Origin of the sequence: Streptomyces sp. NPDC002994 (assembly GCF_040611155.1) — a bacterium.
In the GTDB taxonomy this organism is placed as follows: Bacteria; Actinomycetota; Actinomycetes; order Streptomycetales; family Streptomycetaceae; genus Streptomyces.
Window position 1 is genome coordinate 265677 of the sequence record NZ_JBEXNQ010000005.1, and the last position, 54583, is coordinate 320259.

General features: G+C 69.6%; 59 protein-coding genes and 3 pseudogenes (2 of these 62 only partly in view). 27 read left to right on the forward strand and 35 right to left on the reverse strand.

Annotated features, from left to right (window positions below):
- On the forward strand, positions 1-1944 hold the 3' portion of the coding sequence (locus tag ABZX79_RS08560; protein WP_355253528.1) for a PA14 domain-containing protein. Its footprint begins 81 nt before the window's first position; only the last 1944 of its 2025 coding nucleotides appear in the window; its start codon lies beyond the left edge, outside the window; its stop codon occupies positions 1942-1944.
- A gap of 31 nt (positions 1945-1975) precedes the next feature.
- Complete coding sequence (locus tag ABZX79_RS08565) at positions 1976-2743, forward strand: DUF72 domain-containing protein (protein WP_355253530.1); 768 nt, start codon at positions 1976-1978, stop codon at positions 2741-2743.
- A gap of 75 nt (positions 2744-2818) precedes the next feature.
- Here the strand turns inward: ABZX79_RS08565 and ABZX79_RS08570 are convergent, their stop codons facing one another.
- The 3 genes from ABZX79_RS08570 to ABZX79_RS08580 form a co-directional block, all read right to left on the reverse strand.
- A complete protein-coding gene (locus ABZX79_RS08570) occupies positions 2819-3688 on the reverse strand; it encodes a geranyl diphosphate 2-C-methyltransferase (protein WP_355253532.1) in 870 nt (289 codons plus the stop codon).
- A 74-nt stretch (positions 3689-3762) separates the two neighbouring features.
- The gene (locus ABZX79_RS08575; RefSeq protein ID WP_355253534.1) at positions 3763-5130 is read right to left on the reverse strand and encodes a family 2 encapsulin nanocompartment cargo protein terpene cyclase; all 1368 of its coding nucleotides are present in this window, start codon (positions 5128-5130) and stop codon (positions 3763-3765) included.
- Between the two features lie 5 nt (positions 5131-5135).
- Complete coding sequence (locus ABZX79_RS08580; RefSeq protein ID WP_355253536.1) at positions 5136-6563, reverse strand: family 2B encapsulin nanocompartment shell protein; 1428 nt, start codon at positions 6561-6563, stop codon at positions 5136-5138.
- 241 nt (positions 6564-6804) lie between these two features.
- On the opposite strand from ABZX79_RS08580, the gene ABZX79_RS08585 reads away from it, so the two are divergent.
- A complete protein-coding gene (locus tag ABZX79_RS08585) occupies positions 6805-7545 on the forward strand; it encodes a protein phosphatase 2C domain-containing protein (RefSeq protein WP_355253538.1) in 741 nt (246 codons plus the stop codon).
- Positions 7546-7562: 17 nt separating this feature from the next.
- Here the strand turns inward: ABZX79_RS08585 and ABZX79_RS08590 are convergent.
- From ABZX79_RS08590 to ABZX79_RS08600, 3 genes and pseudogenes are all read right to left on the reverse strand, one after another.
- Positions 7563-7745, reverse strand: a pseudogene (locus ABZX79_RS08590) (alpha/beta hydrolase); the annotation flags it as partial.
- Positions 7746-8003: 258 nt separating this feature from the next.
- Positions 8004-9014, reverse strand: a complete 1011-nt coding sequence (locus tag ABZX79_RS08595) for a CU044_5270 family protein (protein WP_355253540.1) — start codon at positions 9012-9014, stop codon at positions 8004-8006.
- Positions 9002-9601, reverse strand: a complete 600-nt coding sequence (locus ABZX79_RS08600) for a sigma-70 family RNA polymerase sigma factor (protein WP_355253542.1) — start codon at positions 9599-9601, stop codon at positions 9002-9004. The genes ABZX79_RS08595 and ABZX79_RS08600 overlap by 13 nt, the downstream gene beginning before the upstream one ends.
- A 205-nt stretch (positions 9602-9806) precedes the next feature.
- Between ABZX79_RS08600 and ABZX79_RS08605 the strand changes: the two are divergent.
- A pseudogene (locus ABZX79_RS08605) lies at positions 9807-10088 on the forward strand (multidrug efflux SMR transporter); the annotation flags it as partial.
- A gap of 10 nt (positions 10089-10098) precedes the next feature.
- Positions 10099-10248, forward strand: a pseudogene (locus tag ABZX79_RS08610) (SMR family transporter); the annotation flags it as partial.
- Between the two features lie 142 nt (positions 10249-10390).
- On the opposite strand, the gene ABZX79_RS08615 reads toward ABZX79_RS08610, so the two are convergent.
- Together ABZX79_RS08615 and ABZX79_RS08620 are read right to left on the reverse strand one after the other, a co-directional pair.
- Positions 10391-11242 (reverse strand): cytochrome c biogenesis protein CcdA, encoded by an 852-nt coding sequence (locus ABZX79_RS08615; protein ID WP_355253544.1) that lies wholly within the window; start codon positions 11240-11242, stop codon positions 10391-10393.
- A gap of 6 nt (positions 11243-11248) precedes the next feature.
- Positions 11249-11830, reverse strand: coding sequence for a redoxin domain-containing protein (locus ABZX79_RS08620; RefSeq protein ID WP_355253546.1), 582 nt, complete (start codon positions 11828-11830; stop codon positions 11249-11251).
- Between the two features lie 123 nt (positions 11831-11953).
- Here ABZX79_RS08620 and ABZX79_RS08625 point away from each other — a divergent pair, with 123 nt between their 5' ends.
- Positions 11954-12532, forward strand: coding sequence for a hypothetical protein (locus ABZX79_RS08625; RefSeq protein ID WP_355253548.1), 579 nt, complete (start codon positions 11954-11956; stop codon positions 12530-12532).
- 13 nt (positions 12533-12545) lie between these two features.
- Here ABZX79_RS08625 and ABZX79_RS08630 read toward each other — a convergent pair whose 3' ends face one another.
- Both ABZX79_RS08630 and ABZX79_RS08635 read right to left on the reverse strand, forming a co-directional pair.
- Positions 12546-12992, reverse strand: a complete 447-nt coding sequence (locus ABZX79_RS08630; protein ID WP_355253550.1) for a hypothetical protein — start codon at positions 12990-12992, stop codon at positions 12546-12548.
- A complete protein-coding gene (locus ABZX79_RS08635) occupies positions 12992-13576 on the reverse strand; it encodes a hypothetical protein (RefSeq protein ID WP_355253552.1) in 585 nt (194 codons plus the stop codon). The genes ABZX79_RS08630 and ABZX79_RS08635 overlap by 1 nt, the downstream gene beginning before the upstream one ends.
- Positions 13577-13784: 208 nt before the next feature.
- On the opposite strand from ABZX79_RS08635, the gene ABZX79_RS08640 reads away from it, so the two are divergent.
- The gene (locus tag ABZX79_RS08640; protein ID WP_355253727.1) at positions 13785-14846 is read left to right on the forward strand and encodes a serine/threonine-protein kinase; all 1062 of its coding nucleotides are present in this window, start codon (positions 13785-13787) and stop codon (positions 14844-14846) included.
- 10 nt (positions 14847-14856) lie between these two features.
- On the opposite strand, the gene ABZX79_RS08645 is transcribed toward ABZX79_RS08640, so the two are convergent.
- The gene (locus ABZX79_RS08645) at positions 14857-18054 is read right to left on the reverse strand and encodes a hypothetical protein (RefSeq protein WP_355253554.1); all 3198 of its coding nucleotides are present in this window, start codon (positions 18052-18054) and stop codon (positions 14857-14859) included.
- Between the two features lie 209 nt (positions 18055-18263).
- Here ABZX79_RS08645 and ABZX79_RS08650 point away from each other — a divergent pair, with 209 nt between their 5' ends.
- The 4 genes from ABZX79_RS08650 to ABZX79_RS08665 all read left to right on the forward strand — a co-directional run bounded on the left by ABZX79_RS08650 (position 18264) and on the right by ABZX79_RS08665 (position 21661).
- The gene (locus ABZX79_RS08650; RefSeq protein ID WP_355253556.1) at positions 18264-18674 is read left to right on the forward strand and encodes an ATP-binding protein; all 411 of its coding nucleotides are present in this window, start codon (positions 18264-18266) and stop codon (positions 18672-18674) included.
- 170 nt (positions 18675-18844) lie between these two features.
- Positions 18845-19921: a polyprenyl synthetase family protein gene (locus ABZX79_RS08655; protein WP_355253558.1), complete on the forward strand. Its 1077-nt coding sequence runs from the start codon at positions 18845-18847 to the stop codon at positions 19919-19921.
- Between the two features lie 139 nt (positions 19922-20060).
- On the forward strand, positions 20061-20894 hold the full coding sequence (locus ABZX79_RS08660) for an ABC transporter ATP-binding protein (RefSeq protein WP_355253729.1): 834 nt from the start codon (positions 20061-20063) through the stop codon (positions 20892-20894).
- Positions 20891-21661: an ABC transporter permease gene (locus ABZX79_RS08665; RefSeq protein ID WP_355253560.1), complete on the forward strand. Its 771-nt coding sequence runs from the start codon at positions 20891-20893 to the stop codon at positions 21659-21661. Before ABZX79_RS08660 ends, ABZX79_RS08665 begins: the two co-directional genes overlap by 4 nt.
- A gap of 20 nt (positions 21662-21681) precedes the next feature.
- Here ABZX79_RS08665 and ABZX79_RS08670 read toward each other — a convergent pair whose 3' ends face one another.
- Complete coding sequence (locus ABZX79_RS08670; protein WP_355253562.1) at positions 21682-21921, reverse strand: hypothetical protein; 240 nt, start codon at positions 21919-21921, stop codon at positions 21682-21684.
- Positions 21922-22311: 390 nt separating this feature from the next.
- On the opposite strand from ABZX79_RS08670, the gene ABZX79_RS08675 reads away from it, so the two are divergent.
- Positions 22312-22701 carry a CAP domain-containing protein gene (locus ABZX79_RS08675; RefSeq protein WP_355253564.1) on the forward strand — a complete coding sequence of 130 codons (390 nt, stop codon included), beginning with the start codon at positions 22312-22314 and terminating at the stop codon, positions 22699-22701.
- A gap of 6 nt (positions 22702-22707) precedes the next feature.
- Here the strand turns inward: ABZX79_RS08675 and ABZX79_RS08680 are convergent, their stop codons facing one another.
- Positions 22708-23787, reverse strand: a complete 1080-nt coding sequence (locus ABZX79_RS08680; protein WP_355253566.1) for a hypothetical protein — start codon at positions 23785-23787, stop codon at positions 22708-22710.
- A gap of 137 nt (positions 23788-23924) precedes the next feature.
- Entirely contained in the window at positions 23925-24959 is a 1035-nt protein-coding gene (locus ABZX79_RS08685) for a helix-turn-helix domain-containing protein (protein ID WP_355253568.1), read from the reverse strand.
- Positions 24960-25076: 117 nt separating this feature from the next.
- Here ABZX79_RS08685 and ABZX79_RS08690 point away from each other — a divergent pair, with 117 nt between their 5' ends.
- Complete coding sequence (locus ABZX79_RS08690; RefSeq protein ID WP_355253570.1) at positions 25077-25973, forward strand: alpha/beta hydrolase; 897 nt, start codon at positions 25077-25079, stop codon at positions 25971-25973.
- A 47-nt stretch (positions 25974-26020) separates the two neighbouring features.
- Positions 26021-26410: a cupin gene (locus ABZX79_RS08695; RefSeq protein ID WP_355253572.1), complete on the forward strand. Its 390-nt coding sequence runs from the start codon at positions 26021-26023 to the stop codon at positions 26408-26410.
- A gap of 41 nt (positions 26411-26451) precedes the next feature.
- Here ABZX79_RS08695 and ABZX79_RS08700 read toward each other — a convergent pair whose 3' ends face one another.
- Positions 26452-27435, reverse strand: a complete 984-nt coding sequence (locus tag ABZX79_RS08700) for an endonuclease/exonuclease/phosphatase family protein (protein WP_355253574.1) — start codon at positions 27433-27435, stop codon at positions 26452-26454.
- 237 nt (positions 27436-27672) lie between these two features.
- Entirely contained in the window at positions 27673-29736 is a 2064-nt protein-coding gene (locus ABZX79_RS08705; RefSeq protein WP_355253576.1) for a heavy metal translocating P-type ATPase, read from the reverse strand.
- Positions 29737-29843: 107 nt separating this feature from the next.
- On the opposite strand from ABZX79_RS08705, the gene ABZX79_RS08710 reads away from it, so the two are divergent.
- Both ABZX79_RS08710 and ABZX79_RS08715 read left to right on the forward strand, forming a co-directional pair.
- A complete protein-coding gene (locus tag ABZX79_RS08710; RefSeq protein ID WP_355253578.1) occupies positions 29844-30233 on the forward strand; it encodes a metalloregulator ArsR/SmtB family transcription factor in 390 nt (129 codons plus the stop codon).
- An 82-nt stretch (positions 30234-30315) separates the two neighbouring features.
- Positions 30316-30813 (forward strand): DUF5949 family protein, encoded by a 498-nt coding sequence (locus ABZX79_RS08715; RefSeq protein ID WP_355253580.1) that lies wholly within the window; start codon positions 30316-30318, stop codon positions 30811-30813.
- A 172-nt stretch (positions 30814-30985) separates the two neighbouring features.
- Here the strand turns inward: ABZX79_RS08715 and ABZX79_RS08720 are convergent, their stop codons facing one another.
- Positions 30986-31381, reverse strand: coding sequence for a rodlin (locus ABZX79_RS08720; protein WP_355253582.1), 396 nt, complete (start codon positions 31379-31381; stop codon positions 30986-30988).
- Positions 31382-31591: 210 nt separating this feature from the next.
- On the opposite strand from ABZX79_RS08720, the gene ABZX79_RS08725 reads away from it, so the two are divergent.
- On the forward strand, positions 31592-31990 hold the full coding sequence (locus tag ABZX79_RS08725; RefSeq protein ID WP_355253584.1) for a rodlin: 399 nt from the start codon (positions 31592-31594) through the stop codon (positions 31988-31990).
- Between the two features lie 177 nt (positions 31991-32167).
- Here the strand turns inward: ABZX79_RS08725 and ABZX79_RS08730 are convergent, their stop codons facing one another.
- From ABZX79_RS08730 to ABZX79_RS08775, 10 genes are all read right to left on the reverse strand, one after another.
- A complete protein-coding gene (locus ABZX79_RS08730; protein WP_355253586.1) occupies positions 32168-32485 on the reverse strand; it encodes a hypothetical protein in 318 nt (105 codons plus the stop codon).
- A 235-nt stretch (positions 32486-32720) separates the two neighbouring features.
- Positions 32721-33728 carry a chaplin family protein gene (locus tag ABZX79_RS08735; RefSeq protein ID WP_355253588.1) on the reverse strand — a complete coding sequence of 336 codons (1008 nt, stop codon included), beginning with the start codon at positions 33726-33728 and terminating at the stop codon, positions 32721-32723.
- A 150-nt stretch (positions 33729-33878) separates the two neighbouring features.
- The gene (locus ABZX79_RS08740; protein ID WP_355253731.1) at positions 33879-34112 is read right to left on the reverse strand and encodes a chaplin; all 234 of its coding nucleotides are present in this window, start codon (positions 34110-34112) and stop codon (positions 33879-33881) included.
- Between the two features lie 238 nt (positions 34113-34350).
- Positions 34351-35076 (reverse strand): hypothetical protein, encoded by a 726-nt coding sequence (locus tag ABZX79_RS08745; RefSeq protein ID WP_355253590.1) that lies wholly within the window; start codon positions 35074-35076, stop codon positions 34351-34353.
- Positions 35077-35174: 98 nt separating this feature from the next.
- Complete coding sequence (locus tag ABZX79_RS08750) at positions 35175-35519, reverse strand: hypothetical protein (RefSeq protein ID WP_355253592.1); 345 nt, start codon at positions 35517-35519, stop codon at positions 35175-35177.
- 111 nt (positions 35520-35630) lie between these two features.
- Positions 35631-35762 carry a hypothetical protein gene (locus ABZX79_RS08755; protein ID WP_355253594.1) on the reverse strand — a complete coding sequence of 44 codons (132 nt, stop codon included), beginning with the start codon at positions 35760-35762 and terminating at the stop codon, positions 35631-35633.
- 26 nt (positions 35763-35788) lie between these two features.
- On the reverse strand, positions 35789-37048 hold the full coding sequence (locus tag ABZX79_RS08760; RefSeq protein ID WP_355253596.1) for a beta-ketoacyl-[acyl-carrier-protein] synthase family protein: 1260 nt from the start codon (positions 37046-37048) through the stop codon (positions 35789-35791).
- On the reverse strand, positions 37045-37281 hold the full coding sequence (locus tag ABZX79_RS08765; RefSeq protein ID WP_355253598.1) for an acyl carrier protein: 237 nt from the start codon (positions 37279-37281) through the stop codon (positions 37045-37047). Before ABZX79_RS08765 ends, ABZX79_RS08760 begins: the two co-directional genes overlap by 4 nt.
- 133 nt (positions 37282-37414) lie before the next feature.
- Positions 37415-38800 carry an MFS transporter gene (locus ABZX79_RS08770; protein ID WP_355253600.1) on the reverse strand — a complete coding sequence of 462 codons (1386 nt, stop codon included), beginning with the start codon at positions 38798-38800 and terminating at the stop codon, positions 37415-37417.
- A gap of 326 nt (positions 38801-39126) precedes the next feature.
- Positions 39127-40692, reverse strand: coding sequence for a DHA2 family efflux MFS transporter permease subunit (locus tag ABZX79_RS08775; protein WP_355253602.1), 1566 nt, complete (start codon positions 40690-40692; stop codon positions 39127-39129).
- Between the two features lie 68 nt (positions 40693-40760).
- Here ABZX79_RS08775 and ABZX79_RS08780 point away from each other — a divergent pair, with 68 nt between their 5' ends.
- The gene (locus ABZX79_RS08780; RefSeq protein WP_355253604.1) at positions 40761-41420 is read left to right on the forward strand and encodes a TetR/AcrR family transcriptional regulator; all 660 of its coding nucleotides are present in this window, start codon (positions 40761-40763) and stop codon (positions 41418-41420) included.
- Between the two features lie 19 nt (positions 41421-41439).
- Here ABZX79_RS08780 and ABZX79_RS08785 read toward each other — a convergent pair whose 3' ends face one another.
- Entirely contained in the window at positions 41440-41835 is a 396-nt protein-coding gene (locus tag ABZX79_RS08785) for a VOC family protein (protein WP_355253606.1), read from the reverse strand.
- A 231-nt stretch (positions 41836-42066) separates the two neighbouring features.
- Here ABZX79_RS08785 and ABZX79_RS08790 point away from each other — a divergent pair, with 231 nt between their 5' ends.
- Both ABZX79_RS08790 and ABZX79_RS08795 read left to right on the forward strand, forming a co-directional pair.
- The gene (locus ABZX79_RS08790; protein WP_355253608.1) at positions 42067-42954 is read left to right on the forward strand and encodes an MEDS domain-containing protein; all 888 of its coding nucleotides are present in this window, start codon (positions 42067-42069) and stop codon (positions 42952-42954) included.
- On the forward strand, positions 42948-43427 hold the full coding sequence (locus tag ABZX79_RS08795; protein WP_355253610.1) for an ATP-binding protein: 480 nt from the start codon (positions 42948-42950) through the stop codon (positions 43425-43427). The genes ABZX79_RS08790 and ABZX79_RS08795 overlap by 7 nt, the downstream gene beginning before the upstream one ends.
- A gap of 11 nt (positions 43428-43438) precedes the next feature.
- Here ABZX79_RS08795 and ABZX79_RS08800 read toward each other — a convergent pair whose 3' ends face one another.
- On the reverse strand, positions 43439-43996 hold the full coding sequence (locus tag ABZX79_RS08800; protein WP_355253612.1) for a DM13 domain-containing protein: 558 nt from the start codon (positions 43994-43996) through the stop codon (positions 43439-43441).
- 133 nt (positions 43997-44129) lie between these two features.
- Here ABZX79_RS08800 and ABZX79_RS08805 point away from each other — a divergent pair, with 133 nt between their 5' ends.
- The 5 genes from ABZX79_RS08805 to ABZX79_RS08825 all read left to right on the forward strand — a co-directional run bounded on the left by ABZX79_RS08805 (position 44130) and on the right by ABZX79_RS08825 (position 47412).
- The gene (locus tag ABZX79_RS08805) at positions 44130-44546 is read left to right on the forward strand and encodes a hypothetical protein (protein ID WP_355253614.1); all 417 of its coding nucleotides are present in this window, start codon (positions 44130-44132) and stop codon (positions 44544-44546) included.
- 122 nt (positions 44547-44668) lie between these two features.
- Positions 44669-44857: a hypothetical protein gene (locus ABZX79_RS08810; protein WP_355253616.1), complete on the forward strand. Its 189-nt coding sequence runs from the start codon at positions 44669-44671 to the stop codon at positions 44855-44857.
- 85 nt (positions 44858-44942) lie between these two features.
- Positions 44943-45398 carry a TerB family tellurite resistance protein gene (locus ABZX79_RS08815; RefSeq protein ID WP_355253618.1) on the forward strand — a complete coding sequence of 152 codons (456 nt, stop codon included), beginning with the start codon at positions 44943-44945 and terminating at the stop codon, positions 45396-45398.
- 262 nt (positions 45399-45660) lie between these two features.
- Positions 45661-46131, forward strand: coding sequence for a TrkA C-terminal domain-containing protein (locus ABZX79_RS08820; protein WP_355253620.1), 471 nt, complete (start codon positions 45661-45663; stop codon positions 46129-46131).
- A gap of 3 nt (positions 46132-46134) precedes the next feature.
- Positions 46135-47412, forward strand: a complete 1278-nt coding sequence (locus ABZX79_RS08825) for a cation:proton antiporter (RefSeq protein ID WP_355253622.1) — start codon at positions 46135-46137, stop codon at positions 47410-47412.
- A gap of 1601 nt (positions 47413-49013) precedes the next feature.
- Here the strand turns inward: ABZX79_RS08825 and ABZX79_RS08830 are convergent.
- The gene (locus tag ABZX79_RS08830; RefSeq protein ID WP_355253624.1) at positions 49014-49886 is read right to left on the reverse strand and encodes an NAD(P)-binding domain-containing protein; all 873 of its coding nucleotides are present in this window, start codon (positions 49884-49886) and stop codon (positions 49014-49016) included.
- Positions 49887-50004: 118 nt separating this feature from the next.
- Between ABZX79_RS08830 and ABZX79_RS08835 the strand changes: the two genes are divergently transcribed.
- The gene (locus ABZX79_RS08835) at positions 50005-50589 is read left to right on the forward strand and encodes a TetR/AcrR family transcriptional regulator (RefSeq protein WP_355253626.1); all 585 of its coding nucleotides are present in this window, start codon (positions 50005-50007) and stop codon (positions 50587-50589) included.
- Between the two features lie 153 nt (positions 50590-50742).
- On the opposite strand, the gene ABZX79_RS08840 is transcribed toward ABZX79_RS08835, so the two are convergent.
- The 5 genes from ABZX79_RS08840 to ABZX79_RS08860 form a co-directional block, all read right to left on the reverse strand.
- On the reverse strand, positions 50743-51408 hold the full coding sequence (locus tag ABZX79_RS08840; RefSeq protein WP_355253628.1) for an HAD-IA family hydrolase: 666 nt from the start codon (positions 51406-51408) through the stop codon (positions 50743-50745).
- A gap of 568 nt (positions 51409-51976) precedes the next feature.
- Positions 51977-52366 (reverse strand): glycine cleavage system protein GcvH, encoded by a 390-nt coding sequence (gene gcvH, locus ABZX79_RS08845; protein WP_355253630.1) that lies wholly within the window; start codon positions 52364-52366, stop codon positions 51977-51979.
- A gap of 353 nt (positions 52367-52719) precedes the next feature.
- Positions 52720-53232: a hypothetical protein gene (locus ABZX79_RS08850; RefSeq protein ID WP_355253632.1), complete on the reverse strand. Its 513-nt coding sequence runs from the start codon at positions 53230-53232 to the stop codon at positions 52720-52722.
- Positions 53233-53364: 132 nt separating this feature from the next.
- Entirely contained in the window at positions 53365-53805 is a 441-nt protein-coding gene (locus tag ABZX79_RS08855; RefSeq protein ID WP_355253634.1) for a hypothetical protein, read from the reverse strand.
- A 26-nt stretch (positions 53806-53831) separates the two neighbouring features.
- On the reverse strand, positions 53832-54134 hold the full coding sequence (locus tag ABZX79_RS08860; protein WP_355253636.1) for a hypothetical protein: 303 nt from the start codon (positions 54132-54134) through the stop codon (positions 53832-53834).
- A 104-nt stretch (positions 54135-54238) separates the two neighbouring features.
- On the opposite strand from ABZX79_RS08860, the gene ABZX79_RS08865 reads away from it, so the two are divergent.
- Positions 54239-54583 carry the 5' portion of an ABATE domain-containing protein gene (locus tag ABZX79_RS08865; protein ID WP_355253638.1) on the forward strand. The gene runs 210 nt beyond the window's last position, so the window shows 345 of its 555 coding nt (coding positions 1-345); its start codon is at positions 54239-54241; its stop codon lies off the right edge, out of view.

The following is a 54583-nucleotide window of genomic DNA, read 5'->3' on the forward strand; positions in this document are numbered from 1 at the left end:
ACCGTGTCCGCCACGGCCGCGTCCGCCGCCGTCAGCTGTACGTCCCCCTCCTTCACGCGGCAGTTCTTCGCCAATACGACGTTCTCCGGTACGCCGAAAAAGACCGACTGCGATTCGGCGATCGACCAGGACTGGGGCACCGGTTCCCCCGCCACCGGCGTACCGAGCGACAACTTCGGCGTCCGCTGGTCGCTGACCAGGGACTTCGGTTCCGGCGGTCCGTTCGCTCTCACCGCCGCCACCCGTGACGGCATACGCGTGTACGTCGACGGCGTACGCAAGATCGATGTCTGGAAGAACGTCTCCACCACCCAGACCAAAACGGTCAACCTCACCATCCCCTCCGGCAAGCACACGCTGCGCGTCGACTTCGTCAACTGGACCGGCCCGGCGAACGTCAAGTTCGCCTATACGCCCAGGACTTCGGCCACCGTCGACAAGGTCAAGCCGCTCGTGCCGACCGGCGTGAAGGCGGTTCTCGACAACGCCACCGCCCAGGCGAAGGTGTCGTGGCCGGCGAACAAGGAGATGGACCTCGCCGGCTACCGCGTCTACCGCCGCCTCGCGGGCACCAGCACCTACACCCACGTCAAGACGACCACCGCGACCACCTACGCGGGCCTCCCGCCGGAGGCCGGGCGTACGTACTACTACGAGGTCCGCGCCTACGACAAGGCCGGAAACGCCTCCGCCGGCAGCGCCGACCAGCCGGTGACCACCATCGCCGTCACCACCCCGGCCGATCTCGCGGCGCGGGGCGTGGACGCCGGCATCGCGCTGACCTGGAAGCCCGTCCCCGGGGCGGTCCGCTACAACGTGCTGCGCGACAACCTTTCCGGCGACGACCTGGTCCGTACGACCACGGCCACGAGCTTCACCGACACCACGGTCGCGCGCTCCGAGACGTGGATGTACCGGGTGGCGGCCGTGGACGGCGCCGGCCGGGTTTCGGCGTACACCGCCGAGTACAACCCCGCCGCCGAGGCCCGCCGCCCCGTCGCGGCGCCGCACGACGTCACCGCGACGCCGGGGATCAGCAAGGCCGTCGTGCAGTGGAAGATCAACCCGGACACGGACGGCGACTACTTCGGCTTCCACGTCTACCGTTCGTCGACGCTCCCCGTGGACACCTCCGCCGAGCCGGTGCGGTGCGACACCACCTCGAAGGGGCTCACCGACGGCCGGATCCAGTACACCTGCACCGACTCCTCGGCGGGCAGCGGCGCCAAGTACCACTACGTGATCAAGGGGCACGACGACCGCCTGGTCAAATCCCTCCCCTCCCCGACGGTGACCGTCACCACGCTCGAAGCGGACGAGACGCCGCCCGCCGCGGTCACCGGGCTGACCGCCGAGGCGACGGAGTACGGCATCGTCCTGGACTGGGACAGCAACACCGAGCCGGACCTGAAGCGGTACGAGGTCTACAGTGGCGAGCTGCTCGGTGACGACGAGGAGCAGGTCTGCTGGGCCTCCGCGATCGAGTACTTCGGTCCGGGTGACACGGCCTACACCCACGAGCGGCTTCCCGACGGCGAGGAGAAGTGCTTCTTCATCGACGCCGTGGACACCTCCGGCAACTCCAGCTTCAAGTGGACCCGTAACGCCAATGTCGTGGTCGTCACCGAGAAGGACATGACGCCGTCCGTCGAGACCCCCGACGGTTCCCCGGTCTCGCTCACCGCGTACCCGGGAGAAGCCCCCGGCTCGGTGGAGCTCACCTGGGACGGCGACGGCGACGCGACCGGCTACCTGGTCCACCGCTGGAACCCGGCCACCGAGGCGTACGAGAAGCTGACCGCCGAGCCCGTCACCGGGCAGTCGTACACGGACGCCGCGGCCCCGACCGGCACCACCCACTTCTACCGGGTGACCGCCGTGTACGCCGACGGGACGCAGTCGGCCCCCGACGCGGACTGGGTGATTCTGGCGCCCGTGCAGTAGCGCCCGTGAAGGCATGGGCATGGATCGGACCATGCCCATGCTCGTCGGAACCTCCGGGTGGCAGTACAAGGACTGGCGCGGCGTCTTCTATCCGCCCGAGCAGCCGCAGCGGCTCTGGCTGGAGGAGTACGCCCGCCACTTCGCCACGGTCGAGAACAACAACGCCTTCTACCGGCTGCCCAGCAGGGAGATCTTCGCCTCCTGGCGGGAGCGGACACCGGACGGCTTCGTCATGGCGGTCAAGGCCAGCCGCTACCTGACCCACCTGAAGCGGCTGCGCGAGCCCGGGGAACCGGTGAGCCGGCTGATGGACCGTACCGAGGGCCTCGGCGACCGCATGGGGCCCGTACTGCTGCAACTGCCGCCCAACTTCCGGCAGGACACCGGGGCTCTGGACGCCTGCCTGAGCTGCTTTCCCCGCTCGGTACAGGTGGCCGTCGAGCTCCGCCACGCCTCGTGGTGGGAGGCGGAGCGGGAGCTGAGGGCGGTGCTGGAACGGCACGGGAGCGCGCTGTGCTGGGCGGACCGGGGTTCGCGCCCGGTGACGCCACTGTGGCGTACGGCGTCCTGGGGGTACGTACGGTTCCACGGCGGCAGCGCCGAGCCGCCGCCGCGCTACGGCCGTCAGGCGCTGGCGTCCTGGGCCCGGCGCATCGCGGACGCCTGGCCGGACGAGGCCGATGTGTTCGCGTACTTCAACAACGACGCGGGCGGCGCGGCCGTCGTGGACGCCGCGCTGTTCGCGCGGGCGGCGGCCGCGCTGGGCCGGACGGTGAGCCGCACGCCCGCGCCCCCGTGAGCACGGCAGTGCTTCCCGGCACACAAAAGCCCCGAGCCGAAGCGGCCCGGGGCTTTTGTGGTGTCGCCGCGGTTCTCAGACGCGGTCTGCGGCGATCAGCAGGTAGTGGAAGCTGCCTTCCTTGTACGCCGTCAGGAACGGGTCCTCGATGCCCGTGGCCACCGAGCACTTCTCGCGCAGCTCCCAGTACGGGATGGTCTGGGCGGTGAGGTCGACGACGTTGATCGGGACCAGGCTGTTGGCGGCCATCGCCCGGAAGTACTCGCTGCGCGGGTGGATGTTGCAGGTGTAGTGCTCGTCGATGCGGCTGACGGCCTTGGACCTGCCGCCGGTGACGTCGTTGTAGCACCCGGTGATGCAGACGTACCGGCCGCCGTACTCCAGGAGGCGCGAGAACTCGCCGAAGAGCTCGGACAGGTCGACGTACATGGTCGTCTCGTTGGTCCAGATGCCGCGGCGCGAGCCGGTTTCCAGGCCGGTGTCGAGCATGTTCCGGAAGTGGAACTTCACCCGGTCGGACACGCCCCGCTCCTCCGCCTGGGAGTTGGCGAAGCTGACCTGCTGCTCGGAGATGCTCACGCCGTCGACCTGACAGCCGAAGCGCTGGTTGGCCATGAAGCTGGTGCCGCCCCGGCCGGAACCCGCGTCCAGCAGGCGGTCCCCGGGGCCGATGTCGCCCAGATGGTCGAGGAGGACTTCCGCCTGTGCGGTCTCCAGGCGGTGCAGCTCCTCGATGATGCGCTGGTCCCTCGTGGCCTCGGGGCCTTCCAGGACGGAGGGGTCGTAGTCGCCGATGCCGTAGTGGTGGTGGTAGAGGCCGTCGACCTCGCCGAGACGGATGTTGACGGGGTCTTTCTCGGCGTTCCAGTACCGCGCGACGGACTTCTGGTACTCGGTGCGCAGCACACGGTCAGCGGCTGCCATCTCCGTCTGGGTGGTGGGCATGTGGGGTTCTCCTTGCGTACTGAGAGGGGGAAGAGTTACGGGGGGGAGCAGAGAGGGGGATGCGGTCGGTCGCCTTACGCGTAGCGCGCGCTGCCCGCGTGCCATTCGCGGTTGCCGCCGACCCAGGCCCACGTTCCGGCGAGGAAGCGGCGCAGCTCGGGCGAGCCGACGAGGGAGAGAGCGGCGGCCTCGGCCTCGAAGGTGTGCATCAGCTCGTCGTGGATCTCGACGCTCAGATCGACCGCTTCCTGCAGCGAGCACTGCTCCTCGGCGGCGATCAGCATGGGCAGGCTGAAGTCCGTGGGATCTTCCTTGCCCATCGAGTACAGGTCGTTCATGAGTACGGTCGCCGTGCCGGCCAGGTTGAACGCCCGCCGCACCCGGGGATCCGAGAACTCGGCCATCGGGACCTCGTAGCCCGCGATGGCGTCGACCAGCACCATGCACGGGATGAAGCTGTTCTCGTGCCGGTGCATCAGGTACTCCCAGACCGGCGGGGTCTGGCCGGTCGTGTGCCAGTTCGCCTCCTGGTTGTACGCGACGAACATGATGGCCAGCTCGTGACGGAGCCGGCGTACCTGGGTCGTCGAGGCGTACTGGAGGAGGTTGTCCAGGGCGGAGCGCAGTGCCTTCGCGACCGGGTCCTGCTGCACGACCTGCTCCAGCTGCGGTGCGTAGCGCAACGGGAGCTGGGCCTGGTCGATCACCGAATGGCAGATGGCCAGGCGCTGGCCGATCAGGTCATGGCGGGCCTCCTCGACCTCACCGTCGACGATGTGGTCGTCGACGGCCCACTCGGACAGTCCGCACTTGGCGGCCGCCAGCAGCCGGTCCGGATCGTCCGTCTCGGGATGGCCGAGCATCATGAGGCGCCCGAAGTTGGCCGAGCGGACCTTGTCGAGCTGACCGGGGTAGATCCCGACCTCCTCGGCCCACGCGACCAGCCGCTCGTTGACCACCTCGCCGAGGGCGGGATCGTCGCGGACGGCGGGCGGACAGTAGAGCGCGGGCCGCGCCGGAGCCGCCGCACGGCCCTGCCCCGGTTTCTCCCCCGCGTGAGGGGAAGAGGCGGGGACGGGGGCGGAGGCGGGCCCGGAGACGGGAGCCGGGCCGGCGGCGGGCGCCGGGAAGCGCACCGCCGACGTGCCCAGACCCGCGGGGCCGGCGAGCAGGCGCCGTACAGCCGAAGCCGACGCCGACGCCGACGCCGCCACGGACGCCGCCACGGACGTCGACGCGGACGCCGATCCCGGCCCCGTCGCCGGAGCGGGGCCGCGTGCCGGACTCAACCCCATGGGGCTGAGCATGGGGGTGGTGGAAAGCTTCGGCGGCGCGAGGACGTCCCTCCTCCCGGGGCGTCTCGGGTCCGACAGCAGGGCCGCCACCAGCCCCGCCATTTCGTGGCCGGCCGCGGGTGCGGCGGCCCGGGAGATCAACGACACCGCCGTCAGCTCCCGTTCGTACGGGAAACCTCGACGTTTTCGAGGATGCCCAGCGCGTCCGGTACGAGCACCGCGGCGGAGTAGTAGGTGCTGACCAGGTACGAGATGATCGCCTTGTCGTCGATGCCCATGAACCGCACGTTCAGCCCCGGCTCGTACTCGTCCGGAATGCCGGTCTGGGTCAGGCCGATCACACCCTGGTCGCTCTCGCCCGTACGCATGGCGATGATCGAGGAGCAGTTCGAGCTGCTGATCGGGATCTTGCCGCACGGCAGCAGCGGCACACCCCGCCAGGCGGGCAGGTGGTGGCCGTTCACCTCCACCGGGGTGAAGTAGATGCCGCGCTTGTTGCACTCCCGGCCGAAGGCGGCGATCGCGCGCGGGTGGGCGAACATGTACTTGGTGCCGCGCCGCATGCTCAGCAGCTCGTCGAGGTCGTCCGGGGTGGGCGGGCCCGAGTGGGTCGAGATCCGCTGGTCGTAGTCGGCGTTGTTCAGCAGCCCGAACTCTTTGTTGTTGACGAGTTCGTACTCCTGGCGCTCACGCAGCGCCTCGATGGTCAGCCGCAGCTGCTGCTCGGTCTGGTTCATCGGCTCGTTGTAGAGGTCGGCGACGCGGCTGTGGACCCGCAGCACGGTCTGCGCCACGCTCAGCTCGTACTCGCGCGGCTTCAGTTCGTAGTCCGCGAAGGCGCCCGGCAGCATCGCCTCGCCGACGTGCCCGGACCCCAGCGCGATGTCGGCCTCACCGTGCCGGTTCATCGGCTGGTGCCCGTTGGAGCTGACCTCCTGCACGTGCATCTTCAGCTTCTCGTACCGGTCGGCCACCCCCTTGTACGCCGTGAGCGGCAGCGCCAGCACCGTGGTCGCGGTCGTCGCGCGGACCGTGAACTCCCACTTGAGGGGCTTCCCGGACAGCACCTTGCCGCCGAAGGTGTCACCGTCGGCCAGCAGGCCCAGGACCGACTCGTTGCCGTACGGTCCCTGGCCGACCTTCTGGACCTTGCCGTGCGCGATCAGGTACACGTGATCGGCCTTGCGGCCCTCCTGCACGATGAGCTGGCCGGGCTCGTACTCCTTCTGTACGAACTTCTCCGCCAGCGCCCCCAGCGCGTCGTCGTCCTGGAAACCCTGGAGCAGCGGCAGCTCGCCCAGCTCGGCCGGGATGACCTGGACCTTCGAGCCGGTCTTGATGAAGGTGACGCGCCCGTCACCGACCGCGTACGAGAGCCGGCGGTTCACCCGGTAGGTGGCGCCCGCTACATTCACCCACGGCAGCATCCGGGACAGCCAGCGCGAGCTGATGCCCTGCATCTGGGGCTCGGACTTGGTCGTCGTCGCGAGGTTCCTCGCGGCCGCCGTACTCAGGCTCTGCTGCTTCTGCTGCTCTTCCACCGCGTTCGCCATGGTGGGCGCGCTCGTCTCGACCGACATCGGCTGCCTTTCCTTGTGACCTCTGCCCGGCGGAACAGCCAGGCACGATTACTCTCGGTAGGAGAATGGCCGAACGATGTCACTTTCCGTGACTGGCGCGCGGGTGGACGGAAGCACGCCACCAGCTCCGCGCGCCCCCTTACACACCCCCGCGCGCCCCCTCAGGGCGCTCTGAGGGGCGCGTCGGCGTGACAATGGAAGTGAGGACAGGCCTTCCGTTACGGAGAGGCGGGACATCGCGGTGCCGTACATAACTGTGACTGCCTTGAGCCATGCCGGACTGATCCGCGATCACAACGAGGACAGCCTCGTCGTCGGACCGTGGACCCTGTGCGACACCGTGACCGAGAATCCCCAGACGCTGGTGTTCCCCCTCGGCACACCGCTGGTCGTGGCCGTGGCGGACGGGCTGGGCGGGCAGCCGGCCGGGGAGGTGGCCAGTTCACTGGTCGTACGCCAACTCGCCTCGCTCGGCCCTTCCTTGGACGACGAACAGTCTGTCCGTGACGCTCTGGACATCTGCAATCAGGCGGTCTACTCGGCAGCTGACGGCGATCCGGAACTGATCACCATGGGAACCACGGTCGCGGGCACCGTCGTCATGGCGGATTCACTGATGTCGTTCAACGTCGGCGACAGCAAGGTCTTCGCCGCCGGCCAGGACGGACTGCGCCAGGTGAGCGTGGACGACAGCCCGCTGCCGGCGCCCGGACATCGCACCACGTCAGCCGTCACCCAGACGCTCGGCGGCAGCCCCTCGTTCAGCGCCGTCACACCCCATGTGGCGACCCACCCCCTGTCCACGGGCGATCGCTACCTGGTGTGCACCGACGGGCTGACCGACCCGTGCCCGGACGAGGAGATCGACAGCGTGCTGCGGGAGCACGACGGCGGCAGGGCCGCCTTCGAGCTGTGGAAGGCGGCCATCGAGGCCGGAGGCCCGGACAACATCACGCTCGCGATGGTCCGCGTCGGCGAGTAGGGAGCCTTCAGGGGCGTTCAGTCCGCGCAGTAGGTGTCGCGCCCCGGGCGCCCGCCTGTCGTGAGGAAGGTGGTGACCTCCCGGTCGCCGCAGGCGTTGCCGTTGCCCAGGTAGACGCCGTGGCCGCCGTGCCCGACCGTGACGAGGCGGGCGCGGTCGCCGAGTGCCTGGCGCATCTTCAGGGCGCCGGAGTACCGGGACCGCCGGTCCGGGCGCAGGGCTGCCACGCGAGAGCGGGCAATCCGGTGACGGCGGCGTTGGCGGCCGGCACAGCGCTCAGTGTGGACGCGACGGCTGCGGCGGAGAGTGCGAGGAGGAGTGTCCTGGTGGCCCTGTGGGAGTAAGTCCTCATGCGACAAGGGTTGTTGAACGGATCGCCCCTGCCCATGCGGCAGGCATGACACCGCAGGTGGGGGTAGCCCCCGCAAGCGCCACAAGGGCCACCCCCGGTCAGGCCCTCACGACGTCAGCCCCTCCGCGTCGACCACCGCGGCCTTCGTCCGGGCCACGCTGTAGAGGATGTCCCCGGCCTTGAACTTCTGGCTCGGGTCCTTTTTCCCGTCGCCCATGGTGACCCCGTCGGGCATCTGCAGGGTGTACGTGTAGTCCTCGGCGGCCACGTCACGCATGCCCAGGTAGCCGTATCCGCGCGGGTCGATGAGGAACTCCCGGCGCATGTGCGACTCGCCGCCTTCGTCGCGGGTGATCGCGATGGCCTCGCGGCCGGCGGCGTCCCGTACCAGATGGTCCGTCACCTGTACGCCGGGAACGGTGGCCATCGCCCGGTACAGCCGGGCAAGCGCGTCCGGCGGCAGCGGGTAGGACTCGATCACCGCACCCAGCGCGCGGAAACTGTGCCGGGCCTCGTCCTCGGGAGGCCCGTTCTTTCCGGTGCCCGTCGGGTAGAACGCGCGCACCTTCTCCAGCAGCCGCGCCGGATCGTCGGGCAGGGCGGCAGCGGCCCGGTAGATCTCGCGGGCCGAGTATTCGTCGTCGTCCTTCCCGTCCTCGGCGGCGGGATTGTCGTACGGCAGCCAGGAGTCCGGTTCGTACGTGACCTCACCCGTGGCAAATCCGCCGAAATCCTTCCCCCCAGCCTGTTTGCCGAGCACCGTCCGCGTGTAGATCCACTGGTCGGCGCGGGGCTCCGGAGCGGCCTGCTGCCGCTCCAGGTGATCAGCGGCCCGGTTCAGTACCTCGGCCGGGCTGCCGAGGCTCAGTACGCCCGACGCCGCGGGCCCGGCGGGATCGGGCGCGGACGCGCCGACGAGCTGGGTGCCCAGCAGGGCCGCAGCGGTGATCGCCGCCGCCGCGCCGACGGAGGCGATGCGCCAGTCGGCGCGCAGGCGGCGGGACCGACGGCCCCCGGCGAGAGCTTCGGTGAGCCGCTGACGGCCCGGGGCGAGTGCGGCGCGGTCGGGGGTGGGGGCGTCGGCGCGCATCGCGCGCAGCTGGGTCATTTCGTCCATGACGGGTTCAGCTCCATGACGTCGGACTTGACGAAAGCGGGGTCGGCGCTGAGCGCCTCGCGGACCTTGCGGCGGGCACGGTTGAGCCGGGAACGCACGGTGCCCAGCGGGATGTGCAGGGCTTCGGCGACCTCCTGGTAGCCGAGGTCGGCCCAGGCGACGAGCAGCAGGACGTGCCGGTCGCCGGACGAAAGACCGGCGAGCGCGCCGGCCAGCGGCGCCTGCGCGGCGATCCGTTCGTCGCAGCGCTCGCTCCAGGAGGCGGCGACCGGGTCGTCGCCGGTACGGGCCATGGCGCGCAGCGCCCGTTCCTCGCCGCGCCGCTGCTTGCCGATGAGGTTCGCGGCGATGCCGTACAGCCAGGGCCTGGCGTTGCCGCGTGCGGTGTCGTACCGGCGGCGGCTGCGGAACGCGATGAGGAACGTCTCCGCAGTGATGTCGTCCGCCGCGCCCTCCCCGAGGCGGCGGGCGGCGTAACGGTGGATGTCGGCTGCGTAGCGGTCGTAGAGGCCGGCGAAGATCTCCGGCTGCTCCAGCGACTGGGCGACGACTTCGGCGTCGTCGGTGGTGGCCGGTGGTCCGGTCACGTCGGCTCCTAGGGGACGGCGGGTGAGCGTGTCACCCCTTGTTGCCCGGTGACGCCAGAAAGGTTCACGGGACAACACCCGCCCCTGGTGGTGAGCCTGGGTAATCGATCGTTCCGCAGATCGGCATTGTTCCGGACGGGTCGCCGAAGGACCTTTGGGTGGTCACTAACGATCTCCAGCACACCCACCCAGCTTCACCAAGCTCTGGCCGTCACTGCTGACCGCCGCCGCGGCGGCCGGCGGGATCTTCTTCCTCAGCCTGGCGCTGAAGTCGCTCGACGTCGGCGTCGGTTACACCGTCTGGACGGGCATCGGCACGGTCGGCACGGTCACGTTCGGCACGCTGATCTTCGACGAGGACCTCGGCGTCGGCAAGGTCCTCGCGTTCGTACTCATCATCGGCGGCGTCCTCGGCCTCAAGCTCGCCGACCGCCTGACCCCCACCCCGAGCCCCGCTATCGCCCCCACCCCGTCCCTCCACTCCTAAGGAACAAGCCATGGCCTGGATCTACCTCGCGATCGCCATCGTCTTCGAGATCGCCTTCGCCCTCGGCACCAACGCCACCAAGGGCTTCACGAAGCTCTGGCCCTCCGTCTTCACCGTGCTCGCCGCGGCCGGTGGCATCTATACGCTCAGCCTCGCCCTGAAGTCACGAAGCCGAGCCCTTCCTCGGCCCGCGAAACCTCGCCCACGTCATCATGACCGTAGCGCTCGCCAACGCCCTCGACCGCGTGTCCGTCACCGCCCGCCGCCGCCCACCCACCCCCCGCTGACCGCGAGAACCGACCTCAGCCGACGCTGCGGCGACGGCGGTGACGCAGCGCCAGAGCACCGGCCAGCAGTACGGCGAACGCGCCGGCGACCGCCAGTATCCCGGCGCCGTCCAGCGCCTCGGCGATGTTCCGCTGTACGGCGCCGGCCCCGTCCACGACGGGATCCGTGACCAGTTCACCGCGCAGCACGCGGATCTCGTACCAGCCGTAGTACGCGACGTACGCCCCGACGAGCAGCAGCAGCCCGCCGCCGATCCTGGGCGCGAACGCCCCGAAGCGGCGCAGCCGCGAGACAGCGGTCGAGCGCGTGAGCGCGATGGTCAAGGACGCCGCGCCGACGATCAGCCCCATGCCCGCGGTGTACGCCGCGAACAGCGCCACACCGTTCACAGTGGACCCGCCGCGGAACGCGGACACGACGATGGCGAGGAACGGGGCGATGGTGCAGCCCAGGGACGCGGTCGCGTACGCCATGCCGAACAGCGCCATCGAGGGCACATTCCGCGTCACCTTGGGCGCACGCCGCAGTTTCGGCGCCAGAGCGGGGAGCTGACGCCCCGCCAGCAGCCACGCCCCGCCCCCGGCGAGGACCACCCCGAAAACGACGGTGAACCAGGGCAGATGCTGCTGCACCTGCCCCGCGACGGGCAGTACGGCGAGTCCGAAGACCCCGAAGAGCGTGGCGAAGCCGGCCGTGACGGCGGCGGTGGCGGTCAGCGCGCGGCCGACCGCGACAGCCCTGGTGGGCGAGTCACCGCCGAGGACCAGGATCGAGAGGTAGGCCGGCAGGAGCGCGAACCCGCACGGGTTGACGGCGGCGAGCATCCCCGCGGTCAGGGCGAGGGCAAGGGGCAGGTCGGCGAACATCGCGGGTCAGCCGGTGAGCTTCGCGACCTTGTCGGCGAGCCCCTTGCCGCCGGGAAGCACGCCGGTGAAGGCGGTCTTGCCGTCCTTGTCGAGGACGACGTACACGCTCTGCTCGGTGATCTCGAACCGCTTCCAGACGTCACCGGCCTCGTCGGCCACATGCGGAAAGGAGTCACTGTCCGTGGACGATACGAAGTCACGCATGGCCGGGTTCTTGTCGAGCCCGGCCACCCCCACCACGTTCGCCTTGCCGGCGAAGTCGGCGGCGACCTTCGTGGTCTCGCCGGCCTGGGCGCGGCACTTGGGGCACCAGGGCGCCCAGAACCACAGCACGGTGGGCTTCCCGGCGAGTGTGGCCGCGTCGAAGGGCTTGCCGTCGACGGTGGTGCCGGTGAAGCGCAGCACCTCGGGCACGTCCGCGGAACCGGTGGCACCCGCGCCCGACGACGCCGGGCCGGAAGCAGGTGCCGGCGACGAGGAACCAGCCCCCTTGTCGGAGCCGGAGCCGGAGCCGGAGCCGGAGCCGCACCCGGTCACGGTGAGCACAGCGGCGGCCAGGACGGCCGGAAGGAACGAGCGGGCACGCATGTCGGCTCCAGGGGTTCGGGATTCGGCTTCGAATGTAGATCCACCGGGCCGGGAGAACGGCGGCCGAAGTGCTTACGGTTCGATGACGTCACCAGACGACCACCGCCCCATGGAGACAAGCGCGTGAACCCCCGCACGACCACAACAGCCCGTACCGTCACCAACGTCCTCCAGCCCCGCAACGTCCTGCTGGCGGGCATGACCGGCATCGGGCTTGCCGCCGCCGGCGACTGGACCGGGCTGCTGTGGGGCCTGCTCGGCGCGCTGTGCGCGGGCATCGTCCCCGCCGGCTACATCGAATGGGAGCGCAAGCGCGGAACGTGGGGCGACCGGCACGTCGTCGACCGCACCAAGCGGGCCCCGATCTTCTTCGTGATTCTCGGCTCCGTAGGCGCCGGTTCGCTCGTCATGCTCCTCGCACAGGCCCCCACCGGCATACTCTTCGCGATGCTCGGCCTCTGGGCGATGACCGTCCTGCTCCTCACCGTGAACACCGCCTGGAAGATCTCGGTGGACTCGGCGGTCGCGTCGGCCGTCGTGGCACTGCTCGCCGTCGTGCACTCCCGCTGGTGGCTGCTCGCCTACGCCATGACCGCCGCCGTCTGCTGGTCCCGCGTCGCCCTCCGCTACCACACCGTCGCCCAGACCGTGGCGGGAGCGGCCTTGGGCGCGGCCACCACCACAGCCTTCCTGTTCGCCTGAACCTCCACGGCCCTCACACGGGATCGAAGCCGGTCAGGAAGTGCTCGAGAAGAGCCCTGCGGCCTTCCCTCTCCGCGAGTTGGCCGGCCACCCAGAGGAAGAAATCGTCGGCGACTGTGTCAATCCAGTCGTACGTCGGATCGAACGGCCCGGGGTCCGGAGCCGGGCAGCGCACCTCCAGTTCCGTGCCCTCGCCGCCGAGGACGGTGAACACGTGCGCCCCGTCCGGCCGCCGGGCATGGCGCACCACAACCGTCTCGCAGTCCCAGCGATGCTCCCCGTACTGCAGCCACAGCTTCCCGGCGTCGGCGTACAGGGCAGCGGCCTGCCCACCCTCACCCCCGGGCAGCCGGACGAACCCATGGCAACGGCCGGATGCCGGCGCCGAAGCCCCCGTCAAGGGGTCCAGTGCCCACACCCGGCCGTGGTGGTCGTAATCCTGCAGAGCTATGACGTACATCAGTGGCGAGGCTCCAGCCCGAGTTCCCGGTCGATGGCGGCGTTGCTGCGGGTCGCGGCGTCGATGACCTTGGCCCAACTGCCGTACCTGGCGTACTGCTGATCGGCCGTCGGCCCCAGCGGGTTGCCGTACTTCTCCATATTGCGCGCCTCCAGCGCCGCGACCGCCTCCTCGGACATACCGGCCCGGGTGATGTCCTTGGCCTCGTTGCGCAGGTCCACCAGCCGCCGCGCGATCTCCTCGTCGTCGCGGCCGTCGGCGCGCATGTCGGCGGCCGTCTGCTCCATCCGGTCGAGCAGTTGGTGGTAGCGGATCCGCACCTCCCGCGCCTCGGCACGCTCGGCGGGGCTCATCTCCCGGATTCGGCAGACGACGGGATCGCTGCTGGTGCACGGCTCGACGGCGGGGGCCGGCGCCCCGACGACGGCCGTCCTGTACGCCGAACCGCTCGCGGCGTCGGCCCAGGCGGACCCGGCCGAGAGCGAGAGGCCGGTGAGCACCATGAGTACGGTCAGCAGCAGAGCGCCGGAACGGCGAAAAGCCTGCCGCACAGGCAGCGACAGCCCAAGATCAAATGCGTTCATAGCGGGATTCTCGCCGCGAAGCCCGCCATACCCGCGAAGGCTCGCGCGGGGACGAGCCCCGTACCGTAACTGCCGCCCTCACCGGAAGGGGCGACAACGGGGTGAAGTAGGTTCAGCAGCCTTGAGATTGTCACAGTGAATCGGGGTTGGTGCGCAAGTGCTGGTGGCGGACAGATACCGGCTGGACACACCCATCGGGCGGGGCGGGATGGGCGAGGTCTGGCGGGCCACGGACGAGGTGCTGGGCCGGCCAGTCGCCGTCAAGCTGCTGCTCGGCAACGGTGCCGACGCGTCAGCAGCGGCCCGATTCCGCCTGGAGGCCCAGACCGCCGCCCGGCTGAGTCACCCTCACCTAGTGGCGGTGTTCGACTTCGGGGCCTGGGACGACCGCTTCTACCTCGTCATGGAACTCGTCGAGGGAACGAGCCTGGCTCAGACCCTCGTCTCCGAAGGGGCGTTGCGCGCCGAGCGGGTCGCCAACATCGCCGCTCAGGCAGCCGCCGGCCTCGCCGCGGCCCACCGCCAGGGCGTCGTGCACCGCGACATCAAGCCCGGCAACCTGATGACGAGTCACGACGGAACGGTCAAGATCGCGGACTTCGGCATCGCCCAGTTCGTCGACGACCCCGCCACCGCGCTCACCACCGCCGGCCAGATCGTGGGCACCAGCCTCTACCTGGCCCCGGAGCGCGCGCTGGGCAGACCCGCGGGCCCGGCCTCCGACATGTACTCCCTCGGCTGCGTGCTCTACCAACTGCTCGCCGGCCGCCCGCCGTTCCAGGCCGACACCGCCACCGGCACGCTGTACCAGCATGTGGACGCCGCGCCCGTACCGCCGCGGAACCTCGGCGTCGACGTACCCGCCCCCTTCGAGGCGTACCTCCTCGGCCTGCTCGCCAAGCAGCCGGAAGACCGCCCCACGGCCCAACAGGCCGCCGACTGGTTCCGCCAGGACTCCTGGCGGGGCCACTCCCAGCCGCTCCCCCCGACGCCCCCGGTGAGCGGTCCGCCGCCGCAGGCCACGACGACGTACTCGCTGCCGTCCACGGGCACCCCGCGCCCGGCGTCCCGCCGCCGCGCGGCGCCGCCGATCCAGCGGCCGAGCACCCGGGTGTTCGTACGCCGCCGCCCTCGCGTGGCGAGCGCGATCGCCGGTGCGATCGCCTTCCTGGCGGCGGTACTCATCGGCATGGCCTGGATGTCCCCCGCACCCAGCAATGCCGAAACCCCGGAGCCCGGCCCCGGAACGACCGCGGAGTCCCCCGAATGAGGTAACGGACTCAGCGGGCGACCGCCGACGTCGGCTTGCTGAGGGCGGTTCCGCTGGTGTGGCCGGTGCGGCGCGCGGTGACCTTCACGGTGATCTTCTTGCCGGCCTGGGCGGACTTGAGGACCAGCGAGGACGTGGTCGCGCCCGTGATCGCCGTACCGTTCGCGTACCACTGGTAGCCGTACGACGTCGGGGCGGGCGTCCAGGTGCCGTGGGCGGCCTTGAGCGTACGCCCCACCTTGGCCGTGCCCGAGATCGCCGGTGCCGTGGTGACCTTGGGGGCACTGCCCTTGGCGACCGTGACGGCGGCGGTGGTAGCAGCACCACTCGGGTGCCCCGTGCGGCGGGCGGTAACCGTAACCGTGAGCTTCTTGCCCAGCAACGAGGCCGGGACCGTGTACACCGACCCGGTGGCCCCCGAGATCGCCGTGCCGTCGGCCTTCCACTGGTAGCCGTACGACGTCGGCGCAGGCGTCCACGTCCCCGTCCCGGCGGTGACCTTGGCCCCGACCTTCACCGTGCCACCGATCTTCGGCGCCACAGTGTTCTTCACCGGCGCCGGCGTCACGCTGAAGGTGCCGCGCAGGTACTGCCCCGCGTTGTGCGCGAGGACGCTGAGGCTCCAGTCGCCCGGCGCGGCCCCGGTCAGGTCCAGGACGGCCGTCAGGGTCTTCCGGTCGGCCGACACCGAGGTGGTGGTGCCCACCAGCGTCTTGCCGGCGAGGCTGATCCGGACCTTGTCGTCCTTGTGCAGCGCGGTCCCCGTCACCTTGACGGTGGCCTTGGCGCCGCTCACTCCGGTGGCGGGCGTCACGGCGGCGACGCTGACCTTCTCGGTGCCGCAGAGGGTGGACCAACAGGTGAGTTCCGCGCGGTACGCGGTCTGCGACGCCTTCTCGGGCAGCCCCAGGAGCAGGATGCTCGGGCTGCCGGCCGCCGTGTACGACCCGTTCACGGCGCATTCGTACCCGGTGGGGACGTACAGCGTGCACCCGTTCATGAGGCTGCCGCTGCCACTGCCGTACAGCGCGGGCACCGCGGTCTCCGTGCCCCCGGCGGTGTCGCTGATCGCCACGTCGAAGCGGTCGTTGTACGCCGTGGGAAGCGCCGCGCAGACGGCGGTGCGCTGCTCGTTGAGCGTGCCGCTGATCGGCCCGTACCCGTAACTGACGTTCGGGACCTTCACGCACTCGGCGGCCGGACCGGCGGCCGTGGCGATGCGCAGCGCGTCGAAGCGGTAGGAGGCGGGCGCCTTCAGGCTGGACGGGACGGCGAGCAGGACCTGGTAGCGGGTCGAACCCGTGGCCCCGCACGCCCTGTTGCGGTTCGAGCAGACGACCTCGCCCTCCGCGTCGAACGCCAGGATGTTCGCGGTGCCGAGCGAGTCGCGCACGTCGAGGTGGAGGCTGTCCTTGACGTCGGCGGTGGTCACCTGGCGGCAGATCAGATCGCCCGGCGCCCCCATCGCGCCGCCCGTGGACGGACCGCCCACCGCAGTGGCCGGGTTGGCGGTGCAGCCCTTCGCGGTCCCCGTCACATCCCGTCGGGTGAGGGCGTACGTGGCTTCGGCGTCACCACCGGTCACCAGCACGGTGTGCGCGACACCCGGGGTGAGGTAGCAGGTGCTCCAGGAAGTCCGGACCCAGCAGGCCTGCTTGCCGGCCGCGTCCACGACCGACACATGGGCGGGGGACGTGCCGGAGAGGGCCTTCAGCTGGACGTTTTCCACCGCGCTGTGGTCGGCGGCCGGGATGCTCAGGCAGTGCGAGAAGACCCCGCCGCCCGTGCTGAACCGCGCCGAGGGGCTCGCACTGGTGAAATCGCCCGCCGGGAGGACCAGGCAGCCGCTCTCCGCGTCCGTGCGGTGCAGAGCGAGGCGGTACGAACCGGTCCCACTGCCACTTGAGGCCAATGCGCGGAACGGAGCCTTTCCGGTGAGCTCGCACGTACCGTCGGAGAGCGAGCCCCACTCGCACCGCCCGATCCCGTCGGCGTCGACAACGGTGACCTCGGGTCGCGGCGCGGGCGCGTTCAGGGCCTTCAGCGCGGCCATCCGGGCGCCTGCGGGAAGCGGCAGCGTGAGGCAGTCGACCTCGCCCGAGACCGCGAAGGTGCCCTCGTACGTGCCCAGTTCGGCGGGCTCGCAGCCGGCCGTGCCGGCGCGGTCGAGAACAAGGGTCGCGTGATCCGTGAACACCGTGTAATCACCGGCGGCAGGCAGGCTGCACGGCTGCTGCGACGTACGGCAGACCGTCTTCCCGTCCCGGTCGTACACGGCGAGCGCGGACCGCGAGCCGGACCGCACCTCGTACACGTCGTAGCGCCCGGCGGCCGGGATGCTGAAGGTCTTGCAGCCGGTGGCCGGGTCCGCGGTCGTCGGCGCGGAGTTGTAAGCGTTCAACGCAACGCTCGCGCAGCCGACCGGTTCGGAAAGACGGCGTACCTTCAGGCTGTACGCCGCCGGGAAGCCGCCCTCGACCTCGGTGACGCGGCTCAGAACCCGGTAGGGCCCGTCGCCGGGCAGCACACATCCCTCACTGCCGTCCTCGTTGGAACGCGGGCAGATCCGGTCACCACTCTCGTCGCTGATCCACGACTCACGGCTCCCGTACTTGACGATGGTGAACTCGGAAGTGATCCGCTCCCCGGCCGCAGCTGTGAAGGGGTGGCAAAGAATCGCCGTCGAGGCGACCGCCGAGCCGGAGACGACCGCGCCGTCCCACGACGTACCGGACTCCGCCTCACACCCGACGCTCGTGGCGAGCGGAACAACAGCGACGGTGACGTCTTCCGCGTCCCACCCGCGATTGACGGCCTTCACCGTGAAGGCCCCCGCGCGCGGCAAGTCGCACCACCCCTCACCCTCACCCTCACGGCACGCCACTTCAGCGTCCCCGTCGAAGACCTGGAGATACGTCTCGTTGTGCTGGTCGTCCAGCAGCACACGGTGCAGACCGGGACTGTCGGCACTGAAGGTGAAGCAGGCACTCCCCTCATCAGGGACGGTCGCCCTGCCCACGGCGGATCCCGGGTCCCCGAAGGGAGCAAGAGGAAGGACAGCGCAATCGCCGGCCGCCGCTGCGGCGGTCTTGGCGGACGCCGCCCAGGCCGCGCCGGTCGGCAGCAGCAGCGAGACGAGGATCGACACCGCGAGCAGCAATGAGGTGTACGACGCGGTTCTCGCGGCCGTACACGGGTGCTGAGACATTCCGTTCCCCCCGGAGCGGTCAGATGGAGGCCGGAGCACTCCGGGCCCTCGGTGACCGCGATGATCGCACAGATGTTTCACCGGAGGGACACATATTTGTACGCCGCGACCGCACGGCAGGGAAGGCGTGAAGTTAGCTCTGGGTAAAGCAGGGCAGAAGCCCCAGGGTCACCGGAGCAGGGCTTCCTATTTCATCGGGGGTGAACGACATGAACCGCACGCAGACAACCTGCGGCCGAAGGCGCGGGCTCGCCGAACGGACCACACGTCCGGACACGGCGGCCGAGGCGCGCGACACCGCTCGCGAGTTCCTCTGCGGCCTGGCCCCGGCGCCCACCCCGGAGACCACCGACAACGTGGTTCTGGTGGTCTCCGAGCTGGTTACGAACGCGCTGAGGCACGCAGGCGGCATCACAAAGCTGCGACTGGTGGCGGGCCGGAACACGGTGGAGATCACCGTGCAGGACCCCAGCCCGTCCCGCCCCCGCCCACGCCACCCGGACATCACCGGCTACGAGGGCGGTTACGGCCTGACCCTGGTCAACTTCCTGTCCCGCTTCGTCACGGTCAGCCCGTCCCCGGAGGGCGGCAAGGCCATCTGCGCGGCCGTCAGCCGCTGACCGCCGCGACGAAGGCGGCGAAGGAGAGGGCACCGGCCAATAACTCCCTCTCCCACATGGCTAATTACGGACGATCATTAATTGGTCCGCATCTCACCTCTTCCAGTGATCTCGTGATCGCCAGGGCCGGTCGCACTGTGTGACGCACCCGATGTCGGTTAGCTGGGCGCGTGCCTAACGAACTGCTGACATTCCCCCGCCCTGCCCCCGCTCCCCAGGCCGGTGTGGAAAAAACGGCGGTCTTCTCCTGGGCCCGCGAACTGGTACTCCCCGCATTGCGCAAGGCGGTGGAAGAACTGCCCGCGCCGGAACGCCGTATCACCGGTTATCACCGGGGCTGGAACGAGGCCGACGGCAGCCCCACGCCGGCACCGACGGGCGAGGGCGCGGGAAAGGCCGTGCGGCCCGCGCTGGTTTTCCTCTCGGCAATGGCGGTAGGGGCGGCGGCCGAATGCGCCATCCCGGGCGCTGTCGCGGTCGAGTTGGTGCACGATTTCTCACTCCTCCACGACGACGTGATCGACGCCGACAGACTTCGACGGCACAGGCCCGCCGCCTGGGCGGTGTACGGCGCACCCGCTGCCGTGCTGGCGGGCGACGCGCTGCTCATCAGCGCGCTGTCGACGCTGACGGCGTCCACCACCCCCCATTCGGCCTCCGCAGTGAAGGAGTTGTCCTGGGCCCTCGACGGCCTGCTGCGCGGCCAGAGCCAGGACGTCGCCTTTGAAGGCACCGACCGCGTACCGGCAACCGACTACCTGGCCATGGCCGCCGGGAAGACGGGAGCGCTGATGGGCTGCGCCTGCGCGCTGGGCGCGGTGCTCGCCGGGGTGCCCGAGGAGCGGGTGAGCGGGCTGCGGGACTTCGGCCGCCATCTGGGCGTCGCGTTCCAGTGCGTGGACGACCTACTGGGCATCTGGGGCAGGACGGAACGCAGCGGAAAGCCGGTGGGCGCGGATGTGGCGGCGCGCAAGAAGTCCCTGCCGGTCGCCGTGGCCCTGGCCGCCGCCGGCGAGGCGGGTGAACGGCTGCGCTCGCTCTACAGCCGCCCGCAGTTCCTGAGCGAAGCCGACATCGCCCTGGCCACCGACCTCATCGAGCAGGCCGGCGGCCGCGAGGCGACGGAGCTGGAGGCCAAGCGGCAGATGACGTCCGCGATGCGGGCGCTGGCGCGGGCCGAGCCCGTACCTGCCGTGTACCGGCGGTTGCAGGACATCGCGATGCTGCTGACCCATCGCGACCACTGAAATTCGGCGTAACCGGCCGGGGCCTGTCACCGTTCAATCAGTGGCCCTTGCGCCATTCGCAGCATCTAACACGGGACACGAATCCTTGAAGCGGGACGACATTCACACAAAAAGGCCAGCGGCCTTCGGTCCAACCGCCATCAACGTGTACGGACTCAGCGTCGCGCTGGGACATCGGGTCATTTTCGACGACATCAGTTTCACCGTTCCCAGGGGAACGATCGTAGGACTGCTCGGTCCGAGTGGCTGTGGGAAAACCACACTTCTGCGCTCCGTGGTCGGAATTCAGAAGAGCACGGCGGGCCACGTACAAGTCCTGGGGCACCCGGCCGGATCCGCCGCGCTCAGCTCGCGCGTCGGGTACGTGACCCAGGCGCCGTCCGTCTACTCCGACCTCACGGTGCTGGAAAACCTGCGCTACTTCTCGGCCGCCCTGGGACTGCGGGGCTGGCGCCGCGAGGACGCCGTCGTACGGGTCGTCAAAGAAGTCGACCTGGCGGAGTACGCCGACCAGCCGGTAGCCCGGCTGTCGGGCGGCCAGTACTCGCGCGTGTCCCTCGCCGTCGCCCTTCTGGGCACGCCGGACCTGCTGGTGATGGACGAACCCACAGTGGGCCTCGATCCACTCGTACGCAGAGAACTGTGGACGGTGTTCCGGCGGCTGGCCGACGAGGGGACCACCCTGCTCGTATCGAGCCATGTCATGGACGAGGCCGACCGCTGCGACCGCCTGCTGCTCATGCGCGGCGGTCAGCTGCTCGCCTCCTGCGAGCGCGACGAGCTGCTGGCGCACACGGGCTGCGAGAGCGTGGAGAGTGCCTTCATGCGGCTGGTGACCCCGTCCACCGGCGGCCGGGTGCCGACACCGACGCCCGCACGCACACCCGCACCCGCACCGGACCCCGCCCCCATGCTGGTCGACGTACCGCCCGACGCACACGCCTCCTTCTTCGCGCAGGAGCTGCTGCGATGACCACGCCGGCCAGGACGGCCGCCGCCCGGCAGCTGCCGTTCACGCCCAGCATCACGATCGCCACGGCCCACCGCGTGCTGCAGCAGTTCTCCCGCGATCGCGGCAGCACGGCACTGGTGCTGGTGATTCCCTGCATGCTGATGGTGCTGCTGAAGCTGATGTTCGACCGCTCGGGCGGCAGCTTCGACCGGATCGGCCCGCAGGTGTTCGGGATCTTCCCGGTCATCGTGATGTACCTGGTCGGCTCGGTGTCCACGCTGCGCGAACGCACATCAGGGACCGCCGAGCGGCTGCTCACCCTGCCCGTACGGCGGTTGGACATCGTCCTCGGCTACTGCCTGGCCTTCACCTTCCTGGCCCTGCTCCAGGCGGTCCTCTCCACCCTCCTCGCGGTCGGTCCACTCGGACTGGAGATCAAGGGACCGGCGTACCTCCTGATGGTCATCGCCATGCTGGGCGCGCTGCTCGGCCTGGCGCTGGGCCTCTTGGTGAGCGCGTTCGCGCGCAATGAGTTCCAGGCGGTGCAATTCCTGCCGGCCGGGGTGCTCCCGCAGTTTCTGGTCTGTGGACTGTTCGTACCGAGGGACGAGATGCACGGCTCGCTGGCTGCGCTCGCCAAGGTCATGCCGATGACGTACGCCGTCCAGGCGGCAGGTGAAGCGGCGCGGCACACGGGAGTGACAGGCATCTTCGTCCGTGACGCGCTGCTGATTCTGGTCTGTGTCGTGGCGGTGCTGGTAGCCAGTGCGGCGACCCTCAAGAGATGAGGGCCGCCGCCGTACGACGCCTAACCGTGGCGGCTGCCGGACGTGTCCCAGGCGAAGCCGCCGGTGAACTGGCCGTCGCTCGGGATGACGATCGGTCCGAAGCGGATCGGCCCACCGTGGCCGCCGGGGTACGGGTGGCGGCCGTCGGACACGGACGCGGGGGCCCCGGCGGGTGCGGCGGACGCAGCGGACACAGCGCCGAAGGCGACCAGAGCGGCGGCAGCGAGAGATACAGCCGCGGCGCGACGGAAGAAGGCCATTGGTATTCCTTAAGTGGGGGGGACGAACGCGTGAAACTCTAATAGCTACCGCACACAACTACCGGAAAGGGAACGGAATTTCTTCCTTACTTCCCTCGAAGGTGAATAAGTGCTTTCAAGTGCCAATAGAAGATAAGAAAGAGCTCGACCGTGCGCAGACAACTGCCCTGGATCGTGATGGCTTTGGTGGCCGCCCATCCCTTCCCGCCGCCCCCGGCACCCCCGCAGTACACGCTGCAAAAAGTGCCCACACACCGCCTCCAGCCACCACCGCCGCTTCCGGCGACCTGGCAGGCGACGTGGCGGCCTCCAGCCGTGGGCCAGGAGCACCGGCCACCGCGCCCGAAACCAGCGGTCCGCCCGCAGCACGAGAGGCCCACGCCGCCCGCCGTGCAACAGGCCCGCACGGCCCTCGTCCGGCTCCTCAACCGCGAGCGGGCCCGTAACGGCTGCAAGCAGGTACGGGCCCACCGCGCCGTGACCAGGACCGCCCAACAGCACAGCGACTACATGGCACGCGCCGGGTCCCTCTCCCACACCGGCGCGCACGCGTCCGGCCCGGGCGACCGGCTCACGGACGAGGGATACCGGTGGCGCCGGGTGGCCGAGAACATCGCCCGCTCCAAGCCCGACCCGGCAACGGCCCTCGGCCTGTGGAAGGACAGCCCCAAGCACCGCGACGCGATGCTCACCTGCGCCTTCCGGCACGTGGGCGTCGGCGTGAGCAAGGGCAACAACGGCCAAGGGTGGTGGACGCTGCTTCTGGCCAGCCCCCGATAGAACCACTCACCCGTACAGCAGACCTTCGTCCCACCACCAGGCCACGGTCGGCAGGCCCAGCGGAGACCGGTCGTCGTCCGCCGGCCGCTCCGCCCACTCCAGCGGAGTGTCGTCCAGACCGCCGGGCACGTGGCCGAGACTGAGATAGCGCGGCACCCGCAGTCCCCACTCGGCGTTGCCCCGGACCCCGTACCGCAGTCCGTCCAGATAACTCCGGAGCTCCACACCGCCCTGCGGACGTACCCGCTCCGCCACGTCCAGGAAGCGGAGCATCACCCGGTCGCGCAGCCGGGTCGCGGCGTCGACCGCCTCCTGCAGCGACAGGTCCTGGTGCCGCATCAGCACACCATAAATGTTCTGGTCGGTGTGCCCGCGGGCCAGCTCCTTCCGCAGCGAATGCCGGTCGTTGTCCAGCGCCGCGATCAGAATGGCCATCTCCGTCAGCGCCCGGACAACCGGCCGGTCCATCTCACGGCCGGGCACCTCCAGGCCCGTGGCCAGCTCCAGCATGGCGAACGTCGGCTCGCCCCCGGCCGACAGCAGCCGCATGGCGACGTACTCGTCCAGATCCGGCATGTGCCCGCGCGCCGCGTTGCCGATCTGCCACGTCACTCCGGAGAGCCAGGCGCGGTGAGCAATGGCGAAACGACGCAGTTGCACGGGCCCGCCCATGGCACGGAACCGGTTGACGATGTCCTTCAAGGCCGGGATGTACGACGGCTCCGCATCGGATACGGCCGACGGCGCCTCCACTGCCCGCTGCACCTGCCCGGCCAAGGCGCCGAATGCCCCGGGGTCGGTACTGAGCGGTCCGTTGTCGCAGCGCGCGTCGTCGAAGCCGAAGCCCCAGTACACCCACAGGGACGTGGCCAGCACACGGTCCGCGTCGGCCGTGGGGGCGAAGCGGGCGAAGAAGTCGGCGCTGTGACTGGCGACGACCCAGGCAAGCTCCTCATCCGTACCCATGCCACTCGCCCGGACCCACTCCTCCGCCCGCGCCTCGATGTCCCGGACCCGGGGGTGGATGGCCGACTCCAAAGGACAGAAGATCGGCGGCAGTTCAACTTCGGTGACGGACAGCCCCATGGACACACCTCTGGCCTCGGAAGACGACGGCGGGCCTTCATCCTCCACCGCACGTTCCGCATAATCCGCCCCACGCACCCCCAAACAGAACAATCCATCCGATCAGGTCGAAAGGCCCACACCATTGACACGGGTCCTCAGTCGTTGAGCAGCCGCCATGCGGTGAGGGCGAGCCCGGCCCGCATCAGTCCAGTGGGCTGGGTGAGTTCGATGCCCAGGGTCTTTCCGATCTGGTCGAGTCGGCGGGCGACGCTGCTGTGGTGCAGGTGGAGAAGGTCAGCGGCCCGGCGCAGGGAGCCGGTGGCGCAATAGGCGTCCAGCGTCTCCAGATCTTCCGGGTTGTCGGCCATGCGGGCGATCGCGGCGACGTCGGCGTTGGCGCGCGAGGCGTCCTGGGGTACCTGTGCGAGCAGCGCCAACGCCCCCAGACCGTCGAAGGGGACAACTGGTCGGCGTGGGGTGGTGAAGCGGAGCGCGGTACGGGCCTCCCGCCAGGACAGATCAGGGCTGTCGGCGGCGCCGATGCCCGCGCGCACGCCTGTCGGAAACCGGGCTGGGTCCACGGCGGTCGCGAGGAGGACGCCCGTATCGGCCAGCAGTGCGGCCTTCACCGGGCGGGCCGGGCAGATCAGGCCGCCGATCCGGTCGAGCGGAAGCTGCGACCGAACGGCGACGACGCGAACCGGCAGGTCGGCGGCGAAACCCAGGAGCCGCAGCGCGCGAGCCCTGGCCGCCTCGTCGCTGTCGGAGCTGATCGCCAGCTCGACGAGGGCGGGGTCGGCCATGGTGGTACGGGCCGGTCCGTACCTCTCGACGACCCCCGCGGCTGCGATGGCGAGACGGTCCAGCAGCAGCTCGTCGAGGCCGAGCAGCGAGCCGGGGCGTTCCAGCCACACCGTGCCGATCTCCTCCTCGTCGAGGGTGATCGGCGTCGTGGCGGACGCGGATTGCGGCGGGGTGGACGTTTCCCTGCCGTCGGGCGAGAAGCGGATCGTCCGCCCCGTGCCGTGGAGCCGGATCCCGGCCACGCACTCGGCCAGGCCCGCCGAGGCTCGGGCGAGCGCCGGGAGATCCACCCGTCGGCGCATCAGCGTGTCGTAGAACATGACGACCCGGATCGCCCCCTCGGCTTGGGAATCCAGGTGCGACAGCCGTACGGCCAGTGCCTCCATGGCCAGAGGATAGGGCCTCCGCGACAGGAGGGCAGGCGCCAATCGGTGCGTGATCCGGCCGAGATGCCCGACGGACGGCGGACGAACGCGGGGCCGGCGAACGTCAGGATGGCCGTCATGGATCCCGAACTCGAAGTATTCGTCCCGTTGTTCCCCCGGGCCGATCTGACCGAACCGGTCGCCGAGCGCAAGCGTCTCGCCGAGCTGGCCGCCACGGTGCCCACACCGGAAACCGCCGGAATGGAGGTCGAGGACCGCACGGTGCCCGCCGATCCGGACGTGGCGGTGCGGATCTACCGTCCGCACCAGGCACACGGCACCATCGTCTGGCTGCACGGCGGCGCATGGGTGACGGGCGACCTGGACACCGATCGCCCATGGGCCACCCGGCTCGCGGAAGGCTCCGGCGCGGTGGTGATCTCGGTGGGCTACCGCCTGGCCCCCGAGGATCGTTTCCCGGCCGCCCTGGACGACGCCTACGCGGTGCTGACCTGGACGGCCGAGCACGCAGCAGAGCTCGGCATCGACCCGGAGCGGATAGCGGTCGGAGGCCACAGCTGCGGCGCGGGGCTGGCGGCCGCGGTGGCCCTGCGGGCGCGCGACCAGCAAGGGCCCCCGATCCGTTTCCAGCTGCTGAGCCAGCCCGGGCTCGACGACCGGCAGGAAACGTGGTCGCAGCAGAACTTCACCGATACGCCCTGGATGAATCGCGACGCAGTCGCCGCATCGTGGCGGCACTACCTGGGCTCCACGCCCGCCACGCCGTACGCCGCCCCGGCCCGGGCCACCGACCTGTCCGGCCTGCCACCCGCCTACATCGCCACCGCGGAGTTCGACCCGCTCCGCGACGAAGGCATCGCCTACGCACTGCGCCTGATGCAGGCAGGCGTCTCGGTCGAGCTGCACCAGTGGCCCGGCACCTTCCACGGCTCGCAGGCGATCTTGTCCGCCCAGGTGTCGCAGCGGCAGCTCGCCGAACTCGGCGCAGCCCTGCGCCGCGCCCTCACCGCGTGAAGTCGACGCGGACGCCCCGAAGATCACCGCAGGAAGGACGTCTCGGAATGACTGTCACCCCGATCGATCTCTTCGCCTCCTTCATCCACCTTCGCCAAGGCGGCCACATGCACGCCGAGCAGCCTGTGTTCGATCCCGGCAGGGACGGCTGGCAGCTCATGGCCTTCCACGTGGAGACCGACGCCGACGTCCACGCCGACCACTGGGAGGTCCACCCCGACGCGGAAGAACTCGTCTCCTGCCTCACCGGAGGAATACGCCTCTACCTCCGTCCGGAACGTCCGGAGGACGAAGAGGAGGAGATAGGACTGCCGGCCGGAAACGCGGTCATCGTGCCGCGCGGGCGATGGCACCGCATCGAACTGGACGCCCCCGGCAACATCATGTCCCTCACACTCCCGCGCGGCAGCCGCCTGGAGAAGCGGACCGAGGCCTAGACCGGGGCCTCACACCCCGAACGGGGTCACGGGGGTGGTGATCACCACCTGATGCGGGCAGCAATGGGCAGGTGGTCGCTCCCCGTCGCGGGCAGCGACCACACCTCGGTGACGGTTGCCCTCCGCGTCATGACCTGGTCGATCCGGGCCACGGGGAAGGAGGCGGGCCAGCTGAAGGCGAAGCCGGGGCCCACCGTGTTCATCTGGGCGCCGACCGGGTCCAGCCCACGGTCGTCCACCGTGCTGTTGAGGTCGCCGAGCAGGATCACCCGCTCCAGCGGCTCGGCCGCGATGGCCGCACCCAGCAGGGCGGCGCTCTCGTCGCGCCACCCGGAACTGAACCCGGCCCGCACCCCCAACCGCACGGAGGGCAAGTGGGCGACGTACACCGCGACCGCCGCCTTCTCCGGCACCCGGACCTCCGCCCTCAGCCCACGCTTCCAGGCCCCCACGATCCCGTCCGGCTTTATGTCCACCGGCCGCGCCCCGTTCAGCGGATACTTCGACCACAGCCCAACAGTCCCCACCACCAAGTGGTGGGGGTAATCCGGGGCGAGCGTCGCGGCATAGACATCCAGCGCACCGGCCGTCACCTCTTCGAGAGCGATGAGGCCAGGACGAGCCTTCATCAGGGCCCGTGCCGTACCCGCCGGATCAGCGTTCTCGTCACTCACATTGTGCTGAACCACGGTGAGGTCGTACGCCGAGTCCTCAGCCGGCAGCAGCAGCCCCCCGAAGCCACTCACCCAAGCGGCAACGGGCAACAACAGAGCCACTAGAGCGACGGCCGATCGCCGCACGATCGCCAGAACCAAGAAGACGGGGACCGCCAGACCGAGCCACGGCAGGAACGTCTCCAGCAGACTGCCCGGCCGGCCGGCCATGTCAGGCACGGCCGAAGGGAAAACGAGCAGCCCGCCGACCCCCACGGCCAGCGAGGCAAGGACACGCCCCCGCCTCCACCCCCACCGGCCTTCCGGGACGGTAGGCGTCACGGCCACCGCACTGCTGTCCACTTGGCTCATCGCCCGACCGTAACGGCACCGCTGTCAGCGGTCAGCACCCGGACCGGTGGCGTCGCACAAGGGCGGCGGCCGGCTGAGCCGCCCTCCGGCATGTCCTCAAACGCCGGACGGGCTGAATGTCGCCGCGCATCGCAGGTCCCGCCCGGCCCCGCCGCAACCCGTCCCGGTGCCAGGAGGGGACGTGCCGGGGCGCTCCCCGCAGGGCGTCGAACGCAACGAGCCCGAAGAAACAACGCGCTACCCGAACGTTCGGCGCCCGAGGAGACGCCGCGGCGCGGCACCGACCCCAAAGCCCCCGCCGCCCGCGCCAGCGTCCCGCACCGCGCCCCGCCAAGCGGACTCCCGCAGCAGACGCAAGCCGTTGAGTCCGACGAGCACCGTCGACCCCTCATGCCCCGCAACCCCCAGCGGCAACGGCAGGTGCCCCACCAGATCCCAGATCACCAGCGCCCCGATACAGAACCCCGCAATCACGAGGTTCTGCACAACCAGCCGCCGCGCACGCCGAGAAAGCGCGACAACAACAGGCACCGTCGCCAACTCGTCCCGCACCACCACCGCGTCAGCCGTCTCCAGCGCCAGATCCGATCCCGCCCGCCCCATGGCGATGCCACTGTGCGCCGCCGCCAGCGCGGGCGCGTCGTTGACCCCGTCCCCGACCACCAGCACCTTCTCCCCCGCCGCCTCCCACTCCCGTACGGCGGCAGCCTTGTCCTGCGGCAACAGCCCCGCCCGTACCTCCGCAATGCCAACCTCACCGGCAAGCTTCACGGCGGCGCGTTCGTTGTCGCCGGTCAGCAGCACCGGCGCCGACCCCGTGAGCCGCCCGAGCGCGGCAACCGCCTCGCCCGCCCCCACCCGCACCCGGTCCTCAACCCCGAGCACCCCCACCAGAACCCCGTCGACCAACACCACCACAGCGGTACGCCCAGCCCCCTCCACCTCAGCCACCATCAACCCGGCTTCGCCGCCCACCACCCCCACCAGAGCCAGCGGGCTACCCACCCGCACTTCCCGCCCACCCACAACGGCCCGAACCCCCCGCCCCGGCTCCGAGGAGAAGTCCTCAGCCGATTCGATCCCCAACCCACGTTCCTTCGCCAGCGCCACCACAGCCCGCGCCAGCGGATGCTCGCTCGAATGCTCGGCGGCCGCCGCCAACGCCAGAACCCCGGCCTCCCCCAGCCCACCACCCCCACCAGACGCCACCCGAACCTCCGCAACCCGCGGCGCCCCCTCCGTCAACGTGCCGGTCTTGTCCAGCGCCACTCGCGTAACGCCACCCAGCCGCTCCATGACCACCGCGGACTTGACCAGCACCCCGTGCCGCCCGGCGTTGGCGATCGCGGACAGCAGCGGCGGCATGGTCGCCAGCACCACCGCGCACGGCGAGGCGACGATCATGAAGGTCATGGCCCGCAGCAGCGTCGAGGTGAAGTCCGCCCCCCACGCGAGCGGCACCCCGAACAGCGCCAACGTGGCAACGACGACACCCACCGAGTAACGCTGCTCGACCTTCTCGATGAACAACTGCGTCGGCGCCTTGGTCTCGCTCGCCTCCTCGACCATCCCCACGATGCGCGCGATGACCGACTCGGACGCGTCCTTGTCCACCCGGACCCGCAGCGCCCCCGTGCCGTTGAGGGTGCCCGCGAACACCTCGTCCCCCGGCTCCTTGTTCACCGGCAGCGGCTCCCCGGTGATGGTCGCCTGGTCGACCTCACCGGCGCCCTCCACCACCGTGCCGTCGGCAGGCAACCGCTCACCGGGCCGTACGAGCACCAGATCCCCGACCCGCAGCTCCCCGAGCCCCACCACTTCCTCATCCTCCCCAGCAGCAGCACCCCGCGGCCGCAGCCGCACAGCCGTAGCCGGAGCAAGATCCAGCAGCCCCCGCACCGAGTCGGCCGTACGCCGAGTGGCCAGCGCCTCCAGCGCACCGGACACAGCGAAAATGACAATAAGAAGCCCCCCGTCGAGGAACTGCCCGATCGCCGCCGCCCCGATCGCGGCGACCACCATCAGCAGGTCGACATCGAGGCTCCACCCCCTGAGCGCCACCAGCCCGGCCCACCCCGGCTCCCAGCCCCCCGCGACGTAACAGAGCGCGTAGAGCGGCCCCCACACCCACGCCGACACCCCGGCCAGATCGAGCGGGAAGGCCAGCAGAAAGGCGACGGCGGACAGGCCGGCCCACCGGACCTCCGGCAGCGCGAGCAGTCGCGTACGCCGCGACGGCACCGGCGGCGCGGCAAGCAACCGCGTAGCGGCGGGCCGGTCGTCGAGGAGGGGAGAAGCCATGGCGGGACACCTCTCGGTCAGACGTGGTGACGAACCCTCCCACCATAGCGGAACACATGAAGAGCTCTTCACTAATAGACCCTGAAACGCGCCGATACGATGGCCGCATGGGACACGGAGTCGACGAACGCGCCACACCCACAGGTCATCTCGACGCGGACGCCGCCGCCACCATCGCCGCCACGCTCCAGGCCCTGGCCACGCCGTCCCGGCTGATGATCCTGACCCGGCTCCGCCAGAGCCCGTGCGCCGTGACGGAGCTGGCCGAAGCGGTCCGGATGGAACAGTCGGCGGTCTCCCACCAGCTGCGGCTGCTGCGCGCCCTGAGCTTGGTCACCGGTGCCCGGCAGGGCCGCCGGATCGTCTACAGCCTGTACGACAATCACGTCGCCCAGCTCCTCGACGAAGCCGTTTACCACATCGAGCATTTGCGCCTCGGCGCCCGCGACAATCCGGCGAAGACCCAGCCGGACATCACTGAAGGACCTGCCTCGTAAGGGGTATTGACGAAAGAGGCTTAGCCCGACCGGGTGACTTATGGCCGGGCGTACCCGCTCCTGGCAATTAGGGTCCCGCTGTATGACCTCACAGACCGCTGAACCCGCTGTCGAACAAAGTCACTTGGGCACGATCTCCGTAATCGCCTGGTCCGGCGAGAATATCGACGACGGCCGTGACATGGCTTTCCTCCTCGCCTATTCCCTCGGCGACGGATCGGCCGGCCCCGAGGCCGGCGAGAAGGCCGTCCGGCTGCTCCTCGAACAGACCGGCCTGCCGGTCGGCGAGGGAATTTTCGACGCCTCCAAGTCCAAGGAACCGGTCACCCTCCTCCTTGAGAACGGCAGCGTGTCACTGATGATGCCGAGCCTGAGGGTCCAGTGCCTCGTACCCGAGGAGTGGACCGCCGCGGCCCTCAAGCGCAAGCACGCGCACTTCATTTTCACGACCCGCCCTTGGCCCGAGGGCACCCCCGGCGTCCCCGTCGAGGCGGAGGACCTGAAGGCCTTCGTCGGCAACGAGGAGGTACTCGCGGCCTCCGCGCACTGCGTGATTCCGGTAACCACTCTGCGCAAGTAATCCCGGCCCATCGACAGCCTTCAGGCCCTGCAGATGAATTGCGTCTGCAGGGCCTGAAGGCTGTGGCCAGGGGCGGAAGGAGTGGCTGGGGTCTCCACCGCGTCCGGCCGGGCGCCGGCTCGGGGCCACCGCCCAGGAGGGGGAGCGGTGACCGGGCCGCCGCCGAGCGATATCAGCTGTTGTCGGCGCCGTTGCCCGCGAGGAGGTTGTCCAGGATGTGCGAGAGCGCCTCGTCACCCTTGTTCTGGGTGGAGTTCTCGACGCACTGCTGCTTCTGGTCGCCGGACAGGATGTCCTGAACGCCGACGTTGATCAGACCCACGACGTTCTGGACCTCCTGGAACGGGACAGCGATGCACGGCTTGTTGAACGACCCCTGGATGAGGCCGATCTGCGGGCTCATGTCGCCGTACGTGGAGGAGTTGCCGTAGATCTGCTTCGACCCGTTGCCGCTCGCGGTGCGGACCTCGTGGTCGTCAGCAGCCGCCATTGCCTGCGGGGCGGCCGCGGCACCGAGGCCCATGACGGAGACGGCGACGGCAGCGGTAGCCATGACCTTCTTGATCACTGTTTTCCTCTTTCCATGTCGTACCCCGGGGTGAGGCTCACTGACCAACTCCCTAACAGTCGGTTAGTTCTCCCGCGTCACCCATTTGGCGGCACAGGATTGCCACAGAAAGGCCGCGAATACCATTCGGGTGAATACACGCAACCAATCCATGCCAACGGAGTTGAGCCTGACGCAGATCCCTGCGTACCGGACTGACAAGGAAATCAAATGCTCAAGAAGATGATGACCACGGCGGCAATTGCTGTCTCTGTAGTCGGGCTCGGCGCCGCCGGAGCCGGGCAGGCGATCGCGGCAGCTGACGACCACACAGCCGCGAACGCAAGTGGCAACGGATCCGTGCAGAAGTACGGCAACTCCGTCACGAAGGGCGACCAGAGCCCGCAGCTGAGCCTGGTTCAGGGCACGCTCAACAAGCCGTGCATCGCTGTCCCGATCCAGGAGGTCCAGAACGTCGTCGCCCTGATCAACGTCGGCGTTCAGGACATCCTGTCCGCCGATCAGAAGCAGCAGTGCGTCGAGAACTCCACCCAGAACAAGGGTGACGAGGCGCTCTCGCACATCCTGGACAACCTCCTCGCGGGCAACGGCGCGTCGAACGAACGCTGATCGCAGTCGCGGTCTGAATCCCAGTGCGCTCCTGACCACGGTCAGGGGCGCACTGCTGCGTACAGAGGGGCGTAACGGGGCTTACAGGCGGACGTACATGCCGGAAGGCCGGCGCGTACACCAGTCATGGGTGTACGCACCGGCCTTCCGGCACCGCAGGAGAAACGCCGGCGTTCCTCAGCCGCCGAGCGGCATGCCGCCGATCATCGGAGCCGCCGCCTTGCCGGTGTCCACCGCGGTGCCCATCAGCTTCGACGGGTCACCGTTCCTGGCCTCGTTGACGGCCTGGGCGGTGTCGGTCGCGGTGTGCAGGAGGGGCTGGACGGTGGAGTCCACCGGCTGGTGGGTGTTCAGAGCGTCAGTCAGCTGCTGCACGCCGCCGTTCAGGCTCATCGACTGGTAGTCGGCAGCGACGGCCGGAGACGCCGCTCCTGCGGCCGCTCCCGCGGCCATCATCGAAACGGCAATGGCCGAGGCGGCCTTCATGTACGTCATTCCAGTAATCCCTCTTCGTGCTGGCGTAATCCGCGAACTACGAATCCCGTGACATTCCGACGCTGCTGTTCCATGTCACTTACACCAGGACTAACGAAGGCCCGGACGGTGAGAAACTGAAACCGTACGCCGTTCTTGCCGATTCACTCGGATGCGGGGGCTGGAAAGTGGCCGGACATGACGATGGAGCGGGCCCGGGGGACCCGCTCCATCGAACATCTCGGCGTCCTGCGATTCAGGCCTGCGGGGCCCTGTTCCGGCGGAACATCAGCACACCGCCGCCGAGCAGCGCGGCGGACATCGCAGCGGCGACTCCGAGCTCACCGGCGCCCGTGTCGGCCAGGCTCGGGGCCACGTGCGCGGCCGGGAGCACTCGCGCGGCCGGCGCGACGGCCGAAGGCTCGTCCACGGGCGGCTCGTTGACGGACGGCTCGTCGACGGGCAGCTCGGCGGTCGGGGGCTCGTGGGCCGGAGGCTGGTGCCGGGGCGGGACCTCAGCGGGAGGGCCGTTGCGGGGCGGCGTGTGGCCGGGAGGCTGCTCAGCCGGGGGCTTTTCGCCGGAGTCCTCGTCGCACGGCTCGTCATCGGGGTTCTCGTTCCGAGGCGGCTCGTGGCGAGGCGGCTCGTGCCGGGGCGGCTCGGCCCGAGGCGGCTCGCTCCGAGGCGGTTCGTGGCGAGGCGGCTCCGCCCGGGGCGGCTCATGGCGAGGCGGCTCCGCCCGAGGCGGCTCATGGCGAGGCGGCCCACTGTGGGGCGGCTCGCCACCGGGGTGGCCGGCAACGGGCGGCTCCTCACCGGGGTGGTTCCCGCCGGGGTGATCGTCACCCGGGTAATCGCCACCGGGGCGATCGCCCCCGGGGTGGCCCCCGCCCGGGCGGTCCTCACCCGGGTGGCCGCCACCAGGAGGGTTCCCGTGGCCGGGCCTGTCGTCACCAGGGGGCTGGCCGGGGCCGGGGCCGGGGCGACCGTGCCCGGGCTTGCCGTGGCCAGGCTTGGACGGTTTGGTCGAGTGGTCGACGTTGGCGCACTCGTTGCCGAAGGCCGGGTTCAGGAGGGCGATGATGTTGATGGTGTTGCCACACGCGTTCACCGGAACGTCCACAGGGACCTGAACGTTGTTGCCGGACGCAGCGCCCGGCGAGTTGGAGACATCCCCGTCGGCCCCGGAGTCCGCGAGAGCGGAGCCGCCGGTCATGGCGAGGAGCCCGGAGGCCGCCGCCGCGGCGAACACGCCTCTGCTCAAAACCTGTCGCACTTTGCCGTTCCCTGTCTTTCATACGTGCGGGCGAGCCGATTGCTCACACGCGATGAGGGAGGTTCAGTTGGCCCCCGAGCGCATGGGGTGCACTGGGGGGCCAACTGGGACCGAACACCTAGTGGTTCGGACTGGGAACTACTTGTTGATGCACTCGTTGCCAAAGGCCGGGTTCAGGAGCGCGATGATGTTGATGGTGTTCCCGCAGAGGTTGATCGGGACGTGAATCGGAACCTGAACGTTGTTGCCGGAGATGACACCCGGGTTGCCCTTGACATCCCCGTTCGCTCCGGCATCGGCGACGGCCGGGGAGGCGACACCGACGGCCAGGAGCGAGCCGGCGATGAATGCGGCGCTCTTCATGTACTTCACTTTAAGAACCTTTCCGGCGGCGACACCCACACAGCCACGTCCTTCGCGCTGCACGAGTCTGTTTTCTTCACGCCCGTAGCGTCGCCGTCGTCATCGGTAACGATCCGCTTCCACCGAGGAAACCCCATAAAAGAAGCTATCTTTCCACCGTCACCCGAACGCCCTAACATTCAATTACTCCGCACACCAATGCCCGGCCTCCCCCACAGGGAGAACCGGGTATTGGAGGCGCGGGCCGTCAGCCGGTTGTGCCGGGGGCCTTCGGCACTTCGGCGACGCCCGGAGCCTTCGGTACTTCGGCGACGCCCGGAGCCTTCGGTACTTCAGCGACGCCCGGAGCCTTCGGTACTTCAGCGGCCCCCGGGACCTTGGGCAGCGGAGGCAGCCCCGCGAGGTTCGGAGCCGGGAGGCCGCCGCCCACGACGATGCTGACGATCACGTTGAGGGTGGCGGTGATCGTGGCCACGACAGCCTCTGTCACCTTCGCCGCGTCACCCGCCTCCGCGGCCTTCAGCAGCACGTCGACCTTGGCACGCAGATCAGCGACCGCCTTGACCTTGAGGTCCTGGCCCGCGTCGGCCCGGGGCGTCACCACGGGCGGCAGGGCCGGTGCGGGACCGGCGGGGACTTCCAAGGCCGAGCCGGAGGCCTTGGGGAGGTCCTTCAGCGCCTCCTCGATCGCCTTCATGTGCTTGGCGATCTCGGCCGGTGACAACTTGCCGTTGGCGGCGATGACGGCGTCGAGGAGGTCGGCCACGGGGGTCAGCACACTGTCGATGTTCCTGAGCAGCTTCACCTGGGCGGTGAACTTGGCGGCATCCGGCAGCGGGTCTTCGACAGCGGAGGCGTCCGAGGCGAGCGCGGCCGGCACCGGGGCCGCTATCGCGCCTCCGGCCGAGCCGAACACCAGTGCCCCGCACACCACGGAGGAAACGACGAAACCGGCGGTCCGGGAAATGCGCATGCGAAGAGTCCTTACGTGAGGGGTGGGTCCCTGGAGAGTGGGGACAACGCCACCGTGCAACCGGTGGACACGCTCCGCAACTTTTCCCCCACGCTCCGTCAGTAGTGGATCGCCTTGTGGAAGTCCTGGAAGCTGTCTTCGCCGACGTCCGGAAGGACGGTCAGGAGTCCGGCCGGTCGCCCGTCGGGCGGATCGGCGTGAGCCGACTGTGCCGGTCCGGCAAGAGCCGCCGCCAGACCGGCGACGAGCGATACGGCAGCGGCGGCCGCGCTTCGATTCTTCATGACCTGCCAACGGCGCGGGCCGTCACAGGTCACGCGAGGCTGCTGCGATCGGGCACGCGCTCTGAAGAAGCGCAGCGTCAAGTCCGCGACCTCCTCGGCCTTTTCGAGTACGACCCAGTGGTCGGCGTCCCGGACGTACCGGCCCGGGTCGAGACACATCAGTGGTTCCGTCACCAGCGTGGCGAAGCCGTCCCATGGCGGTGCACAGGATGTCCCATCCCGGGCCGGGCGGCAGGGGCGCCGCGCTGCCCATGCCGGGCAGGTCCGCGGTCACCACGCTCGCCACCGGGCCGAGGCGCCCGGTTCCGTGCTCGGTCCGGTGACCGGGCCGGTTCGCTTCAGCAGGCGGTAGGAGTAGCGCAGCCCGTCCACCGACAGCGAGCGAACCGTTTCCTCGGGCATGCTCCTTCTCCCTCTCGACGTGCGGATCACAGGTGGCTGCGCGTGAGGACCAGCGCGGCATTGTGGCCGCCGAAGCCGAGCGATGTCTTGACGGCACAGTCGAACGCGGCGGGACGGGCGGCCTTCGCGACCACCTCCACCGGGATGCGTGGATCCAGCGACTCCAAGTTGGCCGTCGGCGGGACGAGTTGGTTTTCGAGGGCAAGTACGGTCAGAGCGGTTTCGATGCCGCCGGCCGCGCCCAGGGTGTGGCCCGTCATGGCCTTGGTCGAGGTGACGAGTGGGTCCGCGCCCAGGAGGCGGTGCAGCATCGTCGCCTCGATGAGGTCGTTGAACACCGTTGACGTGCCGTGCGCGTTGACGTGGCCGATGTCGGACGGCGTAACGCCTGCGTCCGTCAGCGCGGCCCGCAGCGCGCTTTCGATGCCCTTGCCCTCGGGGTCGGGAGCGACGGCCGAGTACGAGTCGCTGGACGCGCCGTAACCGGCGATGCCCGCCCGGATCCGGGCGCCGCGCGCGGCGGCGTGCTCGGGGCGTTCCATGACCAGCAGGCCGGAACCCTCGCCGACGACGAAGCCGTCGCGGTCCGCGTCGAACGGGCGGCAGGCCGCGGCGGGGGCGTCGCGGCGGGTGGACACCGCTCGCATCTGGCAGGCGCTGGCGATCAGCAAGCGCGAGCAGACCGACTCGGCGCCGCCGGCGATGGCGATGTCGCAGGCGCCGGTACGCAGCATCTGGTGTGCGGTGCCGATCGCCACGGTGCCGGAGGAGCAGGCGGTGGAGACAGCCATGCTCGGGCCGCGTGCGCCGAGGTCCATGCAGACGCTGCTGGCCGCGCTGTTGACCACGGTCAGCGGGGCGAGCTTGGGGGACACCCGGCGCGGGCCCTTCGCGGACAGTACGGCGTGCTGGTCGTCGTAGAAGGGGAGGCCTCCATGGGCGGATCCGACGACCACCGCTACCCGGCCGCTGTCCCAGACCGACGGGTCGAGGCCGGCGTCCGCGACTGCCTCGCGGGCGGCCAGTACCGCGAGTTGGGAGAAGCGGTCCATCAGACGCTGGGCCGCTACGCCCAGGAGTTGCGCCGTGTCGAGGTCTTCGGCGGGGATGGCGTACATGAAGTCGCAGGGCAAGTCACGGAGTTCCTCGCGCGGGCCCACGGAGGAGCCGCGGACCTCGCCGCGCGTGACGTTTCGCCACGCCTCGTCGACGCCGACCCCTGCCGCTGTGACCAGGCCGAGTCCTGTCACGGCCGCCGTGAAGGGCGGGGTCGCCGGCCTGGTCATCCGAGGGTCCTTCTGCGTACGAGCTCGACGAGCTCGCCCACGGTGTTGCGCGTCGTCAACGCCGCGTCTTCCAGGTCGATTTCCAGCTGGTCCTCGATGAGGATGCGGAATTCTTCCAGCGCGAGGGAATCCATGCGCAATTCGTAGAGTGGGATCTCGGGGCGGACGGCCGCTGGGTCAACTCCGAATTTCTCCACCATCAGCGTGCTGACGGCATCTGTCGCACTGGCCACTCGTCGCTCCTCCGAGTTCGTCCGGCAACCTTTATACGCGCCTGCCCGGACGGGGCCTTACAACGTTCGCCCGATGTAATGAGGGCTAGCGCGTGCGTACGGATTGCGGTGAAATTCCAGGGGAGTTCGAGATTCAATGCACGTGGGGTCCGCCGGTCATCCTCGGTTTCCCCCGGGGGACAAGAGCCAGGGCTATGACCGCGCTCGCGGCGGCTGCGAGGGCGCAAACGGTGAACGCGTTGGTGAAACCGGTGGTCTCTGTGACGCTTTGGGCTCCGCCCTCGATGCGGCCCTGGATGCTGGCGGCCGCGATCGTGGAGACCACCGCCACGCCTATCGAGCCGCCCACCTCGTGGAAGGTGTTGACCACTGCGGAGGCAAGGCCCGCCTCGTGGTGTTCCACCATCGCCAGCGCGGTCGTGGTGGCGGTGACGAAGACGGCGCCGAGGCCCAGGGACGCGACGACCAGGCCCGGGAGGAGGGTGGCGTACACGCTGCCGTCTGCGGTGAGTTGGGTGAGGGGGACCGTTCCCGCTGCCGCGAGCGCCAGGCCCGTCACCGCGGTCGTACGGCTGCCGATGCCGCTGATGAGGCGGGATGCGAGGTGAGCGCCGATGCCTGTCGCCACTGCCACCGGCAGGAATACCAGGCCGGTGCGCAGTGGGCTGAGGCCGCGGGCGTGCTGGAGGTAGACCGAGCCGAGGAAGAAGAACGCGATCAGCAGCGCGGTCGCGATCAGCATCAGGAACGCGCCCGCGAGGACCGGCCGCCGGGTGAACATCTTCAGGTCCATGAGCGGGGCGTGGGTGGCGCGTTCCACGGCGGCGAAGAGGGCGTAGAGGGCGGCGGCGGAGGCGAGTGGAATCAGGGTGGCGGGGGCCGTCCAGCCGGTGTCGCCTGCCTTGACCAGGCCGTAGATGAGGGCGCCGGTGGCGGCGGTCACCAGGAGCGCGCCGGGGAGGTCGAGCCGGGTCGGCTGGGGGGCGCGGGGCGGGACCAGGGCGGGGACGGCGGCCAGCAGGGCGAGGCCGACGGGCACGTTGACGTAGAAGACCCACTGCCAGCCGGGGCCCGCGGTCAGGGCGCCGCCGAGCAGGACACCGGCGGCGGAACCGGTGCCGCCGATGGCGGCCCATACGCCCAGCGCCTTGTTGCGTTCCTTGCCGTGGAAGGTGGTCGTGAGGAGGGCCAGTGCGGCCGGGGACAGCAGGGCCGCGCCGATGCCTTGGGCTGTGCGGCCGGCGAGGAGGGTGGGGGCGGTTTCGGCCAGGCCGGTGGCCAGGGAGGCTGCGGTGAAGAGCGCCAGGCCGGCTGCGAGTGTGCGGCGGGCACCGAAGGCGTCGCTCAGCCTGCCTCCCAGGAGCATCAGGCCGCCGAAGCAGAGGGTGTACGCGGTGACGACCCAGGTCAGCGTCGGGCGGTCCAGGCGGAGGTCGGCTGCCATGTCGGGCAGGGCGACGTTCACGACGGTGACGTCGAGGATCAGCATGAACTGGGCCACGCAGACTACGGCGAGCATGGCCCAGCGGCGGGGGGCGGTTGCTGCTTCCTGGGGCTCTGGGGTCGGTCCCGCGCCGCGGCGTCTCCTCGGGCGCCGAACGTTCGGGTAGCGCGTTGTTTCTTCGGGCTCGTTGCGTTCGACGCCCTGCGGGGAGCGCCCCGGCACGTCCCCTCCTGGCACCGGGATGCGTTGCCCGGGACCGGGCGGAACCGGGATGGGGGGCGGGGGGCCAGGCGATACCTGCTTGGGGTGCGGGTCCTGCGGGGTGGGGGCTGGCGGGTCCTGCGGGGTGGGGGCTGGCGGGTCCTGCGGGGTGGGGGCTGGGTTGGGCTGGGTGGGCATTGTTAGTCCTTGAGTGTGGTGGGGGTGGTGGGAGTGGTGGTGGGGGTGCGGGGGGCGAAGATCAGGGCCGCTGTTACGCCCAGGGCTGCTGCCGCTGCTGCGGCGGCCATCGCCGGGGCCATGCCCTCCACGAACGCCCGGCGGGCCGCGTCGGCGAAGGCCTGGCCCGCTTCTGGTGGCAGGTGGCGGGCCGTCGCCAATGCCGTGCCCAGGGATTCCCGGGCGGCCGCCAGAGCCTCCGGGGGTACGGCGCCGCTGTGCGGGGACTCGGTGAGGGCTGTGCGGTAGCCGCCGGAGAGCAGGCTGCCGGTGACCGCGACGCCGATCGCCGAGCCGAGTTGGATGGACGCACTGTTGGTGGCCGAGCCGACGCCCAGGTCCGGTTCCGGGAGGGAGCCGACGATCGCGTCGCTGGTGGACGTGATGACGAACCCGGCCCCCGCGCCCAGCAGCAGCATCGCCGTCAGTACGCGGGCGTAGCCGTCGGTGGGGGTGGTCGTGCCCAGGACGGCTGCCGCTGCCAGCAGCAGGGCCAGGCCCGTCGCCGAGATGGTCCGTACGCCGATACGCGGCGCCAGTACGCCCGCCAGCGGGCCCGCGATCAACAGCGCGAGGGCTGCCGGGCCGAGCCGGAGGCCGGTCTGCCCGGCGTCGTAACCGAGGACGAACTGGAGGTACTGGACGGTGACGAAGAGCGTGCCGATCAGGGTGAAGGAACCGAGCAGGATCAGTACGTCGCCCGATGCGAGGGACCGGTTGCGGAAGATGCGCAGGGGCAGCATCGGGGCCGTGGTCGACCGCTGACGGGCGATGAAGGCCGTGAGGAGCAGTGCGCCGGCTGCGCACGCGGTTTGTATCGCGGGGCTGGTCCAGCCGCGGGACGGGGCCTCGATCACCGCCCACAGGAGGGTGGCGACGGTTGCCGTCGAGAGGAGCGCTCCGGGTACGTCCGGGCGGGTGGGGGTGGGGGAGAGGGAGTTCGGGACCAGGTACGCGGCGGCCACCAGGCCCGCTATGCCTATCGGGAGGTTGATCAGGAACACCGAGCCCCACCAGAAGTGGCTCAGCAGCCAGCCGCCCGCCATGGGGCCGACGACCGTTCCGACGCCGACGGCCGCCGACCAGATGCCGATCGCCTTCGTACGCTCGGCGCCGCGCGGGAAGACGTTCCCGATGACCGCGAGCGTGGCCGGCATGATCAGCGCCTCGCCGACGCCCATCACGCCCCGCGCCACGATCAGCGTCGTAACGGATCCGGCGTACGCCGCTGCCACGGAGGCCGCGGTGAAGAGGGCCAGGCCGGTCATGAACACCCACTTGCGGCCCAGGCGGTCCGCGAGGCTTCCGCAGAACAGCACGAGGCTGCCCGCCATGAGCAGGTAGCTGTCGACGATCCACTGGAGCTGGCTGGTGGTCGCGCCCAGTTCGCTGACGAGGGTGGGCAGGGCGACGTTCAGCACGGTGGTGTCCAGGCCGACTACGAACAGGCTCACGCCCAGTACGGAGAGGGTGAGCCATGGGCTGGTGGTGGTGGTGATGGGTGGGGCTGGTGCTCTGGTGATTGGCATGAACTGTACTGTACGGAACAGTTCATATGAACTCAACTGTTCAGTTCAGTTGAGTGTTAAGGTTGGGCATGAGTTTGGACAGCAAGCAGTCCCCGAGCGGGCCCCGCGCCGCCCTCAAGCGGCAGGCGATCGTCCGGGCCGCCCGTGAGGCGTTCCTGCGCGAGGGCTTCGGGGTCGGCATGGACGCCATCGCCGCCGGGGCGGGCGTGTCCAAGGTGACGGTCTACAACCACTTCGGCAGCAAGGAAGCGCTGTTCACGGCGGTCATCACCGAGGCCCTCGACGAGCCGCTCGGCAGCGCGTCCGCCGCTGCTCTGGAAGGGCTCGCCGAGGCCGAGGATCTTCGTACCGCGCTTGTCGAGGCCGCGAGGGCCTGGGTCAACGCCGTCAGGACCAACCAGGACGTCATCGCCCTGCGCAACCTCGTCGCCGCCGAGCTGCACCGCTTCCCGGAACTGGGCGAGGCATGGAAGGGCCACGGGCCGGAGGGGCACCATCCGGCCGTCGCGGCGGCCCTGCGCAGCCTGGCCGACCAGGGGCGGCTCGTCATCGTCGATGTGGAGGTGGCGATCATCCAGCTGTACTCGCTGCTGGTTTTCCCGCACATCGTCTTCAGTGCGTACGGCACGGACATCGACGACGGTCTTACGGAGCGCCTGATCACGGGTGGAGTGGACATGTTCCTGTGCCACTACGGCCCGAAGGGGTCAGGAAGCGCTGCCTCCTGACCCCGCTGGTTGTGGGTTCTCAGTCTTCCTTGCCGCCGCTGCCGTACGGGCGGGTGATCGCTTCCAAGCCGTGGCCGGCAGGATCCGTGAAGTACACGCCGCGACCGCCGTCATTGCGGTTGATCTCGCCGGGTTGCTTGCCGTGCGGATCGGCGTAGTACGTGATTCCGGCGTCCTGGATGCGCTGGAAGATCCCGTCGAACTCTTTCTCGGTGACGAGGAAGGCGTAGTGCTGGACGGTGATCGACTCCGCCGGGATGGTCGCGAAGTCCAGGGTGACGCCGTTGCTCAGCTCTATGGCGATGAACGGGCCCCACTCGGCCGAGATCTCCAGGCCCATGACGTGGGCGAAGAACTCGGCGGATTCCCGGTTGTTCCGGGAGTGAACGATGGTGTGATTCAGCTGTACTGGCACTGTGGAATGCCTCCGTAAGGCAAACTCACGGGCTACCTCCATGCCTCACCCAGTCGGTGACCGACACGCGATGCCGTGCGGTGAGCGTAAGCCGAACTGCCGTTCGTGTCACGTGATCACGATCAGCCGCCGGTCCATTCGGGTGCCGTCGCGCGACTTCGGTGACGGCTACTCAACTCCTTCCGCTATCCATATGGTTGGACAGAGAGTAAGAAGGGATCCTCAGAAGCGATGCATGAGCGGGCAGACGCGCATCCGGGCCTCATGCCCGTACAGGGCATGCGAGCGGGTGACCATGCGTTTCTCAGTTACGAGGACGACGAAACCAACTGGGACGCGCTCATCACGTACACCCGCACCGGACTGGCACGCGGTGAGAAAGTGATCATCTTCGCAGCGCCGCAGCTCGACCCCGACGTCGTACGCACGCGACTGGACGGCACCAGCCGGCTGCTCGCCGAGGCCCGCGGGCGGGGGCAGCTGACCCACAGCAGCATGCGCGCACTGATCCGGCCCGACCGCGGCTTCACCCCCGAGCGGCAGTGGGAGCGTCTCCGCGAGGAGACAGCGCTCGCCGTCGCGCAGGGCTACCAGGGGCTGCGGGCATTCATCGACATGCACTGGGTGGCGGACCTCGACGCCGACGTCGAGACGATGATGTACCGCGAATCCCACGCCGAGCATTTGTTTGAGGGGCGGCCGTACAACGAGATCTGCTCCTACGACCGGCGCGCGTTCGACGACGACGTACTCGACGCCATGTCGGACGCGCATCCCCGGTCACTTCTCGACACCCTCGGTGAGCTGCGGATTGTGCACTCCGAGGGGTCAGTCCGACTCGCGGGCGAGGCGGACCACGCCACCCGTGACCCTTTCCTGACCGCCCTGCGCGACGCACTGGGGCGGACCGCCGGGATCCGGCGGCTGCTGGTGGATCTGATGCCTCTGCACTTTCTCGGCGTACGGTGCGCCCTCGACCTCATCGACCACATCGCCGGGGCCGCCGGGCACGACGGCGTCGAGGTCCGGTGCGGCGCCGCGCAGGCCGGGTTGTTGCGCAGACTCGGCTCGGAGCAGGTCCGGCGCCTCACGCTGACGGAGGCGGTCCGGGAATGGTGACCGAAGGGGTGCACCTCAACAGTGGCGGGCCGCAGGAGCGGCTGCTGGAGTTCGACTTCACCGGGGAGGACGTGCCCAGGCTGCGCGTACTGGTCGACCAGTACGCCGCCTGGGCCGGGCTGGCGGAGCCCCGGCGGGGCGACTTCGTCCTCGCGGCGGACGCGGTGGCGACGAACGCCGTCGAGCACGGCGGGGGGCGCGGCAGGCTGCTGCTGCACCGTTCTCCCGGGGTACTCGAATGCACGATCAGCGACTCGGGGCCCGGCTTCGCACCGTCTGTGATCCCGGACCTGGCCCCGGGTCTGGGCGGCAGCCACTGCGGGCGGGGGCTTTGGCTTACGCGGCTCATTACTGATCGGCTGGTTATTACGGGTGGGAGTGGTGGTGCTGGTGCTGGTGGTGGTGCTGGTGGTTTGAGTGGTGCTGGTGGTGGCGGCAGTGTTGTGGCGTTCACGATGGGGCTGCCGGGCTGAGTCTTAAGTTGTTATGCGGGGGCGGCGAGCTTCGCGGCGCCGAAGGAGACGTCGAAGCGGTCGCACCAGATGCTGACACTCGTGAGGCCCTTCAGGTCGAGGTCGGCGGGCAGCGCGTAGTTCTGGTTGCCCTTGTTGCCCTTGAGCTTGCCCAGGCTCACGTACTTGCCGTCGTCGAAGACGTGCCAGCCGTCCTTGCCTTCCTTCACCGGCGCATCGGTGAGCCAGACGCGCAGGTCCGGGCCGTTGCTGGTGTCGAGGTTCTCCAGGCGGAGGGTGCGGGAGCCGTCGGGGAGCCGGATGACCTTCACTGTGCCGCTGGTGCGGTGCTCGTGGCTGATCAGGGTCCCGGAGGCGAGGGTCCGCAGGGCGGGCGGGCTGGACGGGGCGGGCGTGGCGTCCGGCGTGGCGGGCGGTTGGGTGGCGGGGGCCGCGGCGGGGAGTTCGTCCTGCACCGTGTCGTCCACCCACAGCTTCCACGGCTGGAACCAGTACAGACCCACGCCCGCCACCAGCATTCCGACGAGCAGTATTCCAATGACCACGGGCTTGCGGAGTATGTGCCTCATGCGTCCATTCAACGCCCCAAAGACCGCTCCGACCTCGGCATTTCCGTGACGAAAGTCTTACGCCGCTAGCCCGGTGGAGGGTACTTGGGCGTCGTACGGCTATGAACCGGCCCGCCCGTGGGACGAGAGGCACATGCCTGCCATGTGCCACGTCCAGCGCGCGACGCGCAGCGGCGCGCTGACGGCGCCGCTGATGTTCGCCGCGGTGTTCGCCGTGGTGTTCGCCGTGGTGCTGGGCGAGGGCGGGTCGGGCGGGTCCGTACCGGCCCGGGCGCAGGTGGCGTTGGTCGCCGAGTCAGCTCTCGGGGGTGGCGAGTGCCAGCCCTCGGACGCCGTCGACAGTGAAGTGCGCGGAGCCGGTGAGAGCGCCCGGGGTGCCCGGCGGGCGCGCGTGAGGAGTAGGAACAGGGGCCGGGCGGTGGGGGCGGAGGCGTCGTACCGGCGTACGGGGGACAGGAGGCGGTTCCTCCGCCCGGTCGGGCGGAGGAACGTGCCGGTCGATGTGCCGGCGGCTTGCGCGGTGCAGCGGTGGGTGGTTCTGCGCTGCTGAGGGGGCCGGTGGCCGACGACCGTGCGTAGCCGCCGCCGTCGCCGCCGCCTGCGCCGGCGCCGTTTCGGCGCCTGAGCTGATCACGATCACGATCACCCTCGACGTAAGGACGTTCATTCACCATGCACATCGACCCGTACGCCGCCCTGAACGCCATGGTGCGCGCCGAAGTCGCCCGCTCCTCCGAGCCGCAGCACTCCAACGCGGCCGGTGAAGCAGACGCCCCGAACCACACCAGCAGCACCGGTGGCGACACCAGTGACAACAGCTGCGGCGGCGAAGCGGACCCGTCGGTCGATCGCCCCCGCTGATAGCTTCTGTTGGGTTGTAGAAGTCACGTGCGGGCAAACGAGCCCGCGCAAGCCCGACCGACACACAGACGGAGTTGAAGTTCTCATGGCCCTGTGGGACCGCATCAAGGAATCCGCCCAGACGATGCAAACCCAGCTGGAGGCGAAGAAGAACGACCTCAAGAGCGGCTCCTTCCGTGACGCAAGCATGGCCATGTGCGCCCTGGTCGCCGCCGCCGACGGCACCATCGACCCGGCCGAGCGCCAGCGGGTGGCCCAACTCATCGCCACCAACGAGGTGCTGAAGAACTTCGCCGCCGACGACCTCCAGCGCCGCTTCGACGACTACCTGAACAAGCTCACGACCGACTTCGCCTTCGGCAAGGTCAGCGTGCTCCAGGAGGTCGCCAAGGCCAAGAAGAAGCCGGCCGAGGCGCGCGCCGTCATTCAGATCGGCATCGTCATCGGCGGCGCCGACGGCGACTTCGACAAGGCCGAGCAGGCCGTCGTACGGGAGGCGTGCTTCACGCTCGACCTCCCGCCGCACGAGTTCGACCTGTAGCGGCACGCGAGGCGGCGGCGCTCCCCGGCGGGGGAGGCCGCCGCCTTCGTCGCGCCCGAGCTGCATGCGCCTGAGCTGCGTGCGCCATAGCTGCGCATCTGTCTGTCCGGCCGATACGCCCAACAGGAGCCCCGCGCACGTCCGGAGTAGGGTAATGCCATGGCAAAGTAGCCGGTCGCTCTGTGTGCGTTTGTGCGTTTTCGGCCGCCGTGCCCGGGAGCCCATACGTGCCGCGGCCGGGCAGCAGACCGGGAGGCAGACCATGGGCACGCGCCGCACCACGTTGCCGGGAGTCGGCACGCAGTACGACTTCACCACCGAGAGCGGCCAGCACATCTCGGTTGTCGTACACAAGGACGGTCGGCGCTTCATCGGCTTCTACGACCGTGACGATCCCGACGCGTGCCTGCTCTCCGTACCCCTGTCGACCGACGAGGCCACGGCCCTCGCCCACCTGATCGACGCGGCGCCCATCGACGCCGTACGCACGGATGGGATCGATCTCGTCACCGAGCACATCCAGGTGAGCAGCAAGTCGCCGTACGCCGGACGGCCGCTCGGTGACACCCGGGCGCGCACCCGTACCGGCGCGTCGATCGTCGCCGTACTCCAGCGAACGGCGGCGACACCGTCACCCGGGCCGGATTTCCGCCTCTCCATCGGGGACACGCTGGTGGTCGTCGGCACCCGCGAGGGCGTCGACGCGCTCGTCGAGATCATGTCGGGGGGCTGAGCCGTGCACAACACCACCGCGCTGCTGATAGAACTCGGCTCGCTCATCCTGGCCCTCGGCTTGATAGGCAGACTGGCGGGGCGCGTCGGCCTCTCCCCCATACCCCTCTACTTGCTGGCAGGGCTCGCCTTCGGACACGGCGGTCTGCTGCCGCTCAATGCGAGCGAGGACTTCATAGCCGTCGGCGCCGAGATCGGCGTCATCCTGCTGCTGCTTCTGCTGGGGTTGGAGTACAGCGCCTCCGAGTTGGTGACCAGCCTCAAGACCCAATACCCGTCGGGGGCGGTGGACTTCGTCCTCAACGCGACACCGGGGGCTGTCGCGGCGATCCTCCTCGGCTGGGGCCCGGTGGCGGCCGTCGCGCTGGCGGGTGTCACCTGGATCTCCTCGTCAGGGGTCATAGCCAAGGTCCTCACCGATCTGGGGCGCCTCGGTAACCGTGAGACGCCGGTCGTCCTCGGCATCCTGGTGATGGAAGACCTGTCGATGGCGGTCTACCTGCCCCTGCTGACCGCGCTGCTCGCGGGCGTCGGCCTGGCGGGCGGGAGCGTGGCGCTCGTGATCGCACTCGGTACGGTCGGGCTGGTCCTGTACGTCGCGCTGCGGCACGGGCGCCTGATCAGCCGGGCGGTCTCGTCGGACAACCCGGAGATGCTGCTGCTGGTTGTGCTGGGGCTGACGGTGCTGGTGGCAGGGGTAGCGCAGCAGCTTCAGGTGTCGGCGGCGGTAGGCGCGTTCCTGGTCGGCATCGCGCTGTCGGGGGACGTGGCGGAGGGCGCACGGCGACTCCTCACTCCCCTCCGGGACCTTTTCGCAGCCGTTTTCTTTGTTTTCTTCGGCTTGTCGACCGACCCGGCGGACATCCCCCCGGTGCTGTTGCCCGCGCTGCTGCTGGCGATCGTGACGGCGGTCACGAAGATCGCCACGGGCTGGTACGCCGCCAGGCGGGCCGGCATCGGTTCGCGCGGCCGGCTGCGGGCGGGTGGGGCGCTGGTGGCGCGGGGCGAGTTCTCGATCGTGATCGCGGGCCTGGCGGTCGCGACGGAGCCCCGGATCGGCCCGATCGCCACGGCGTACGTCCTGATCCTGGTGATCCTGGGCCCGCTGGCGGCACGGTGGACGGAGCCACTGGTGTCGCGATTGGGGAGGGGGCGGGGCCGGGGCAGGGGCAGAGGCAGGGGCCTGACCCGGGGAGAGGGAACCGGTGGTACGGCCGCGACGCGGGCATCCGCCGCACCCCCTGCAGAAGAGACGATCGCGCCGGTGTCACCGACCCCGTAGCGCGAGGGCGGGGGGCGTAACCAAGGATCGCTTCTGGGGGTTTCGGGCCGTCCCGAGCGCTCGAGTGTCGGTGGGCCGTGACGCCGCGTCAAGGGCGCTCCTGCGTCGCGTCGCTACGCGATGGACCTACGGCCCACCCTTGACCCGCCGCCCCGGCCCACCGCTAACGCTCATACGGGGACGGCCCAAAGAAAAACGCCCTGCACGGGGACTGGGGAAGCGGCGCGGGTCGACTTGGTGGCTTGCGGCCCGGTGGGTGGGGCGCACGAGGCCTATGGGGCGGCCCGGCCCCAGCCCCAGCGACCGCAGGAACGGCCGCTGGTGCAACACCCCCATTCCCACGCACACGAGCACCCACGCAGGCGGACGGCCGACCGACCGACCGAGTCGACCTGCGGATTCCTGACCTGCGCGGATGTGACGCGACAGTTGAATGGGGTGACTCAGCCGGGTGTGGCGTCCACCCCGGCCGGTGGCCGGCTGGGCAGCAAGCAGGTTGCTGATGTGAGTGGGTGGAGGGGCGCCCAGGGGCGGGTGGGTCCTGCCGACGGCCTGGCCGAATGAAACGACCGGGCTCGCAGGCTGGCTCGACACTCCCGGCCAAGCCAACAGTGGTTCGAAGCTTCCGGCCCGACCGGTAGGGGCGGCGCACGCTCTCGGCCCGCCAGTGGGACAGCCGACACTCTCGGCCGGACAGATGAACAAGTTGACGACTCTCGGTCGGCGTGTAGGGCTTTGTCCCGGCTCCCGCACCGGCGGGATGGGACGAACTCAGCACATGACACACAGGCGCGCCCTTTTCACCCCGTTTTCACCCCCTGCGAGAGGCCTCGACGTGCGCCATGCGTGGGGGTTCGTTGCAGCCAATGGCGCGGCGCAGGCAGGCGGCTCCCGACGGCCCACCAGTCACACCGGCCCCCACCGGCACCCGGTGGGGCGGGCTCGGCCGCCTCGGGGCGTGATCACGGCGGGCCGGTGGGCGAGGGACCGACTGGGCGGTGAGGCTGATGAGACGGGCAGGGATGGTGGGACGACGTCCTGCTGATGTGTGGCTGGTGCGGCGGCACGTCGGCCACGACTGGGGAACGGTCCCGGTTATTAACCAGGTGGATGGGACGAACCCGGCAGAAGACGAACCAGGGCATCCCATTTGCCCTACTTTCGGAGCATCGGGAAGGGCTCGACATGTGTCACATGCCGGTTTCATTGCGCGCCAACAGCCCGGCTCGGACTTCGGCGTGCACCTAATCCACCAGATGCCGATGCCCGACGGCCCACCAACCCCAGCGACCACGACTGCTTCGCCTCCCCCAGTCGACGCGCGGTGTGCCGTCGAGCACGACCCCTGCGGTCCGGAGCGCCGCCATGAGCCGGTGTCTCACCCACAGCAGTCCCGCTTTCGTCGTGGATGGGCTTCAGCCGAAGCATCGGAACGCGACTAACCCACCACAGGACGACTGTCGGGGCAGCAGGTCCTGCTGGTGCGGCAGGAGTGGATGGGGCGGCAGCCCGGCAGCCTCCACCGCCTCGGCCCCCGCAGCGTTCCGTCATCGCCGTGCGTGGGGTTGAGTCGCAGCAACGGATACCTTGTCGAGCTGCGACTACGCCTTGGCCGTCTTCATTAGCTCCACCAGACTGGAGAAGCTGTCCGCCGCGTGCCCGGCGTCCATGCCGCGCCGGAACAGAGCGGCCACGGCGGCCGGCAGCGCTGTGTCGACGCCCGCGTCGGCGTTGGTGTGCAGAACGTGTTCGACGCTGGCCATGCCCATGGCGAGGCGGTCCACGTCGCCACTGTGCTCGCCGGCGTCGATGCGTTCGGCGTAGAAAGAGAGAAAGCCCGGCATCCCGGTCATGGTCTCGGCGGCGTGCGGGAGGACGTCCGCCGCCGTGAGGCCGTTGGCGTCGGCGAGGGCGATGGCCTGCCAGTAACTGAGCATGGACGTCCAGAACATGACCATGCCGATTTGGTACATGAGCGCCGCCAGGCCGGGATCGTCGCCCCGGTAATCCGTGCCGGTCAGGACTTCGAGGGTGGACCGGTGCGCCTCGAACACCTCGCGCGGACCGCTGTAGAAGGTGGACGACTCGGGCTGCCCGATGCCGGAAGGCGGGACGGTGACGCCACCGGTGAGGTGGACCGCGCCATGCGCGGACACCCACCGTGCCCCGGCGCGCGTCTTCTCCGGGGTGTCGGAGCTGAGGTTGACGAGCACACGGCCGGTCAGGGCGTGAGACGCCGGCTCCAGCACGGCGTACATCGCGTCGTAGTCGGTGAGGCTCAGGACGACCAGCTCATTGGCGGCGAGGGCGTCTTCGACGCTCTTTGCGAGTACGGCGCCGCGCGCGACGAGGGCATCGGCACGGGACGCGGTGCGGTTCCAGACGGTGACGTGGTGGCCCTCGTCGAGTAAGGCGTGGACCATCGCCTGCCCCATCGGGCCGAGTCCGATGACGGTCACGGGCTGCTTGCTCATGGGGAAGACCTCCGCTGTACGTGTTCACGAGTACGGACTAAAACGATCGCTCTATCCAGAGCGTGGAGGCAATGTAGCACGGCTCTAAAACGAACGCTCTAACCAGTAGAGTGTGCACATGGGACAAGCCAGCACTCGGGACCGGATCGTCATCGCCTCCGCGCGCCTCCTGCAGCGCCAGGGCTACGTCGGTACGGGCATCAAGCAGATCGCCAAGGAGGCGGAGGCCACACTGGGCTCCGTCTACCACTTCTTCCCGGGCGGCAAAGAGGCCGTTGCGGTCGCCGCCATCAAGTACAGCGGCCAGGAGTTTGCAGCGGTCCTCCGCGAGGCCCTGGACAGCGAGGAGGACCCGGGCGCGGCCGTGGAGGCATGTGCGCGGCAGCTCGCCGAAGGGCTGCGCGAGTCGGGTTGGACCGACGGTTGCCCGGTCACGGCAGCGGCACTGGAAACCTTGGGGACCGAATCCGAGATCCAGCAGGTATGCGCCGACGCGCTGCGCAGCTGGGAGCAAATGGTTACCGACAAGCTCCTGCGCTCCGGCTTCCAGGCCCGCGACGCCCGGGAGTTGGCGACCACCGTCATCAGCGCCCTGGAAGGCGCCGAAGTGACGGCCCAGGTCAACCGCAGCGAGGAACCACTACGGGTGACGGGCCGACAACTGGCCCGCTTGATGGGTTCATACGGAGGGTCCCGCTCGTAAGGACCACTCGTGATCAGTCCCATCCGTCTCGGCCGTGTCGCTTCCGGCCGTCGCGGGAGCGTTTCGCCGAACAGGTAGCTGCCATGGGGGTGGCGGTCCGGCGTGATCAATCCCGGCCTTCCACCAGGCCGGCACCGCCGAAGAGGGGGCTTCTCAGCCGTCGAGCACGAAGCCCAGGACGTTCTGGAGGTCGGCAGGCTCGTGGAAGTGCACACCGGTCATCCCGAGCGTGAGGGCGGCCTGGACGTTCTCCAGCCGATCGTCCACGAACAGGCACCGGTTGGCGGCGGCTCCTGCCCGCTCGGCTGCAATCTCGTAGATCGCCCGGTCGGGCTTGGCCACGCCCACCCGGGCGCTGCTGACAACGTGGTCCGCGAGATCCGCCAACCCCATCGACTCAAGGTCGCGCTCCAACTCCAGAGTCGCGTTGGTCACCAGGACCAGGGGCATGTGTGTCCGCACCCGACGCAGCAGGTCCACCACCACGTCGTCGGCCCGAAACGGAGCATCGGCAAGAGCCATCCCCAGCTCCCAGGCGTGCGTCTGCGGTACCTGATCGGAGAGCGCCGACGCGATGGAGCCCACCCATTCGTCCTTGGTGATCTTGCCGAGGAGGAGCGGCAGGTCTATTTCAGGGGCGTAGGCCACCTTTGCGGTGGTGCCCTCGGCCAGTCCCACAGCACGTTCCAGCTCAGCGAGTGGTGCCATGTCGTAGAAACGGATCACGTTGTCGAGGTCGCACAGCACCACTTCAAAGGGCCCGCTGGATATCTCGGAAGCCGTCACTGCCCAGGAATAGCACAGCGCGCCGGGCGGCATCCGAGGCGTGTTCGACAGCGGCCTCGCCCGATCACCACCACGGGAGCGTTTCCACCCGTAGGCGGGAAGGCTGGCGGGACGGAACGGACGACGGTTGGGACCGCCGGTGCGGTGGGTGCGGCAGGTGCCGCTGGGGTGGCGGGCCCATCGGCTCGGCAGGAGGGGGAGATCGGTCGGCTGGGGGCGGCTGAGGCACCTGTTTCCGCCGCCACGGCTCCCACAGCAGCCCCAGCTGCGTCGCTGGTGAGGCTCGGTCGCCTCAACCGACGGATCGAGGCCCTTGAGCGCTACTAACCCCGCACTTGACGAGCCTCAACGCCACTCCAACCCCACCCGCCTCAGTCGTATCGCCTCCCGCCATCACGGGAGCGTTTCGACCCACACCCATGGCTCGGACACCAGCAACGTGCTTGCGGTCCAACCGGCCACCGGCCGGGGTGGACGCCACACCCGCCCGAGACACCCCATCCAACTCATGCGCCCCGGCTGCGGACCGGCCGGTCCGCAGGTCGGCCGGAGTGAGGGACGTGACGGGGCCGGTCTGGCCCCGTCACGTGGGTGGGGGGAACTAATCCGCGGAGGTGATCCAGGCGTCGTACTCCGTCGCACTCATCAGGCCATCGGGGCTGGGGTTCTCGGGGCTGATCTCGATCAGCCATCCGTCGTCGTATGGTTGGTCGTTCATCAGCTCAGGCTCGTCACTCAGCCGGTCGTTCCGTGCGGTCACCCGGCCGGCCATCGGCATGTAGACCTCGGTGACAGACTTGACCGATTCCACCGAGCCGAACGGCTCGCCGGCATCGAACCGGTCGCCGACCTTGGGCTGCTCCGCAAAGACGATGTCGCCGAGCTGCTTTTGGGCGAAGTCCGTGATGCCGACGCGGACGCTGCCGCCGCTCCTGGTCTCGACCCATTCGTGTTCGCTGGTGTACTTCCGGTTTTCGGGGATGTTCGTCATGATTCAAGACTGCTACAGACTGTGGTCGGACGGTGACGGATTCGACAATGTCGGGGACGAGTTTCCGCCTGGGAATCCCCGTACGCGGTGCACAGCGACGGCGGCGTCGGGCTCGAACGTTTGGATGGGGAAACTGACGCCGCCAATGGCGGAATTACGTGAAGTCCCACAGGCATGTCGCACCAGCGGCTGTTCCTGCAGTCGCTGGGACTGGGGCCGAGCAGCCCCCTAGATGATTGATTCCAAGGGATAGCTACGCGGATGCAGGTTCCCGTTTCTGGTGGCGGAAGCCCCGTTGGGGTGGCGGTGCTGTGGCGGATACGCCACCGAAGCGGGATGCGAGGCGGTTGCCCTCAGCAGAGCAGCGTGAACGAGGCTTCCCCGTGGGATCGGCCGTTGACCTGGAGCTGCACCAGATGGACGCCCGGGTGGTAGCGCCGCGTGCTGATCGGCTTGAAGGAGTGTCTGCGTGTCGCGCGCCACGTCTCGCCGGGAGCCAGGGACCGCGTGGTGAGTTTGAAGACCTTGGGGGTGCGGGTCCCGTTGGCTTTCATATGGAGGACGACGTAGCCGACGACGAGGTGAGCGGTCTGATCGTGAGTGTTGGTCACCGAGTAGTCGAACAGCAGATAGTCGCCGACCCGGATCTCTGAAGCGTGGACGTGCGGACCCTCGACAACGACGGGACTGTCCGGGGAGTGGCCGAGCAGCGTAAGGGCCCCGGCGTGGCCGGACTTGATCAGGGTCCGCAGGCCGTGCCGTACCAACCGGGTCGTCGTCGGTGCCGGGTCGCTCAGCCAGCGCGCCGCGACACCAGCGGCGATGTCGGGGTGGTCACGGCTGATGTCGTTGAGGTGGTTGGCCACTGATCTACGGACGTACTCGGAGTCATCCCGGTACAGCGCGTCGAGCAGGGGCAGCGCGGGTGCCGGATCCGCGATCAGCTCCGGAAGCTGAGGCGCCCAGGGCAGTCTTGGCCGCGTGCCCTCACTGGCCAGTCAGCGGACGTGGGGGTCGGGATGCGCGGTCCACGGCGTCATGAACCGGAGCGCGCGTTCCAGGTCGGCACGGAGGAAGGGCCGGACGGCGGTCTCCGCGGTCAGGCGCGGGGTGAGTTCTGCCAGCAGGGCGAGCGCCGGTTCGAAGGCGTCCAGGCCCCGTACGGCGACGGCCTCGGTGACAGGGAAGATCATCCATCCGGTGAAATCGCTGTCCCTCAGTGCGGCGCGCAACACGTTCGCGAAGGCCGGGTAGTCCGCCGGAAGATCCGCCAGGACGGCATCTCTGATCAGGGCGACACGCTCGGTGAAGCTCAGCCCGTCCAGGACGGCGCCGCACCCCCGGGTCTCATGCGCAGTGATCCCGTCACCGGCTCGCGTAAGGCATCGGGCGAGGTCGGCGACGCTGTCCGCGCTGAGTAGTTCGTCTGCCGAGGGCACAGCGTCATTCTCCTTGATCTCGGGGGCTATGCGGTGTGCAGTACCTGAGCGTGCCGCATCTCGTGCACTGTGCCGATTCGGCTGAAGAAGCCCTGTGCCCGGGGGTCGGTCGGCATTTCCTTGGCCGCGCGCTCGGCGACGGCGGCGGACGACCAGATGATGAAGTCCAGGACGGTGCCGTCGTCGAACTGGGCGAGGTGGGCGCCCTGAAAGCCGTCGCCGTACTGCTCCTTGAGTAGTTCGACGAGCTGCTCTCGGTGGGCGGTGAGGGCGGTGAGGGCGGCGGGGTCGTCGGTGTCGAACCTGACGTACTCGATGGTTGCACTCATGGCATCACCCTTCGTCGAACACGTGACTCACGGAGTTGGTGGATCAAATCCGTGAGTTGAAGTTATCACGGGTTCGCTGACCTGAATCCAGTAGATTGAGGGGCATGACCAACCGGGACCTGCAGGAAATGCCGTGGATCGGCGAGGACCCGCTCCTCGACCTGGCCAACACCGTCGTCGTCGGCGCAGGCCCGGGACGCGGCGACGTCGACTTCCTCGCCGATCGGGAACTCACCAGGCGATGGCGCGCCCGCGCCGCCGACCGCAGATTGGCCGCCCTCTCCTTGGAGGAGCTGGAGCGGCTGCGCGGGTTGGTCCGCGACGCGCTGGACGCGACAGCCGGACAGCGGCCGCTCACCGACAGCCTGCGGACCCGCCTGAACGAACTCGCCTCGTCCGCCCCCGTCGTCTTCCGGATGACCGGCGACGGCCTGCTCGCACAGCAGGAA

Bases quoted from the DNA above. Each gene is read 5' to 3' on its own strand.
- ABZX79_RS08565 (WP_355253530.1), top strand. From the start codon at position 1,976: ATGCCCATGCTCGTCGGAACCTCCGGGTGGCAGTACAAGGACTGGCGC.
- ABZX79_RS08570 (WP_355253532.1), bottom strand. From the start codon at position 3,688: ATGCCCACCACCCAGACGGAGATGGCAGCCGCTGACCGTGTGCTGCGC.
- ABZX79_RS08580 (WP_355253536.1), bottom strand. From the start codon at position 6,563: ATGTCGGTCGAGACGAGCGCGCCCACCATGGCGAACGCGGTGGAAGAG.
- ABZX79_RS08595 (WP_355253540.1), bottom strand. From the start codon at position 9,014: ATGGACGAAATGACCCAGCTGCGCGCGATGCGCGCCGACGCCCCCACC.
- ABZX79_RS08615 (WP_355253544.1), bottom strand. From the start codon at position 11,242: ATGTTCGCCGACCTGCCCCTTGCCCTCGCCCTGACCGCGGGGATGCTC.
- ABZX79_RS08620 (WP_355253546.1), bottom strand. From the start codon at position 11,830: ATGCGTGCCCGCTCGTTCCTTCCGGCCGTCCTGGCCGCCGCTGTGCTC.
- ABZX79_RS08630 (WP_355253550.1), bottom strand. From the start codon at position 12,992: ATGTACGTCATAGCTCTGCAGGATTACGACCACCACGGCCGGGTGTGG.
- ABZX79_RS08635 (WP_355253552.1), bottom strand. From the start codon at position 13,576: ATGAACGCATTTGATCTTGGGCTGTCGCTGCCTGTGCGGCAGGCTTTT.
- ABZX79_RS08640 (WP_355253727.1), top strand. From the start codon at position 13,785: ATGGGCGAGGTCTGGCGGGCCACGGACGAGGTGCTGGGCCGGCCAGTC.
- ABZX79_RS08645 (WP_355253554.1), bottom strand. From the start codon at position 18,054: ATGTCTCAGCACCCGTGTACGGCCGCGAGAACCGCGTCGTACACCTCA.
- ABZX79_RS08650 (WP_355253556.1), top strand. From the start codon at position 18,264: ATGAACCGCACGCAGACAACCTGCGGCCGAAGGCGCGGGCTCGCCGAA.
- ABZX79_RS08665 (WP_355253560.1), top strand. From the start codon at position 20,891: ATGACCACGCCGGCCAGGACGGCCGCCGCCCGGCAGCTGCCGTTCACG.
- ABZX79_RS08670 (WP_355253562.1), bottom strand. From the start codon at position 21,921: ATGGCCTTCTTCCGTCGCGCCGCGGCTGTATCTCTCGCTGCCGCCGCT.
- ABZX79_RS08680 (WP_355253566.1), bottom strand. From the start codon at position 23,787: ATGGGGCTGTCCGTCACCGAAGTTGAACTGCCGCCGATCTTCTGTCCT.
- ABZX79_RS08685 (WP_355253568.1), bottom strand. From the start codon at position 24,959: ATGGAGGCACTGGCCGTACGGCTGTCGCACCTGGATTCCCAAGCCGAG.
- ABZX79_RS08690 (WP_355253570.1), top strand. From the start codon at position 25,077: ATGGATCCCGAACTCGAAGTATTCGTCCCGTTGTTCCCCCGGGCCGAT.
- ABZX79_RS08695 (WP_355253572.1), top strand. From the start codon at position 26,021: ATGACTGTCACCCCGATCGATCTCTTCGCCTCCTTCATCCACCTTCGC.
- ABZX79_RS08700 (WP_355253574.1), bottom strand. From the start codon at position 27,435: ATGAGCCAAGTGGACAGCAGTGCGGTGGCCGTGACGCCTACCGTCCCG.
- ABZX79_RS08705 (WP_355253576.1), bottom strand. From the start codon at position 29,736: ATGGCTTCTCCCCTCCTCGACGACCGGCCCGCCGCTACGCGGTTGCTT.
- ABZX79_RS08710 (WP_355253578.1), top strand. From the start codon at position 29,844: ATGGGACACGGAGTCGACGAACGCGCCACACCCACAGGTCATCTCGAC.
- ABZX79_RS08715 (WP_355253580.1), top strand. From the start codon at position 30,316: ATGACCTCACAGACCGCTGAACCCGCTGTCGAACAAAGTCACTTGGGC.
- ABZX79_RS08725 (WP_355253584.1), top strand. From the start codon at position 31,592: ATGCTCAAGAAGATGATGACCACGGCGGCAATTGCTGTCTCTGTAGTC.
- ABZX79_RS08730 (WP_355253586.1), bottom strand. From the start codon at position 32,485: ATGACGTACATGAAGGCCGCCTCGGCCATTGCCGTTTCGATGATGGCC.
- ABZX79_RS08745 (WP_355253590.1), bottom strand. From the start codon at position 35,076: ATGCGCATTTCCCGGACCGCCGGTTTCGTCGTTTCCTCCGTGGTGTGC.
- ABZX79_RS08750 (WP_355253592.1), bottom strand. From the start codon at position 35,519: ATGTGTCTCGACCCGGGCCGGTACGTCCGGGACGCCGACCACTGGGTC.
- ABZX79_RS08755 (WP_355253594.1), bottom strand. From the start codon at position 35,762: ATGCCCGAGGAAACGGTTCGCTCGCTGTCGGTGGACGGGCTGCGCTAC.
- ABZX79_RS08760 (WP_355253596.1), bottom strand. From the start codon at position 37,048: ATGACCAGGCCGGCGACCCCGCCCTTCACGGCGGCCGTGACAGGACTC.
- ABZX79_RS08770 (WP_355253600.1), bottom strand. From the start codon at position 38,800: ATGCTCGCCGTAGTCTGCGTGGCCCAGTTCATGCTGATCCTCGACGTC.
- ABZX79_RS08775 (WP_355253602.1), bottom strand. From the start codon at position 40,692: ATGCCAATCACCAGAGCACCAGCCCCACCCATCACCACCACCACCAGC.
- ABZX79_RS08780 (WP_355253604.1), top strand. From the start codon at position 40,761: ATGAGTTTGGACAGCAAGCAGTCCCCGAGCGGGCCCCGCGCCGCCCTC.
- ABZX79_RS08790 (WP_355253608.1), top strand. From the start codon at position 42,067: ATGCATGAGCGGGCAGACGCGCATCCGGGCCTCATGCCCGTACAGGGC.
- ABZX79_RS08795 (WP_355253610.1), top strand. From the start codon at position 42,948: ATGGTGACCGAAGGGGTGCACCTCAACAGTGGCGGGCCGCAGGAGCGG.
- ABZX79_RS08800 (WP_355253612.1), bottom strand. From the start codon at position 43,996: ATGAGGCACATACTCCGCAAGCCCGTGGTCATTGGAATACTGCTCGTC.
- ABZX79_RS08805 (WP_355253614.1), top strand. From the start codon at position 44,130: ATGCCTGCCATGTGCCACGTCCAGCGCGCGACGCGCAGCGGCGCGCTG.
- ABZX79_RS08810 (WP_355253616.1), top strand. From the start codon at position 44,669: ATGCACATCGACCCGTACGCCGCCCTGAACGCCATGGTGCGCGCCGAA.
- ABZX79_RS08815 (WP_355253618.1), top strand. From the start codon at position 44,943: ATGGCCCTGTGGGACCGCATCAAGGAATCCGCCCAGACGATGCAAACC.
- ABZX79_RS08820 (WP_355253620.1), top strand. From the start codon at position 45,661: ATGGGCACGCGCCGCACCACGTTGCCGGGAGTCGGCACGCAGTACGAC.
- ABZX79_RS08830 (WP_355253624.1), bottom strand. From the start codon at position 49,886: ATGAGCAAGCAGCCCGTGACCGTCATCGGACTCGGCCCGATGGGGCAG.
- ABZX79_RS08835 (WP_355253626.1), top strand. From the start codon at position 50,005: ATGGGACAAGCCAGCACTCGGGACCGGATCGTCATCGCCTCCGCGCGC.
- ABZX79_RS08840 (WP_355253628.1), bottom strand. From the start codon at position 51,408: ATGCCGCCCGGCGCGCTGTGCTATTCCTGGGCAGTGACGGCTTCCGAG.
- gcvH (WP_355253630.1), bottom strand. From the start codon at position 52,366: ATGACGAACATCCCCGAAAACCGGAAGTACACCAGCGAACACGAATGG.
- ABZX79_RS08860 (WP_355253636.1), bottom strand. From the start codon at position 54,134: ATGAGTGCAACCATCGAGTACGTCAGGTTCGACACCGACGACCCCGCC.